We start from the raw sequence: 57,671 nt of genomic DNA, 5'->3' as shown, positions 1-57,671 counted from the left end.
TTTTCCACGGGAGGTTTTTCTAATCCAATCTCTTGTGATACGATGGTCTAAAAAAAGGCCAGTGTCTAAATAATCAGATAGATTGATACGAAATTCTAAATTTGATTCCTTTACCCACTCAAAATTTCCTTCTATGGCTAATTTGTCGTATTGGTCTGACCCTTTTTGTTTTTTACGTCGTTTTAAATACAGTTGTCCTTCTGTTATTTGGAATACTTCTCTAACAATGGATGCAATTCGATCGAAACGATCATCGTGACCTTCCTCCGCTTGAAAACGTAAGGAACTTTTGTCATACAATACCAATCCGCTGGGATACCGATCCAAAATGCATGGTATTTGTGGGATGTCTTCAGAATAGAGTCGATAACATTCAATAGATTCTCGTTTTGCCCATTTTTCGCGTTCCTTCTTTAATTTGCGAAGGCGATTTTCAAACATGGTAAGGGCACCAAATCCCCGTTCGGTCATGCATTTTCCTTTTGGGGCAGGTTGGGATTTTTGGATAGATCTCCCCGCCCTATTGAGACTGGGTGGGGTTATCCACCCGCCACCCAATACGCTCCGTTTACCACGGCACGGCAAAAAAGTCCTTCATAAATCAGAATTCAAAAGTTTTTTTTATTATCAGTTCATGTTTTTGATTGGTGAGGATTGAATACACAGAAAAGACTGTCGGCTATGTCGACAAAAGATACCACCTTCATTTACTGTGACGGTAGTTCCCGCGGAAATCCAGGACCTGCAGCAATCGGTGTTTCCTTTCAAAACAATGATGGAGTCGAATTTTTTTTTCTTTCTGAAAAAATTGGAAACGCAACAAACAATGTAGCAGAATGGCAAGCCTTATATCGAGGGATGGAAGAAGCCATCAACCAAAATCTTCAGAAAATTCGATTCCGATTGGATTCCGAACTTGTCGTTAAACAGATGAAAGGTGAATATAAAGTAAAAAATAAAGACTTACTTGTTTTTAAAACTAAATGTGATACTTTAAAATCATCTTTCCAAAACTTTGAAATTCAATACATCCCTCGAGAACAAAACTCACGAGCAGATCAATTAGCAAACCTCGCTCAAGATAAAAAGGATTGATCTTGAAGTTTTGTATTTATCTTCTTTTCAGTTTTTTTCTGATCACTGCCTTTTCGAATTGTAAAAAGTCAGCCACAAAACAGTTGGATGAGCTTTTAGAGACTGGATCACACTTTCGATCAGCAACTTTTTGTGAGAAAAACAAAACGCTACTCACAGAAAGAAAAGAAGATTGTGAAAAAGTGACAGATTTGGCCAAAGAAGAAATCGATTCCATTCTCAATCGAAAGTTGGATTTAGGAATTGCTCCTGTCATTGTCGAAAAAAACAAAGGAAGAGAAATTGAAGAATTCTTACAAGTCCACACACGCATGGGAATCCGTTATTGGGAAATCTGGAAAGCAAACGTGATTTTAGAATAGACAATCTTCGCCCATCACAGGATAAACAAATCATGGCTGGAGATCCTTCTCAAATACTAAAAAAAATCGGACTAAAAGTAACGAAAAATCGTGAACAAGTTCTATCCATTCTACAAGGATCCCCTAGACCCCTTAACCACCAAGAAATCATGGAAAAACTCCCCAAAGAAGAGTCTTGGGACAGAGTGACCATCTACAGAGCCTTATCTGATTTAGAAGAGAAAAACCTATTAAATTCGCTTCATTCCACAGATCGGGTCACCTACTTCGAATTAAAGTCTGATGGAAACCATATTGTTTCAGCAGCACATGGGCATTTGATTTGTAATGTTTGTGGTAAAATTGAATGTATTGATGACCCTTGGAATGGGATCCCTTCCGCCAAACAATTAAAAGGTTTTTCTACAGAATCGGTTGAAATTGTTTTTAGAGGCAAGTGTAGAAATTGCCAATAGATCCTCAATCGTTAATCCCTAAAAACAACTTAAACCACCTATTACAAATTGATTCGGCTCTGAAACGTGCTGGGTTTGAATGTTTCCTTGTCGGAGGTTCGGTGCGCGATTTGGTAATGGGTAAAATTCCGAAAGAATACGATTTAACAACAAATGCTGAACCAAAACAAGTCAAACGTCTCTTTCGGACCGTTATCGACACAGGAATCGAACATGGAACAGTAACAGTTGTTTTAGATAAAATCCATTACGAGATTACAACATATCGTATTGACAAAGATTATACGGATGGGAGACGACCTGACCATGTAGAATTTGGAACCACATTATCAGAAGATCTAAAACGCAGAGATTTTACAATGAATGCGTTGGCATTTGATTTAACAACAGGTCTCCTTGTTGATGAACACTCTGGACAAAAAGATATCCAAGAAAGGACAATTCGTACGATTGGAAACCCAATCAAACGATTTTCTGAAGATGGATTACGCCCTATTCGTGCTTTACGATTTGCTAGTACTTTGAATTTTTCAATCGAACCGGAGACAAAAAAAGCAATTCATGAAACAAAAAAAATTACAAAAAAAATATCCTTAGAACGTTTTCAAGATGAAATTCTAAAATCTTTTTTAGGTCAACACCCTTCTCGGATGATCCAACTACTCGCCGAAGAAGGTATCTTTCAAATTTTTCTACCTAATCTTCCAACTGAATTAATTCCTCAAAAGGATATATTAGAAAGACTGGACCGAACATCCAATGAAATCATCGGACTCCAATTGGCTTTGGCTTTTTTTTCTTTCATTGCGGAAACAACTTTAAAAGAGTTAGAATCAATATTACGAACATTAAAGTTTTCAGGCCAAAATACCAAAGACTGCTTATTGTTCTTTGACATTATTTCCAAATGGGAATCAGGTCTCAAAAAAAACAACGTAGATGAGTTTTCATTAAAAAAGGAATATTTAGCGCCCGTTAAGCGACATTTTCAATCAAGATATAAAATCGATAGGGAATTCATTCTCAAACTAACCCCCATTTTCGGAGAAACCACAATGCAACTGGTTCAAATTTGGGAAGAAGAACCCCCTTTGCTTCTGACAGATCTGAAACTGAACGGCAATCACCTCGCTGAATCCTTCCCTAACCTGCCAAAAACCAGTTACGGAACCGTCTTAAATCACCTTTTGGATCTTGTCCTACATGCGCCTAAAGAAAATGAATATTCTGGACTATTGCGTCACTCTGCACAATTTATAAGCAATCTGATTAATTAAAATCGGAATTCGATCTCATTTGCTTTCCTTTTTGTTCTTTTATTAATCAAAAATTTATTTTTTTTTCGAAAGAACCCATTCAAATACAGTGTTTCTCTTTTTTTCTCTGAATGCCCAGTAGAATTTCCGCCAACCTGGTACACAACTTGCACAACAAGTTCACATAGGAGAAATGGCAAATGAGAAATAAATACACTCTGTTGGCGACGATCGTTGCTACCTTATTTTCCCAAGCTTCCCTTTTTGCTCAGGATAAAAAGGAAAAGGATAAGTCTTGGTATGAGTTGGTAAATTTTTCCGGATATGTGGATGTATACTATAACTATACTACAAACAACCGGCAAGGTGCTACACAAGATACAGCGGGAACTTTCCACACTTACAACAAGCAGTTTGCTGTGAATGCAGTAAAACTATCTATGGAGAAGTTGGCGGATAAAGAAAGTCCATGGGGTTTCCGTTTGGATATGCAAAACGGACAAAACAACATGTACCAAGAACGTCCGTATCAAACAACGAACTCTCTCCATAACATGCAGTTGTTACAACAAGCTTATGTTTCAGCATACTTCCCAGTACTTAAAGGGTTGACAGTTGACGTAGGAAAGATGGCAACACACATTGGTTTGGAACTTCTTGACTCAAAGGATAACATCGCTTACACGATTGGTTATGTGTTCTTTAACACAATCCCATTTATCCATACTGGTGCAAGAGCAAACCTTCAAATTAACGATCGCTTATCCACAGGACTTTACCTTTACAACAGTGCACAAGGGACTGGTTATACAGGAAATGGTCAACAATTTGGATACGTCGGAGTTACTCCTTACGGGGATGCTGCAGGTGGATCAAGTCTAACTAGCACACAACAACATGCTTATGCAGATGGTCCAAACCCTACAAGAGCAATTGGAACACAAGTGAAGTATGATGTAGTACCTGATAAATTCCAAGTAGTTTGGAACACATTGCAAGCTAATGATAACATCAAAGGCAGACAAAACAATGCGCTTTACTATCTTGAACAATCTACTGGAACTTCATTTCCTAAACAATCTTCTTTCCATACTGACCACTGGATGATTCAAAACTTAATTTTGATCTTCAAACCTACTGATAAATTGACTACTATCTTTGACTATACTTATGGTGAAAGAACAGGTCAAACAAATACAGCAGCATTTGGATATGAAGCATCTGGAATCACAAAAGCAAAATTAGATGCGGCTCTGCCAGGTCTTGTTCCTGATTTAGATCCAAGTTTAGTTGCTGCTGGATTCACAAAAGACACAAGTTTTACTCGTGAAAACAAAGTAAAACGAGTATACCAAACATACCAATTACAAGCGAAGTATCAGTTTACTAACTTCTTTGCACTTGGTTTCCGTTTTGAGTATCTTGATGACAAACGTTATGGTGGTTCACTTGCAGTAAACCCTCCTCTATTTGCAGTAACCCCTGCAGACAGATATGACCTTAAGTTCCAAGATGCGATTGGTGCAAGAGCTACTAGTAACTACGGACAAATCAAAACCCTTACTTTCACACCTACTTTCGACTTAACGGAAAACCTCCAAGTTAAAGTAGATTTAAGAAGAGATTGGGGTCCTGGTCAACAATTCGTAGATACTTCTGGAAGACCGGCTTCCCACCAAAATGGTATTATCGTCGGTATGGTAGCAAAATTCTAAGGAGAAAACGATGAAAAAGAATATGAAATCCTTTAAATCTGGTTTAGTAGGGATCTCTTTTGCACTTCTTTTGGCAGCTGGCATTGTTGGCTGCACAGAGTCTGGTGCAAAAAAAGAAGATAACCCAACAGCTCTACTTTACCTAGTCAACTCTGGAAGTTTCAATGAAGTTCAACAAATTTGTCTTGTTGCTTATACCGCAGCAAACTCTTGTGTTGGAGGGAAAGAATACTTTAACTCAGGCAATGGTTGCTCTCTAGTTAAATTAGAAGGCAAAACTACTGATGATTTGAACGCATTAAAAGAATGTGTTCTCAAAAAAGTAAATGACCCAGTTCAACCATGTAACTTACCACAGTTTACTTATGGCCTTGCGCAACAAGCCCTTGCGGGTGCGTTTGCAGCTTGTAACGCTTCGTATACAACAGCTGCTGGTGCAACAGTAGATTTGACTGGATACTTGGTATACTAACAAAAGTTAAGTCAGGGGACAATCTCTCCTGACTATTTTCTTCTTTTTAAAAATCCGACCAAACCATTAAACGAAATGGAACGAAAAGTTAAGGTTTTTTATACTCTACTTTTTCAACAAATGACCTTCGAAAGATCACTGTAATTTCTTTATCAGGAAGAGAATCTCCTGAAAATTTACTGATTGGCCTTCTATAAACCCAATACTCTCGATCTCCACCATGTTTGACTTCATCTGGATCACCGATATACTCGCGAACAAAATTTCCGTTTTTACCAGGTAAAGTGTCCTTGATTTCTTTTCGAAGTTTCATACCAGCAAGTTGTTCTGCTGTTAGCTTGGCCAAAACTTCTTCACGTTTTTCTTCTTCGGATTGGATGTCTTTTGCCGATTTAGACATAAATTCCCGACATTTGGTTTCATCTTGAAATGTTTTCATACAATTTTCAAAAAGACTTTCTTGGTTTTTGACTTCTAACGTGCGAGCACATGAAGCAGTAACGAACAATACAATCAATACTAAGGATCTGTTCACAAACCCTCCCATTCTTACGCCTATAAAATTAAATGATTGATTTATTGAAAATCAATTATCGTTAGAAGTTAAGTGGAATTTTATTTCGTCCACTTCAGGAAGATACACTGTTTTATGTCAAAATTTCTCTCACGGTTATCCATTCAAACTAGACTCTTACTTTTGCCATTTCCACTCATTGTATCACTAATCATCATTCTGCTTATTTTAGTACGATCACTGAATGGCACGATTCAATTTTCAGAAAAAGAACAATTGGGAGTTAATACCTTAAAACCAATTTATCTTGCATACAGAGAAGGATTAGAACGACTAAAAATTGGACAAGAAAGCACTACTGATTTAATTCCACTGATAAAGGCAGCGAATCTAAAAATCGAAGAAACGGAGCTATTCCAAAAAGATACTAAAGAATTGGTCACTTGGATAAAATACACGAATGTCAATTTTTTTGACCAATCCACAAGCCTTCGTTTTCTCGGGGATACACAAGAACTAGCATTGAAGATTGGTGACCTTTCAAACCTCATCCTTGATCCGGAAGTAAACTCTTATTACCAAATGGAGATTATATTTTTCCGAATACCAGAAATATTAAAGAATATTGCAGTATTAAAAGAGAATATTCGTGATGAGTATACGAATACAACTAGTAAAAATAAACAATACTCAAGTGTCAGCTATACAAAGGCATTAATAGCGATTAATATTATCGAGACCACATGCAACGAAATTCAAAAATCCTATACAAAATCTATTGAAGACACATCTCCTTATGAAAAAGAACTAATGAATGCAAAAACTCTCGCAAAAACATCATGCGAAAGTTACATTCGAGAACTAAAGGAAACATTTATCGTCTCCACAACAAAACCTTCTTCTTCAGAAAAATTGTTTACAACGATTCACAAAGGAACATTGACCGCCGGGGACATCCAGGATCGTTCTATTGTAATCCTTGAGAAATTAGTGAATGACCGAATTCAATTATTGTCCTTCCAGAGAAACATAAACATCCTTTTAGTTTTGTTTTCCTTATTTATATCCACAATATTTGTTATTTTTATTTTTCGAAGTATAAACAAACCTCTTGTGTCTGTTCTTTCGAAAGTCAATGAACTTTCTAGCGGGGAAGCAGACTTAACCAAAACCCTTCCCAACTTTGGTCAAAATGAAGTTGGAAAAATTACAGAGTCAATCAACCGTTTTTTAGCAAATCTCAATCATATCATGAATCAATTGAAAATATCGGTCAGTGATGCAGAAAAAGCTGCCTATAAATTAAAACAAGATGCAATCTCTGTTTCTGATAATGCCTCTTCACTTGCATCCATTTCAGAAGAATCGGCTGCTTCTCTAGAAGAACTCACAACCTCATTCGAAATCATGTTTGAATTCATTACAAATGAAACTAAAAACATTGTAAAAATTACAGAGGAAATGAAAAACATCGAAGGTTCAATTTCCAATATCGAAAAAGCCCTTCTGCAATTAACCGACCAATCCATTACTTCCACAAATTTAGCAAACTTAGGTAATACATCGGTTCAAAACACTGACAATGCAATGTCGGAAATCCGATCCGTAACCAAAGAAATCACTGGAATTGTAGACCTCATTACGGAGATTTCAGAAAGAACCAACTTACTAGCATTAAATGCAAGTATTGAAGCTGCTCGTGCAGGCGATGCAGGAATGGGATTTGCCGTTGTGGCAGAAGAAATATCAAAATTAGCTGACAAAACTCAATCTTCTGTCAAAAACATTAAGCGCCTCATCGATAAAAGTAATTCAGTAGTTACCATTGGAGCAAACCATGTTCATGAAACGGTAAATGCGTTAAGTGAAATTGTTGAACAATCAAAAAGAATGCAAGACAGTGTAGATGGATTAAAAGAAGAAATGTCTACTCAAACAAATAGTTTAATCAACGTAACAACAGAATTAAACGACTTACAAGAAATGGCAGAGACAATTGAATTTTCAAGCAGGGAACAGAAAAAAGCTTCAGAAGATATGGTAAATACAATCAATACTCTTTCTGGTAGTGCACAAGAACTGGCAAATAATTCTGAAGACTTAAACCAAGTTAGCCAAAAAATTGGAGAAATCGCAGGAACCATTGCGATTGTCACAAATTCCTTCCGGACTCACTAACAAAAATTAAACGAATGTCTCAAAAGGATAAGACTCTCGGTTAAAGTTTTTAGAAATTCAGAAAAAGAACCAAAAAATAGAATTGATCGATTAGGCATGGGTTCCCTGTTTGGTTCCTATGTCCTTATCCCCTTCTCAAAACCATAGAAAACAAATCAGAGACAAATCGAATTTCTTAATTTTTTTTATATTACATATAACTTTAATTAGCTGTAAATTCCAATTACAAACCAACTCGCAAAAAGACTCAATTATAAACTTATTCCTTATCGACTTACTCTCAAATCAGTTGAGTGCCACAGAGTTACAAGGGGTTGTTAGAAAGAAAATTGGTACACTTCCTAATTTCATCCCTGGTTCAGAATCTGATTCAATGGAAAAAATTGCCTTGGGGAACAAATTATTTAGAGATAATAAACTTTCCTCTAACCATGTTCAGTCCTGTCTCACTTGTCATCCGTTAGACGGGAATGCAGCCGGAATGGATCGACAATCTACTTCAAGAGGAACATTCGGCCAAATTGGAAAAAGGAATACTCCGACCATTCTTAATGTTGGTTTTTTACCTTTCCTTTTTTGGGATGGAAGACGGGATACATTATACAACCAAGCTATTGATCCATTTATTAATCCATTGGAAATGTCTTTACCTTCCGATACAGAATTGCTGACACGAATCCAAAACGACCCAAGCTATACTTCTTTTTTTGCAAATGCTTTTCCGGAATCTCCAAGTCCGAGCATTCATTCCATTCGTCTTGCCTTGGTTGCTTTTGAAAGATCTCTTGTTTCAAAATCTCGATTCGATGATTTCGTTGAATCCAATGTACGGGCACTTGAAAACTATGAAATAGAGGGACTAAGAATATTTTTAGATGTTGGATGTAACAACTGTCATACCAAAAATCTACTGGGGGGATCCCAATTTTCAAAGTTAGATTCAAAGTATTCTTACAACCCGAATGATTTTGGTAGGTCAGAGTTTACCGGAAACCCTGCGGATGATTTTTACTTTAAAGTTCCTCCGTTACGTAATGTTGCACTGACTCCGCCCTATTTTCATGATGGAAGCGTTCCTTCATTGAAAGAGGCAGTAAGGCGAATGAATCAGTACAATCTGAACCGTACAATCAATGATTCAGAAATTGAATTGATCGTTTCATTCCTGAAGTCTCTATCAGACAAAACAAAGATAAACTAATTGAATTGACAAATAATATCGTGTTTGGAACTCTGGCATTACCTTCAGGGAGGAAACAGGTGAAATTCCTGTGCTGACCCGCAACTGTGATGCACCAAATATAGTATAAGCTGTATTAGGTGATAAGCCAGATCTTCCCCGCAATGTTTTCTCGTGGATTGGGAACTTTGCACACTTACGGTATTTGTATCAACATATACTGTAAAGGGGCCCCGAAGGTAAACTCGGGGCACCCGTATGGAAAAAACACTACTTACATATCTATTTATAGATTTTAAGATTTCTCGTCTTCTGACTTGGATAAACCTATTTCCTGTCCGTGTTCCCCTAAATTCAAACCAAGATTTAGGAGAATCTAAATGAAAATTTCACTTAAGCTAACAATCATAATGTTGTTTGTACTCTTTGCCACAGCATGTGCAGATAGTGGCAAAGTAGATAAATCGGAAGCAGACAATAATCTAGTATTAGGTCTATTGAAAACAGCAGAGGCATCTGCCAAAGAAGCAGGCCAAATTGAAATTAGAGGAACATACTTTCAAGCTAGCTGTTCTGCTGGAACATGTAACACTCCAGGTTCCAACACAGTTTCAATTCAATCCAATTTCGGAACCACTACGGGATATCTATACGTTGATTATGTAAATGGAGCAGGAACTTCAACCTATCGAGTCAACGCTGAAATCGTGGAATTTAACAACACAGAACGAGTGCTTTATTACAAACCAAAAAACAGTGCCAATATTTCGGCTTTAATATGGACTATCACTTCTGAAAATGAAATTTTAATTTGTGATGTATTTAACGGCAAACCGTCGTTAACTGAAACTAAAACAGACCTAGCCTCAAGAAAAGCATCTGGAACAGTTCATACAACAAATCCCAAAGCAGCAGGCTGCAATGGATCATTTGCCTTTAATTTCTTAACTAGAACTTTTTAAATTCAAAAATTTTGCCTTTATTCATTTGGATAAAGGCAAAGAGGAGACGATTCATGGGTCAGTTTCAAATTAAATCAATAATATCTTTGTTATTTATCACTTTGGCTTTTTCACAATGCTCTGAGAAAGAAAATAATAATGAGCTCATACTAACATTACTAGCACTACCACTAACAAACTCTTCATCAGTGGGTCCGTGCCCACCAACAACTCTTCCAACAACGATCCCCATTGCAAATACTGTAGTCGCAGCCAATTCCACAGTGAGTGGATTTAACGTTTCATCTAAAGCAACCAATGGTATTTGTGGTGGGGGGGAATTTTCCGGATCTTTGGATGTTTATGCATTAAATTTAACAGGTGCTGGGGCAACGATTATTCTATCTTGGGCAGGAAAGACGGTTAAAAATGTTACTGGAATTGATTTTATAGTGTATGAAAATCCCTTTAGAGTTTCAGAAACTAGCGATCGTTATGCGTTTGATCCAATGGTAGTTCAAGTTTCTTTCGATGGAACAAACTATTGTGGATTTGATTTGAGTGGTTTCAATCCTTCAGTGGCAGATAGTAATAAAATCTCTTCTTGGCCGGGATTTGGTGGTCTAAGACCTGTTATTTATAATATGGCAACAAAGCCATTTACCTTAGATGAATTATTTACCTCTTCAGGCAGTGGTTTTTTAGTCGGAGGTGGTGATGGATTCAATCTTGATGATTTAATCGTCGGTGGACCCGGTGCCAATTGTGATATGACAGCTCGTTCAAATATCCAAACCAATGGATTTAAATTTATTAAAATGATTTCTGCCTCAGCAGTTACAAATCCAAATACAGGATCTGGTTATGTATACCCACATTCTTATAACAACGGGTCGGATATTGATGGAGTGGTTGCTAAGTATATTGAATGAATCCAACTCTCACTACATTAGAATTTATGCTAATTTGTAAGTAAGAGTTGGATGTGTATCGAAGAACCAGTGATTGAGTCGTTATTTCTTTCTACGACTCGACTTTCTCTCGGATCCACCACCGGAGCTAGTAGTGGAAGATACTTGAGGTTTGGTTTTGTTAGATTTAACTTCATTTCCAAACATATCTACCTCGGCTCTTTGCTCCTCACCAATTTTTTTGTATTCTTTCGGCGAAGATTCATCTTGATTGCGATCCGATTCAGTCACTTCTATTTTTAATAGGAAAGAAACTACTTCATTTTTAAGATTCTCAACCAATTGATCAAACATCTTAAAACCTTGAAGTTTGTATTCAATCAAAGGATTTTTTTCACCGTAACCAACAGTCCAAATTCCTTCCTTCAAATGATCCATTGCATATAGATGTTCTTTCCACCTGTGATCCAAAATGTCTAAAAACACATTTCTTTCAATCGAACGCCAAACGTCTTCTCCAATAGAAGATACTTTGGACTCATATAATTCTTTTACTAACTTGGAAAGCACCTCAAAGACTTTGAGTTGCGGGTTTGATTCCTTTTTAAATTGTTTAGGATCAATTGACTCAGAGATACCTAAACTTTGAATCCACTCATTGAGGGAGTCAACTTCCCAAGCATCCACATTATTGCCTTCACAATAAAGAATCACTTGGTTTTCAACAACTTCGTCAAAGAAGTCAACAATGGTCCGAGACATGTTTCCTTTGTCCAAAAGTTCGTTACGAATTCCGTAGATATAAATCCTTTGACGATTCATCACATCATCATACTCTAACAAGTGCTTTCTGATATCAAAGTTATGGCCCTCTACTCGTTTTTGTGCACGAGCGATTGCATTGGAAACCATACTATGTTCTAACTCTTGTCCTTCTGGCATCTTGAGTGTATCCATAATGCGCGCAATACGATCTGAACCAAAAATACGCATCAAATCATCCTGTAAGGACAAATAAAATCTTGAAGAACCAGGATCCCCCTGTCTACCAGATCGCCCGCGAAGCTGATTATCAATCCGGCGTGATTCATGTCGTTCGGAGCCGATGATATGTAATCCTCCAGCACCAATCACAAAATCATGATCTACTTTCCATTTTTTTGCTTCAGTTAAAATCTTATTACATTCTTTTTTGATGTTTTCGTTTTTGATTTCTGAAGTTTTGGCTTCAGCCTCTTCAAACTTTTGTTTGATCAAATGTTCCCGAAAACTATAAATCACTTCTAATTCTGATTTTGCTTTAATTCCTAAAGAATCGCTAAGATCATCTAATTTTTCTAGATCTTCTTTGTATTTTGGTGCACCACCAAGAACAATATCCGTTCCTCGACCGGCCATGTTTGTTGCAATCGTGATGGCTCCAGGGCGACCTGCATTGGCTACAATTTCGGACTCTCTTTCATGTTGTTTTGCGTTTAATACGTTATGTGGAATTCCATGTGAAGTTAAAAGTTTAGAAAGAACTTCTGATTTTTCAATGGAGATAGTTCCCACAAGCACTGGTTGTTTTTTTGAAACCTTTTCTTGGATATCTTTGACTACTGCGTCAAATTTTTCACGTTCTGTTTTATAAACTCTGTCAGCCATATCCAAACGTTGGATTTTTAGATTGGAAGGTATGACAATTACATCTAAATTATAAATTTTTTTGAATTCTTCTGCTTCCGTATCTGCTGTTCCTGTCATCCCAGCTAACTTCTTATAAATACGGAAATAATTCTGGAAAGTAATGGAGGCTAATGTCTGGGATTCACGAGCGATCGCCACACCCTCTTTTGCTTCTAAGGATTGGTGTAATCCATCAGAGTATCTACGTCCCTTCATCAAACGGCCGGTAAACTCATCAACAATGATGACTTCTCCACCCTGGACAACATAATCTTTATCTTTATAGAATATTTTATGTGCTTTTAATGCTTGTTGGACATGATGGACCAATTCAATATTTTCTGCGTGATATAAATTCTCAACGCCTAACAATTCTTCCACATGGTGGACACCTGCCTCAGATAAAATGACATTCTTTGCTTTTTCATCAATTTCGTAGTCTTCACCCTCAATTAATTTAGGGATAATTTTATCTACTTTAATGTATTTGTCTGTTGATTCTTCTGCAGGGCCAGAAATGATGAGAGGAGTTCTTGCTTCATCAATCAAAATTGAATCCACCTCATCCACGATAGCAAAGTTATGTTGCCTTTGAACACGGTGTTCTTTGTAACTAACCATATTATCACGCAAATAATCAAAGCCAAACTCATTATTAGTTCCATAAGTAATATCTGAATTATAGGCAATTTTTCTTTCTTCATGGTCCATATCATGTTGGATAACTCCAACTGAAACTTTTAAAAATTCAAATACAGGACGCATCCAATTGGCATCCCTTTTCGCCAAATAATCGTTTACCGTAACAACATGAACCCCTTCATCAGAAAGTGCATTTAAATAGATTGGTAAGGTTGAAGTTAAGGTTTTACCTTCCCCGGTTTTCATCTCAGATATATTTCCCCAATGTAAGGAAATACCACCCATCATCTGTACATCAAAGTGACGCATACCTAATGTTCGATAGGCAACTTCGCGGACAGTTGCAAATGCTTCCGGCAAGATATCATCTAAAGTTTCACCAGAGGAAAGTCTTTCTTTAAACTTTTTGGTTTGTGAGGACAACATTTCATCGTCCATAGCTTTGATTGTCGGCTCAAAAGAATTGATTGCATCCACGATGGGATTTAACCTTTTCAAATCCCTTTCATACTTACTACCGAATAAAATTGTTAATATTTTTTGAAACATACCGAGTCCGTTATAATTTTATAATATTTCGAAATATAGTATTAGCAGTTTCTGCCATTACCTTTTGTTTAACTTCAATCTCAGAAAAATCACCATTGCCCTTTGCTATAAATTCCTTATGGACAGACTGCCATACACGAAGCATTTCTAAGGTTGGTTCTAAATGAGTTTGGAAAGCAAAAACCTTGTTTTTATAAGAGAACATTTGGTTTGCATAAAAATCACTCGCAAGTAAATGTTCCGCTCCTACAGGGATATCAAATATATCTTCATGAAGATGGAAAGCAAGGATTGATTCTTTTTGAATTCCTTTAAAAATAACATGTTCTGGTTTTAACAATTGTAAATCAGAGAACCCCGTCTCTGGTCCTTTTGTGCCTGGACGAACATTGGCACCTAACGCCTTTGCAATGATTTGTGAGCCTAAACAAATCCCAATTAATTTCTTGTTGGGTAAAGCGACCACGTTGTTGACTATATCATAATATGGTTTAAAAAATTCCTGTTCCGCTGGATCGGCAACTGATTGAGGGCCACCTAACATAACAATTAAATCAAAATTCAAATGAATTTCTGGCATCAAATGAATTCGTCTGTCATAAGCATTTTGAAAACTGATTCGATACCCTGCTTCGCGAAGTAGAGGTTCTAGAATTCCTGGACCTTCACAATCTATAAATCTTATGAATACTGCTCTCATAATGATTCCATTCCAAATTGATAACGAAAGAAATTAAACTTGGCATCCTTCCGAATGACATCTGGAGATGTTTGTTCCGAAATTGATCCCAAAAAATTATAATACAATCTCATCGGTTTTGTTGCGAACAACATTGTTTCCGGTGTTCCTGTAATCAGACTCCCTTCTTTAACACGAAAAGGTGGTTTCATAAACACGATGGGAACTCGTATATTTCTATTTTTGATTTCTACTTCCATTCTGGCTTTTGCCAACTGGTAAACTTCACCAAACGGACGCTCATCGGTTATATCAGGTACGATTTGGTAAGGGTCTACAACCATGTATAAAGCTTTCGATGGGAAGCGACTTTCGATTTCTGCGTGAAGAAGATTGAGTGCCGGTATCTCTTTCCAACAAGGAACACAATCGGGTGAGTATACGTTGATGGCAATTCCCTCTTTTTCCAATTGGGAGAAAGAAATTTCAGCGCCAGAGGAAGTTAGTCCGGCCCAAGACTCCTCTCCAAAATAAGAGGATTTCGCCGGGGCGCAGCTAATGAGACATAAACTAACAGTTAAGATGAGGGAGGCTTTCATAAATCCCATATGTTGGACGGTCCTTCCCCATGGTTTGGACTACGAGAAGGTCTGTAAAGCCAGTTTTCGAACTTTCCCTTGACATCTGACCCCCGCCCCTCAATCTGGTCTAACATTCCACTCACTTCCTCCAGGGAATCAAAGAAAATGAGCCAATCGCATAAAGAAGACTTCGATATCGTATCCTTAATAGAACTTTGCCGGGAAAAAAAATACGAAACTTGCGTGGCCGGTTTCAGCACGATCGACAAAATTGAAAAGATCACTCTTCCTAAAAAATTAAAAAACCGTAAACTGACTGTGCAAGCCTTATATGCACTGACAAACGATATGGTTCAGTGGAAATACCTTTCCTCTGAAGAAAAAGCACTCCTCCAAGCAGAAAAAGACAAACTGGCAGGTGTTACATCCACAGCGGGTACTTCTTTTGCTCCTCATGCGGAAGAAGACATCGAAGAAGATTTTATCCCAGAAGAAGAAGCTCGTAAACCAGAACTAGAAGATGGTTTCGAAGACGAATTTGGTGATGATTCTGAGGACGAAGAAGATGAAGAGGATGATGACGATTTCGACGACGACTCTGATGACGATGATGATTCAGACGAGGATGATGAGGACTAGAGGTTACTCCCATTCCTCTAATCCCTCACTTTCAAAACAACCTTCTCTATAACTTTCAAACTTCCGATCAATATTTCCTACACTCAAAAGTCTCCCCTGAAAAGGAGGCTTTGCGATTTCTTTCATCATTCAGTTTTGATTCCATCCCAGTTCTACTTGGCATAGGTGCCTTACACGCAGTTAGATCCTTCGTTACCACACGAAACCACCCTATCATTATCTTTTGGGAACCAGAAAAAGAAGTTTATGAACTAAATGAATTCCAATCGGAACTTTTAGATCTAAAAAACCAAGCCAATGCAAAAGGTTGTTTTTTATTTTGCCTCACCGGTACCACACCAAATTGGGCAGAACTAAAAACTGAAATTCAAAACATTCAAACGGAAGCAAATTCAACTCTTTCTAAATGGAAATTATATGTAACTCCAAGTTACGAACGTTTTTTCCCAGAGTTAGTATCTAAATGCAAAAACTATTTTCAGTCTCAGTTTGTTTCCGATGGGATCAATCAAAACACCATCGAACATTTCAGTAAGTTATGGACTCATAATTATTTAAAAAATAGAATTGGGCTGTTTTATAACGATACGAGCATTCGATGGTTTCAATCCTTCTCGGGCGAAAAAACATCTATTTTATTCGTGGGTGCTAGTCCGGGCTTAGAAACCAATCTTTCGACCATCAAAAAAAATCGTTCCACTTTTCTAATTTTTGCCAGTGATACCTCCATCGGTTACCTTTTGCCAAACGGAATTATTCCTGATTATATTGTCTCTTTTGATTCTGGCCGAGGAACAACCTATCATTTTTTGACAGAAATTCCATCAAACATTCCCATCATTACTTGGCTAGGTGGCGCACCATATATTTTTGAACTGAAAAATCCAAAAATTCTAGTCAATACGGGTCATCCACTCGATCAAATCCTGGAACATCTATTTCAAACTGGATTCGGAAAAAAATGGCCACATTATTCCAATGCTAGTTTGAATTTATTGGGAATGGTTATTTCGATTACAGAGCAGATAAATAAAAGAGAATTTTTTGTAAGTGGGGTAAGTTATATTTCGGAACGCGGAAAATCCCATTGTAAAGGAACTGGATACGAACGGTTTTATCTGCCATTCACCAACAGAAAAAAAAGTTTAGAACTAATCACCAAACGACTGTATTCTGGTGAACGAAAAGGCAAAAACCAAATTGCCTGGGAACAAATGAATCGAAAAGAATCTACTTTCAACATTCAAAATCTCAAAGAAGCCGATGAAACGAATCTCCCATCCAAAAGAAAATCTGAACATTTACTTGAATCATTTCAGGGTTTTCCCCCATCATTATCGGATCTGGCAAAGTGGGCTAACCAAGACCAATCCGGAATCATTCATCAAAAAACCCTTACCACTTGGTTGCGGTTTTCACTAAGTTAAGCACCAAATAGAACCGGTATTTCTTGTAGATTCCACTCTGCTCTTTCTTTGTTTGCGGGAATTTGATCAAAACCTTTTGTTTTTTTGGATTTCCCCTTAGGTCTTTTTTCCATATCCTCTAAAATTTTTTCCAACCTCTCTTGCATAAGCAAATGCAAATTCATTTGGTCTAACATATCCATAGTGATTTCCTCCACTGTTGTTTTCACTATACAATTTCCCTGGGACAAAAGAGAAATTGGATGGGAAAAAAATATCTATTGCGTCCAAAAGAAATTATAATATAAGAGTGTTACGGGAAAAAGCGTTTGTGAATTTTCAAGATATTATCTCTCAATTAGAGACCGCAAAAGAATCCAGAATTAATTTTTACTTTGTTACAGAAGAACAAAATCAGGAGATATACGCATTACTTGTCCATGTAATGGGGTATATGGACAAACTCTATCTAGTAGAAGTTATCTTTACTGTCCTAAAAGAGCTCCTTATGAATGCCAATAAGGCAAATGCAAAACGCGATTACTTTTCCCGTGAAAATTTGGACATCCAAAATGCTGGTGATTATGCGAAGGGAATGTCCCGATTCCAAGAAAACATCATCATGAAATGGAATGAACAATTAGATCGCTTAGAAGGCGGAAATTACTACATCAGTTTACTCATGAAAGTAGAAGGAAAGTCCATCCACTTTGCGGTAGAGAATAACGCACCAATCACCAAAGAAGAACTAGCAAGGATTAATCGAAGGATCGAGGTGGCAAAGAACTACAACGACCTTTCTGATGCGTTCACCGATGTTTCGGACAGCACTGAATCAGCCGGCTTAGGATTAGTACTGATTCAACTCTTATTAAAAAATTCAGGAATAGGTTCTGAAAAATTCAAAATCTTTACAAATGACAAAATAACACGCGCTACTCTATCTGTTCCCGAAGTCACAACTCCAGTAGAAATCCAAACAGATTTAAAAACAAAACTTCTAAACGAAATAGATGGATTGCCTCCGCTGCCGCATTCACTTACAAAAATCATTCAACTTTGTAACAATCCTGATTCTGATTTACATATGATTTCTCAAGAAATCGAAAGAAACCCGGCTCTCTCTGCTGATCTGTTAAAACTATCCAACTCTGCTTTTTTTGCAAATAGAAGCCAAGTCAGTTCTATCTTACAAGCAGTCAAGGTTGTAGGACTCAAGAACTTACGAAACCTTCTCTATGTTTCCGGAGTCCGTAAAATCATGGACGGTCAATATGGAAAGATGATGGATGTTTGGGACCACTCGAGCCGATGCAGTTATTACGCACGTTATTTGGCAACAGAAAACAATCATACAAATAAAATTGCAGACATCATTGCCGTTAGTGCCTTGTTACACGATATTGGAAAATTTCTTTTACTTTCTGTGGATCGAGGTTTTTTCAAAAAAATCGAAACTTACCAAAGAGGAGTTGATTCTGGAAATTCAACTCTTTTAGAAGAAATGGCCATTGGACTCAGCCATCCGCAACTCGGGGCCCTTCTTGCCGAAAAATGGGAATTCCCTCTCGACCTTCGTGTTGCTATCGAATACCATCACAAACCTTTTTTGGCTCCAGCAGAATTACGTGATCTTGTCGAAGTCATTTATATGGCCAATATGATGGCCGATTACCATGAGCAGAAAAAAGGTTTTTATGCCATTGACAAAATCCTACTCGCAAAATTTAATTTAGATAATATCGATGTGTTCTCTGCTGCCGTGAATAAAATCGAACTTCTATTTAAAAAATCAAATGAGTGAAGTGATTCGTTTTGATTCTGTTTCGTTTGTAAGAACCGACAAAAAGATTTTAGACCAAGTTCATTTTTCTTTAAACCAAGGTGATTCTCTTGCCATCATCGGAAGAAATGGAGCGGGAAAAACTACACTTATCAATTTGCTTTTTGGTTATTCTTGGCCCACAACAGGATCTATTTCTGCTTTTGGAGAAACTTATGGTGAAACTCCGATGGCACCTTTGCAAAATCGAATTGGAATGGTCCAACCAGGTCACCAAGAAACCTTACTACAAAGGCTCACAACTTTTGAAATGGTTTTGACTGGAGTGATTGGAACTCTAGGCCTTTATAAAGATCCAACAAAAGAACAAGAAAAAACCGCAGAATCTCTGTTAGATTCCATTGGTCTCAATCATAAAAAAAACCAAATTTACTCTACACTTTCTTCCGGAGAAAAAATGAAGGTTTTATTGTTACGAGCATTTGGTGTGGGAAAAGAAATTTTAGTTTTGGATGAACCCACAGCTACTTTAGACATAACAGCAAGAACTGATTTTGGAAAGTCTTTGGCCCAATTAAAAATCGGAAACCCCAATCTCACAAGAATTCTCATCACACATCGAATCGAAGAAATTCCCGAAGACTTTTCTAAAATACTTTTGTTAAAAGAAGGGAAGGTCATTAGTTTTGGGAAAAAATCCGAAGTCCTAACGGACAAAAACTTATCCAATTTGTATGACCTAGACTTACAAGTGAACGAAAAAAAAGGACAGTATTCCGTTACTGTCCTTTCCTAAAACAATCCATTTAGTAAAAATTACCTAAGATTTGTCGTTGCGTCCCGTTTGTTTTTTCTTTTAATTACAAACCAAACTGTATCCTGACTTTGGATACAGTTTTTAACCTTAGTTTGTCGATTAATTGGAATACATAGACCGTTCGATAAAGTTGGAAGCACTGCAACCTGCAGTTCCTACGTCCGAAATGGATTTATCTTGTGTTATACAGAAAATCTTCCACCAACGATTCGAGTGGTTAGGAGCAATGGAATAGTTTCTCACTTCTCCGACACTTCCCTTGAAGATACGCACATTGGCTCCTGAGACTCCCATAAGTGCCTCACCAGACCAATTATAGATGCTGTAATAACGATTTGGTTGGTTCCAGATGGATCCTTGTACCGTGATGGTTTCTGGACCATACCCAGTAGTGATATCATAATCTAAGCTACCATTCCCAGAACCAAGTGGTTTTTTGTTATTCCAAACAATTCGGTCATTGGCCGAATTTCCATACTGCATATGAGAATCCAAATCTCGTGGTTTGGCACCCCAAGAAAGCACCACTCGAATTTCATTATCAGCAAGAATTGGTGTGACAAGAATGTTTTGGTTTGCTGGTGTTTCTGAACCGGCAGAAACCACTGTTCGATAAGTGGTAGCATAATTTTCGGAAACAGAAGTACAATCCCCTCTTTTTCCAGAACCAGATACTTCTAAAGTGTAATTTCCAGGCGGAACCGATGGAATCACATAAGATCCGTCAGTTGATGTTTTAACACTTGGGATCGTCACTCCATTTGCATCGATTGCATAAGGACCAGACTTTACATTTACACCAGGTCGAATGCGTGTAGTTAGGTTACAAACGCCAGTATTATACAGAGCGGACAATGCTCGTCCAGAAATGGATCCACTAGTTTGGCTTCCTGGAACAAAGGTAATGATATCGAAGTTTGTGGTTACATCGGCTTGGATATCCACAATACCTTCTACCGTTTGGTATCCTGCAGAAACAAATCGAACCTTCCAACGACCTGCGTTGATGTTAAAAATCGTATACTGACTTGCATTAGAGAAAACTGTGGCTCCTGTTGCAATAGAAGCTGGTTGCACTCCTGCTGATGGACGTAAATTACCACCATTTGGATCCACAATCTCTAAGGAGTAAGTTCCAAGGAAAGAAAATCCACCAGGAGTTCGTACAGACCCTGTTAAATGGCCACGGCCATCATTTGTAATCACGGGAGTATTGACTACGACAGTTCCCCCACCAGTTCCCACTTCGACAGGGAAGTAGGTGGTGATTCCATTTTTTTCCACACGAAGTTGGTAAGAACCAGGGGAAAGGAATGGGAAACTATAACTTCCATTTGATTGGGAAGTAACAGACCCAACCAATTGGTCAGAGCCAGATGTTCTTGTAGAAGAAACAGAACAATTCGGAGAATCAAACCCACCAGAGCAGTCTCTATGGACATCCGCTGTAAAATTTCCACCTACAAGACGTCCAAGAGTCACTGTAGCGCCACTCACATTTTGAGTGGATACAGCGTCCGTCACAACTCCTGTGACAGTGGCCCTTGGGCTGTGCATCACAGTTCCATTTAAGTTAAACAACGCAGGAGAAGAGGCATATTGGTTAGTTGCTACGGAAGACGTATCCACTCGTAAACTACTGGATGATAAATAACTTGATTGGTAGGAAGGAGCCACACGATCTACAACAATGAGTTGGTAGGAGCTCTGACGGAAGTTATACTCTGTCCCAGAAATGACATCAATGGAAGCGGTACTGTCATTGGCTCTGGCAACACTTGGCGTTTGTGCTAAGGTTGTCGCAAGGCCGGAACCCAACTGGTATAAAGCATAACTCACACGGCCAACTTCATCGTTTGTAAACGGAGGAGGAAGGATTGCAGGCAAGGCCACCACGTAAGAACTTCCACCAAAACTAAATTGGCCACTGGACGTTGTTGTGATATGTGCCAGAGCAGAGCCATCAGAAGATGTATTCCCTAACAATACAAGATACAGTCCAGATTGAGATGAATGAACTGAGTTGGCAATAGGCGCCGCATCACGAACTGAGATGGAACCAGCAATTTGGGAACGAGCTGCAATGGATGTGAGCGAGATCGTTCCCGCATTATAATTGTTACCGTTCAAACTAATTTGTAATGGATTTGAAGAACAAGGAGAAATATTGGAACCACAATAATTTTCAAACCCGGGAGCAGAAATATAATACGCCCAAAGTCCGCTAGCAGCAAGGAAAGATACTTCTTTTGTTGTCGGGTTGACTTCATAGAGTTTGTTTCCATAGGTTTGGTATGCCCATGGGCCAGCACCTTGATAAGCCACCAAACAAGAAGGAGTTGGACTTAGAGCACAAGAACAAATCGATCCAGTTGGATTTACAGAGCAGTTAGTTCCTGCCACTGCACTCAAAGCTTCAACAATCCAAAGTTTGATTGCGTTTCCAAGAATTGGATCCTCTTTCAAATACAATAATCGAGAGGGGGCTTGGTTTGCGGAAGGCCTTACGTTGATAACAGTTCCTGCCACATGGTTTCCATTGGCATCTTTTACAAATCCAGTAACAAGAGAAGGTTTGGCAACAATGTAGATTGGATCGACCAGGTTTATGTTTTTGGTTCCTCCATTCGGAGAGGCAGTAAACAAAAAGGACTGCGATACCGTATAAAATACAGGATTCGATACTTCTAAATAATATACACCATTGGTAAGGTAACTTCCTTCGATGGTAAAACTTCCATTTCCTGTAATTTGAGTCGTTTGTAAAACAGCTCCTTGTTCGTTCTTCAATTTGATGGTAAAGACAGTGGTAGAATCAAAGGCAATCGCACCATTCAGAATATTTCCAGTTAGGTGAAGATCACTTTCTGTTGCTGCCATCCAAGGAAGACTAGTTTCTCCCAAATCCACAACCGCCACTGTGTTTGGATTGGTTCCCGGAAAGGTAAAATGAATAAATTCCGTTGTATTAGCAAACGGTTGTCCTGATACTTCTACAGAATCGCCTGAATACACAACTGTGTAATTTCCGTTAGGTAGAGGATTAATGTTAATCACATAAGATCCGTTTGTGTTGGTCACACCAGTTCCCACTGTGTTTCCATTGGCATCAATGATAGAAACAGTGATCCCTGCAATGGGTCCTGCCGGTACTGTGACACCACCGCCAGAAAACCCTGGGCTTGTCACCACTCCCACAAATTGAGCCGGACCTTGGCCATAGTACAGTCGTTCTGCGAGGAGATTTCCTACGTTGACTAAGGTATATGGATTTTGAGTCGGATCAAATACGTAAGAGAAATCTTGGTAAGTATAATTGAGTCCAAAACCAGTGTTGATTAGAACTCGGTAGTTATTGTTCGGAAGATCACTGAGATCAAATTGGAACTTCCCATTTGATTCTGCAAAAGCGGAAGCAACGAGGGTATTGTTATCTCCATTTGCAACTTCGATCCTAACAGAGATTAAAGTAAGATCAATACATCCAGGTGCCGAAGGTGCCCCCGGGTTTCCACAAACAACATTCGCAGGTACGCCTGAAACGACGGGAACGATGGTTCCGACGACACGTGCGGGCCCATGGTTGGGAACTTCTTGTTCGGAATTGTTGCCTGGAACTTCTTCTGGGTCTGTGACACCGGTCGAATCGCCTGGAGTTGGAAGAGGGACGCCGTTAGAGTCAGCAGGAGTGTCAAGCCCCCCACTGGAATCAGCCACTGCACCACCGGAACCCAATAGGAACCAAAATGGCATCGATTTCTTTTTTCGGGAGCAACCAACAAATACCAAAGAAATGAGAACGAGAACAGTGAAAATTCCTCGAACGCGCATAGACTTTACCCTCTAATCAAATTCGCTTTGTGGCAGAACCACAGTCTTTCAAATGCACTTCGGGAAATACCTAAATCTCACCAAAGTGTACCATTTGTAGTCTGTTTCCGTACAGAATGCAAATCTTTTTTAGGGGTATCGGCAAAAAATGAACAAAATTAACGAATCCTAGGGAAAAATAGCCCGAGAAAGGAATTTCGATTGCCCTCGGCCCCCTTTTTTTAGCCTACTCTTAGCGGAATATGTGGGAGAATTGGTTAACACCAGAACAATGGAAGCTCCTCATGATTCCCTTCACTTATGGGTTTGTGGGTTGGGTGACCAACTGGCTCGCACTCAAAATGACCTTCTATCCGATCCAATTTGTCGGATTCCCTCCCTATTTAGGATGGCAGGGCATCATTCCCAGAAAGGCTCATAAAATGGCAAGCAAGTCCGTTGATGTCATCACGGAACGTCTTCTCAACATCAAAGAAGTATTTTTAAAAGTAGATCCCAAAAAAGCAGAATTCGTATTTTTACCGGCACTTGAGTCTAGCATTCGTTATACGATGAAGGAATTTTCGGATAGTTTGGATCCAAAACTTTGGGATTTGATTCCGGAAGTGGTTCGGGAAGAAATTTACCACAAGGTAAGACGTGAAAGCGGAGTGACCATCCGAAAAGTGATTCGAAAACTCCAAAAGGATATTGATTCTTTATTTGATGTAAAGGCATTGGTTTTAAAAAAACTTTCCGGCAATAATGTTGGTCTTGTAGTAGAACTTTTTAAAGAGGTTGGCGCTCCAGAGTTTCGCTTTATCGAAAGGTCTGGATTTTACTTTGGATTTTTACTCGGCCTTGTACAAATGATATTTATGATTTATTTTCCTTTGGTTTGGACTCTTCCCATCCAAGGAGTAATTGTTGGTTATCTAACCAACTACCTTGCATTAGAAATGATCTTTCGACCTCTATTACCAAAAAAGTTTTTAGGTATTTTTACTTACCAAGGTTTGTTTTTAAAAAGACAATCCGAAGTTTCTAGACTCTATGCAAAACTGGTGAGTGAAAAAATTCTTACCCCAAAAAATATTTTATCTGAACTTATTTTTGGAAAGGCATCTGCAGATATCATCAACATCATTCGCAAGGAAGTAATTTCTCATGTCGATACAATCACTTTCCTTGCAAAACCGGCACTTTTCGCAGCAGGTAAAATTGAAGAGTTTGATGCTGCAAAAGAAAGAATTGCCATCGCAATGGCAGACAATGCAGTAGAAAAATCTTTTCATCTTGAGGCGTATCTAGGAGAAGCTTTGGAGATAGAGAAGATGATGGGAGATCGGATGTCAGCCCTTCCTCCCAAGGAATTTGAGTCTATACTTATGTCTGCATTCCAAGAAGATGAATTATTGTTAATCTTAGTCGGTGCCGCACTCGGTGCTATGGTCGGTTGGTTTCAAATGGTGTTTATCGTATGACAAAAACAATTCTCATTACGGGAGGAAGTGGAGTTCTTGGAAAAGAACTACTGAAAGGATTGATCGATGAGTATAAAATCATTGCCATTGGGAAAAACTATGCCAGTTTCCCAGACTCCATTCGTTTCCATAAAAATTTTAAGTTCTATGAAAGGGATCTTTCAAAAATAAGTAACCAAGAAGAATTATTAATTCCAGAATCTTTAGACTTAATCCTTCATTTAGCCGCTGTTGTATCTGGTGCCAAAGTCACAGAAGATATTTACCACCAAATCAACGTTAATTCAACAAAGTTACTTGTCGAATTTGCAAAATCAAAAAATGTCCCCCACTTTGGTTTTGTGAGTTCTGTTTCTGTTTACGGATCCAAAGAAATAAATTTAGCTATTAGCAGCGAACGAATGGGGGAAACCATTTATGCAAAAACAAAAGCCATGGCTGAAAACTATATACTCAATTCAGGAAAACCATATTCCATATTTCGATTGGCAAGTATCTATGGAAAAGGAACAAAAAGTTTTATCTCCAAACTACGTTCATTAACCAAACTAAGAATATATCCTTATATTTCTTCCAATCGCAAAAAGTCCCTCCTACACATTGAAGATGCAGCAAAAGCTCTCACCATATGGACAAAACAAACATTAAATGGAAAACCGCCAAAACCTGTTTATGTGTTTTCCCATCCCGAGTTTGTGACTGTAAACCAAGTTGTAAAAACATTTCAGGAATTAGGGATTGTGAATGGTTTTCTTTTTCCCATACCGGTCGGAGGGATCTGGTCTAAATTTGTTGAATTCTTTCTTCGATCGGTGTCCTTTCTAAGGAGAAAACCATTTCACGGTTCTCCCCTCCAACCACTTTTGGAATCGGTGGCCATTTATGATTCCGAATCCTTTGAAAATTTAGGATTTTTTCCAGAACGAGATTTACGAAAAGGACTCGCGGACTATCAATAATCAAGGTATGGGGGGCCGATATTCTAAATATGAAAAAGCGACTTTGCGTATTAGTTTTATTATGTCTTACTCTTTCTCATTTGGATGCAGCAACTTGGATTGAAGATTCTTTGAGTTTTGCATTTGAGTATCCAAGGGGCTGGGCAAAGTCCGTTTTGCGATATCCAGATACAGTCCGTATTCAGTTTTCTAAAACAAATCGAGAAGCAATCTTACAAATTGATGTTGCTCGAAGAACGAAGGATTACGATATCGATCGATTTATCGAAGAAACAGTAGATACATTTTTAACAAAATATCCTGACTTAAAGTTAGTTCGCGAAAAAGTTTTGGAAAACGAAATTGCTGGTTTTGATGAATCCGTCTTTGTTGTGTTACACTATACAGAACAAAAACAATTGGTTTCCAATCGATTTTTGTTTCATAGAAAGGGTGGATTGTATTATGTAATTCAGGCAAAAACACCTAGATCACTTTTTGCAAAATACTCTAAAGATCTAGATCTAGTGATGAAGAGTTTTCGTAGAGAATCTCGCAGCAAAAACAGATGGCGGAACGATAGTTTGGCGCATTTAGATCCAATCAAAGATGAACGCATCATTCAATACGTCTCCATTACCATAAGACCCATTGACTCTTATCCTCATGAACAAGGCGCTGTGAACAAACAAGATGAGGGTTGGTTGTTTTCTGTAGAAGGAAATAAAAAACCAAATCCTGCAGAATGGGACAATCGAACCAAACCCTCACAAAATGACAGCGGTTACACCCCAGCAGATGTCAAACCGGATACCCCTAGTTCGGATGAACCCGTTGTCATTCCGGACAGTTCGGGATTATAAAACACATCACCGTTTTTTCCGAGATCAATTTACTACCAATCGAAACTCCCTGGAATTTCCAGGGTAGCTCCCTCTCGAAACCTCAAACCAGCTCAACCAAGTAAAATTTCGCCTTGACGCAATCAGGACGGAAGATTAATCGTATATTTACGATATACTATGGCCTTAAACAAAAAAACAGAATTCCCAGAGAATATCCAAAGGATTGCCTCCTTCGCCAAACTTCTCTCTCATCCAGCAAGGCTTGCGATTTTGGAGGTATTGGCAAACCGACAAACTTGCGTTTGTGGAGAGATCGTCGAAATCCTGCCACTGGCACAGTCGACTGTTTCTCAACATCTAAAGGAATTAAAAGAAGGTGGACTCGTGAAAGGGGAAGTGGAGGGAACCTCCTCTTGTTACTGTGTCCATTGGGAAAATCTCTCGAAGGCCTATGAAGAACTTTCAGAGCATATCCAATCGATCCAAAAATATCAAAATAAACAAAAAGGAAGCTGTTGTGAGTAAAACAAAAAATATTTTAATCCTTTGTACAGGGAATAGCTGCAGAAGCCAAATCGCAGAAGGTTGGATGCAGTTTTATGCAAAGGACAAAGCCAATGTTTATAGCGCGGGGATAGAAACCCACGGTGTCAATCCCAAAGCCATTGCGACTATGCAAGATGTGGGAATTGATATATCAAATCATACTTCGAATCATATCAACGAGTACAAAGACATCCCGTTTGATTTTATCATTACTGTTTGTGACCATGCGAAAGAGAATTGTCCCTATTTTCCAAGTAATGCCAAACGATTTCATCATAACTTTTCCGATCCTTCAAAATTACTAGGAACAGAAGAAGAAGTGAAGGCTGCATTTGCGAAAACAAGAGAAGAGATTCGAAATTACTGCGAATCTTTTGTAAACAACGAATTATAGGAGAAAAAAATGAAAACACTCACCTGGAATGATTTGATAACGAATTTGGATATGTATCCTGAACTTCATTTAAATTTTCAATACGGGGAAAATCAAACAATATTCCCTAATTACCATATTACCGAGTTCAAATTAGCAAACATTACATCCGTCGATTGTGGCGGGAAATCTGATTCTTGGACAGAAATTATTTTGCAAGTATTAGAGCCAAAAATAGAAGAAGATACGGAATCTTTGACTCTATCAAAGATAAATTCCATAATCAAAAAAGTAACGAATGCAATGGAGATACCTTCAAATGCAATTTTACGCATTGAATTTGGAAATCAAAAATCGGCAATGCGACAATACTTTGTATCAGAAATGATCCCAATGGGAAATTCTCTTCTCATTCAATTACAAGATGGAAAAACAGAATGCAAAGCTTCAGCAAGTTGTGGACTTCCCAAAGATGTTTCCACCTTTCCTAAATTAGAAAATTCAAGATCTACATGTTGTTCCCCAAAACAAAAAGAAAATACAAATGAACCAGTTGGTTGTTGTTAAGTGAAAGCATTATCTTTTTTAGACAGATTTCTAACTCTTTGGATCTTTGGAGCAATGATCATAGGATTACTGATCGGAAAATTTTTTCCTTCGGTTGTTTCCGGATTTTCTACTCTTTCCTTGGGAACGACCAATATCCCATTGGCAATTGGGCTAATCCTTATGATGTATCCTCCACTTGCGAAAGTAAAATATAAAGATATGGGAAAAGTGTTTAAGGATGGAAAACTATTAACACTTTCTTTATTACTCAACTGGATGATAGGCCCTATCCTTATGTTTTTTCTGGCGATTATTTTTTTGGGAGATGAGCCGGGATATAGAACGGGCCTGATTCTAATTGGCCTTGCCCGTTGTATTGCGATGGTGATTGTTTGGAATGATTTAGCAGAGGGCGACAGAGAGTATGGAGCTGCCTTAGTTGCTTTGAATAGTATATTCCAGGTTTTCTTCTATAGTTTTTATGCTTATATATTCATAACTATTTTACCACCTTATTTTGGTTTATCTGGATCGGAAGTCTCAATCCATATTTCAGATATTGCGGAAACTGTGGGCATCTATTTAGGAATTCCCTTTCTTCTCGGATTTCTTTCTAGGTATGGTTTCGAAAAATTTGGAACGAAAGATTTCTATGAATCAAAGTTCCTTCCTAAAATTTCGCCCTTAACCCTTATAGCCCTATTATTTACAATTATGGTTATGTTTAGCTTAAAAGGTGAAATGATTTTTGAGTTAAGCGAAGATGTGATTCGAGTGGCAATCCCTCTACTTTTGTATTTTGGAATTATGTTTTTTCTAAGCCTTTGGATCGGATACAAATTAGGAGTAGATTATTCAAAAAATGCTGCTGTAAGTTTTACAGCAACAGGGAATAACTTTGAATTGGCGATCGCAGTGGCCATTGGTGTTTTTGGAATCCAGAGTGGAGCTGCCTTTGTAGGTGTGATTGGGCCTCTCATTGAAGTGCCTGCCCTCATTTTACTTGTTAAATTTGCCATTGGATTTCGAGAAAGATTTTATAAGAAAAATGGCAAACTTTCTTAACGAGTGTGATTACGAATCCATTTTTGGTATCGTTTAGTCAAACGGACCATACGAATTTGATCCATCATAAGTCGCATGATAGGTGATACTTTGATTGTAGGTTTTTTATTTTCTGACAATCGATTCAATTGGTAACGAACCATTGCCATATTGGCCAAACCTTTTAATGTTTTCGATTTCCAGTTTGGTTCTGGCAAAACTGGATTTTTTTGTTTCTCCTCTTCTTTCCAGTCATTTGGAAGATTGGGATTGAGGGCAAGAGCAGTAGCAATACCAACAAGAGGAACACCCGAGACCAAAACCGATTCTGCGATTTGTTTCCTACGAATTCCGCCTGTTACTAAAATAGGAACTGTTGCTGTTTTTGCAACCTCACTAGCAAATTCCAAAAAGTATGCCTCTCTGGAAATGGTTGACCCATCCCGGGTCTCTCCTTGCATAGCCGGAGCTTCATAATTTCCGCCAGACAATTCAATGAAATCAACACCTAACGTCTGTATTCTGGAAATTACTTCTTTGGCATCCTGAAATTGAAATCCGCCTTTTTGAAAATCTGCAGAATTTAATTTTACAGCAACAATGAAATCTGGATTAACCGTTTTACGAACCGCTTGGATCACCTCTAACAAAAATCGAGATCGATTTTCTAAACTACCGCCCCACTCGTCCTTTCTTTGGTTTGCAATAGGAGATAAAAATTGGCTGATCAAATATCCATGAGCCGCATGAATTTCCACACCATCAAAACCTGATTCCAGAGCCAACTGGGAGGTCTTTGCAAACCTTTGGATAGTTTCCTCTATTTCTGTTTTTGTCATTTCCCTGGGTTTTCCTAAAAGTTTGGAAAATTTTCCAATATCCACTGCAAAAGCGGAAGGAGCCCAGACTTCACCACCTAACTTTGCCAACACTTGCCTACCAGGATGGTTGATCTGCATGATGATCTTTCCGCCTGCCACTTTTGCTTTGGATGCCCACTTTCGAAATCCTTCCAAGGGAGTGCCTTCCTCTAAAACCACACCACCAGGTCCTGTCATGGCTCTGTGGTCCACCATTACGTTTCCCGTGATCATTGTCCCAACTCCACCATGTGCCCAGGTTTCATATAAATTCCAAAGAGCTTTGCCAGGTTCTAAATTGGGATCAGAAAGATTTTCTTCCATTGCTGCTTTTATCAGCCGGTTGGGCAAAGTGACACCATTAGGGAGAGTGAACGGGGAAAATAGGAGAGAATTGGAATTCATTTGTCTATGTTAGACAAAAATGCAAACCCAGAAACGGATCCACCTGCTATCGATTTCCTCCTTTTTTTCGCTCCCGTTTGTTTTCGTACATACGACTATCTGCAACTGCCACCAAGGTTTCAGGCTCATTTCCGTCATCTGCAGAAAAGGAAATGCCTATACTGGATTTGATTTGGAGTTTGGTTGTTTCGAATTGAATTTCTACTTCCACCATGTTTCTGGTCTGTTCCAACCGATATAAAATAGATTCTTTGGATTCCTTATGGATGAGGATCAAACCGAATTCATCTCCTCCAAGCCTTGCCAAAATATCTTGGTTTTGGATGAGACGTGAAAGTCGCCGAGCAAACTGTGCAATATAAAAATCTCCAGCAGCATGCCCGTAGGCATCATTTATTTTTTTAAGTCCATCCAAATCAAATAAAGCAACCGTTAAAGTTGATCCATCGTTTGAAATGCTAGAAAGGCCCTTTCTTAAATAATCGTAAAATGCAGAACGATTGTAAATACCGGTGAGTGCATCATGGCTTGCTAGGTATGCCATTGATTGGAGGCTTTTTTCTTTTTCCGCCCAACGATATGCATTGTGTAAAACGGCAGCCATTGCACCAGATAACATATTTAGCACATGTGCATCATTAGATGAATAAAATCCAACTTTGGAACTATAAACCTTCAACACTCCTAATACTTCTGTATCAAAGAATAAAGGCAAAACGATCATGGACCGAAGGCCAACAACACGACATGCCTCACGGTTGACACGATCATCCTCTTCGGAATCGACACAATACAACGTGGATCTTGACTGGAGGCTAAGGCCGGAAAAACTACCTTTCATGGGTAATCTTAGTCCAATTTGGTTTTCTGCTTTGCCACTGGCCGCACGGTAAACCAAATCTTCACCTTCCACAAGTTCGAAAACAGCACCCTCAGAACCAGTAATCTCTTTGGCGCGGAGAGTGATGCGATCTAACAAATAAGGAACATCTGGTTTAGCAGCTGTTAACTCGGTTTGTATTTTTAGTATTTTTTCTAATGTTGAATCAGAAGAGGAGCTTTCCATAAATACTCTATCGAAAGAGATTCTAAACTCCTCTATTTAAATCTAGCTTAATTTGCGAATTCCCTCGGCGATACAATAATTGGCAATTGCAAGTAGGATATGAAAGATATCAACGTTCAGTAAAGAACCTGTTGATCCCTTCGTACCAATCACAAGACCAGCCACAATAAATAAAACCGAACCAATGATTCCCATAATCGCTGCATTTGATTTTCTCGGGAAACGAACAAGCGAACTAATGAGGATGATGAACATGGCAATTCCACCCACGACTGTCGAGTAAATGCCCAAAGGATAAAGATAAGAAAAAGCTAAGTAAAGAAGAAATGCGACAACGATGAAAAGGAAAAAAGTTTTTTCCGACAAAGAACGAAAGGTGAAGTGAAAAAAGGCGAGTCCCAAAAGTGGTACACCCACACAACCCGACAAACCCACAAAAAAACGATAGATAGAATCCAGTGTATTGATGCCAAGAAAATGAATCGAACCAAGCCCTGCGGAAATTCCAATGATGGCAAATCCATACAAGGCGGAACGAGAAGGAATGGAAGACTTCCCGACAAATCGGTAAGCCATCGCCAAGGAAACTAAGGAAAGAATTAAGTCTGAGAGGAAAGTTGAGAAAACCATGGCAGGAATTAGAACGAATTGAGTATAAAAAACAAGATAAATTAAGCCCCCAAAGGAATTAATTTAAGGGACAATGACTCTTTGGGATTTGAGAACTATGTCTTGAATGATGTTATCCAACTCTTTCGCCGATTCCAGCAAGTGATCTAAACTCCGACGTTCCTCTTCGCTGGACAAAGAGCCCAGTTTAATCAAATCAACAAGGCCCATGATCCGGGCCAATGGGTTTCGCACAACATGAGACTGGGTCCAAGCAATGGCTTTTAATTTTTCATTTTGGGTTTGGATGGCAGTGATTTGAAAGACTCGTTCTGTCACATCGTGAAAATTATCCACAATGCCACCAATCGATTCGTCATCGATTAAGTTGGTGATGGTGGATTCTACCCACCTCCAAGATCCATCTTGGTGTTTGATTCTAAAATTATGACTCGGAAGAGAACTTCCAATGGGAATATGACGAACCTCTTCCAATCGTTTGATAATTTTTGTGACATCATCTGGATGCAGAAAATCGAATAAATTCATATGCATCGCATCTGATTCCGAATACCCCAAAACTTTTGTAATGGATGGGGAAACATATTTTGCTCTACCTTCTATATTAAGGATTGCAATCACATCGATTCCATTTTCAACGAGAGCTCTGTACCTTTTTTCACTGGCAACGAGTTCCATTCGTTTGGCCATCAAATCTGTAATGTCTTTTGAAAAACAGGCAAGACCAGTGATATGGTTTTCTGCATTGCGAATGGGATTAAAAAAAACTTCTCTATGTTCTTCTTTTCCTGTGATAGGACTTATAAACCTTTCGTATGTTTTGAATGACTCACCAGAAAGCCCTCTTTCATAATATCCCTTCCACTTTTCATAAAAAGCTTCGCCTTGGCTCATAATAAGAACAGAATCACCTTCTTTTGCAAGAGCCCCGAGAAGAAAGCCCATCACATCTAAAAATGCCTTATTGGCGGCAACCAAACAAAAATTAGAGTCAAGTGACCAAATCAAATCAGAAGTACCATTGATAAGAGCTTCCTGGTTTCTTTTGATACGAATGAGCTTTTCTTCGGCGATAACTTTATCCGATATATCTCTTGTGACACTTAATACAGAAACAATCTCGCCGGTTTGGTTTTCAAGAGGAACGGCTGTACTTTCCATCCATCGTTCCGTTCCTTTTAGTCCAATCATTCTAAATCTGGTACTCGATTGAATGCCTTGGAGTGCTTTATCATGTAAGGATTGATAAAATTTTAAATCCGCAGGGTTTACTAAATTTTGAACTTTTTGTCCAATCGCGTCTTCTGGAGAGTCGGCTTCGATCATTTGTAATCCGGCAGGGTTCATTTCGATTAGAATTCCGTCTGGGGAAACGACCTTCACACATTCTGGTTCGGATTGCAGGATGGTGCTGAGTCTTAATTCTTGTGCGAGTAAACTTTGATAAGCTTCTCTTTGTTCGGTGATGTCTTGAAAAATTCCCACAATTTGTTCGGGTTCGTTTTTTTCATTTCGAATCACTTCCGCAAGAGAGTGAACAAATTTGACTTTTCCAGTTGTAGTGACCAGTCGACATTCCAAATCATAACTGATTCCTTTTTCCAACACCTCTTTCATATGTTGGGTAGCTAGTTCCCTGTCCTCAGGATGAACAAATAAATAACCTTTTTCTAAATCGACCGGCATAGAAGAAGGATCCATTTCTAAAATATGAAACACACCTTCTGACCAATGTAAAGTTTGGTGAAGAAAATCTACCTCCCAGTGGCCAAGTTTGCCTAACTTTTCCATTTGTCTGAGGATGAGTGTGCGTTTTTTATCCTCATCCTTTTCTGAAGAAGGGGGAATTATGTCTTGATTTTCTTTTCCTTTCATAATTTACCTTCTCTTCGAAAAACAGAAGTATGATTTTGCAGGAAGTAGAAATTTAAGTCAGCCCTTTTTTTAATCAAAAATGAAAAACAAATTCATTATTTTGCGACAACTGATTCGTCTGTGAGAATTTTAATATCTGCTAGCATTGTTTTAATGGACTCACTTCGATTTCCGTTGTAGATTCCCCGAAAGTATAAATCCTTATCAATTAGAAAAACTTGTTCTGAATGAACAAAGTCTCTTGTCACGTCTTTGTTAGTTGTATTTGTATCTGCTTGAAATGTATTTCTTGCAATTTTAAAGATTTCCTCTCTATCTCCAGTTATCAAGTTCCAATAATTGGATTGAATTCCCTTTTCTTCTGCAAACTTTTTCAATTCAGTAGGAGTATCCAAGTCTGGAGTCACGGAGTATGAGACTATTTGAATGTTCTTAAATTTTGAAATTTCAGATTGTACAAACTTTAAATTTCGAATGATATTGGGACAAAGGCCATGACATTTAGCAAAAAAAAATGATACGATTGTCACTTTGTCTTTAAAATGTGATTCACTGATATTTTCATTGAGTTGATTTTTAAACGTGAAGGGATCCACTTTTCTTGCATCAGAAGGTTTTTGATTTTTGTTAGTCCAAAAAGATTCTAAATCACGGCCTCGAAAGTATGGCAGTGTATCTTTTTTGGGAGTATCAAAAAATGTTAACTTAGAATCTTTTTCACCATCTTCACGATAAAACCAACCACAGGAAATGAAACTGAAAATACATATAAAAACTAGAAAGAAAGTTAAACGATTAAAAATGTTCATGGGTTGATTATTGTTTTTTTATTTGTTTCGTCACCTTTAAGTTTAAAACAAAGTTTAGAACCAATCACTCCATATAATCTTTCAGGTGAATAAGTATAATTGGAATAAATTTTTCCATCTTTACGCCAAACTTTAGTTCCAACATTGATTCCATTTTCAAATTTAGCATATCGATAGACCTTTCCATCTTCATGCCATTCCCAATGATCACCGACTGCTAAATCGTCCTGATAGGAATATTGGAATCTAGCTTTTCCATTTTCATACCAACCTCGATGGATTCCTGTACGTTTTCCTTGTTTATAAAAATACTCAGCACTTCTTTGACCATCTGGGAAAATATCAATCGTTGGACCGTCTTCAAGGCCGTTCAAAAACGATGTGATCCGAATGGTTCCATTCGGATGGATTGATTTCATTTTTCCTGAAAACTTCTGACCTTTATAGAAATAGGTACTTTCTAAACCAAGACTGATTTCAGGATCGTTATCCATGACTACCTCCCCACAATGTAGTAGAGAGGTAAACATTATGATAAAAATAGTAATATGTTTTAGGTTCACGAACTCTAATTAATTGGATAAATTAGTTTGCAGATCCACCTGCTCCGATGAGTTTACCAGAAAGTAAGATTCCATTTACCTCTGTCCCATTATTAACGTGATAATGATAACCCGTGTTTGTCGTTTTGGTTGTATTGTAATTGGTTGCTCCTGCCCATGAGGTTGGCACAACATTACTAGCACCTGCATCAGTACATTTTGTGCTGCTATTAGCACCACCTAACGTAAATCCTGTGGTCAGACCTGTCGTTATCGCATTATGTTTTTTCCCAAAAATCAAATACCCGTCTTGGGCTATCCCAACTAAGTTACTATCGTTGTTAGAAATTTTTGGTGGTTCCACATGATAATGATAAGCACCTGTACTGGTAGGATGTCCTTGTGAGGAATCAAACGTATAATACTCAGTAGAAAGAGAGTCTCCTGGAGCTGCTTGGTCATTGTAAATGGCAATTCCATTAGTAGATACTCCGATCATACCAAAACTGGAGGTTGTTGCCGTTGTATTTTGATTATCAATTGGAACGGTTAAGGTATGATTTTGTGATTTAATTAAATTGGGATTTTTTGCATTTGCCTGACCGGAGTTTACATACATAGTAGATTCGTAACCTGCACTGGAAGAACCCCAATAGATACTTTTGTATGTTGGTAGCGAGTTAAACTTAAAAACATAATTAGATCCGCTGACAGACACTGTCACACATGTGAAACTTGTTTGAATCCAAGTAGGAACTCCTGCACCAAAAGTGGTTGTACAAGTTCCCGTATAACCAGAGGAACTACCGAGAAGACTAAGTAGTGCTAAGGAAGTTAGATCAGTGTCTTTTTTCTCACCGGCACAATTCATAGATACAATGAAAACAAACGCTAAAGATAATGTTTTTTTAAACATAGGGAAAAACATAGGAACAAAAATTCGCATGTAAAGTTTATTTTTTCTCTTTAGGAATTTCGATAAAGCATTTTGGCAACAATGCTGGATTTACACCTAGGAGTTATCCGTATGAATCAATTATAGAGAATGAACTTTCTTAAATAAAAACCCGAGGCAAAAATCAGAAAGATGATTCCGTAAGTAAAGAAAATCGAGGAAGGCCTTGTTTTTATTAAAAATTAAAACTAACATACGTAAGATGGATTTAAAACCACCAGGGATAAGTAGGATGCCGAAGGCACCCTGATTCGGCATTTGCCAATCAGGGGGGAGCAAAAGCGGACTCCGGATTAGCCCGCCCGGGTGGCCAGAAAAAACGAATGATTGTTGATTTGACCTAAATTTCCAAATCGCTTAACTATGATATGATGCTTATTCACTGGATTTAATGTAGAAAGATGAACTTCCTAATATTAAAATTTGCAAATATAATATTTCGGTGGAAAGAAATGGGTAGGTGTTATATAGGGAAGTCATTGGGTGGCGGGTGGACTCACCCCACCCAATTCAGGGTGGGGATACCTACATCCAACTTGTACCACCCCAAAAAAAAGCCCCCATTCCTGGAGGCTTTCCCTTTCGACAGACTCTCGCCTTGTCTTAGTCTTTTTTAGAAGCTGCTTCTTTGATTACGTAAGCTGCAATTTCGTTCTTTTGGATTTGTGTAGTTCCTTCGAAGATGGTGAGGATTTTGGAATCTCTCATTAACTTCTCAACAGGATACTCTTTTGTATATCCGTATCCACCAAAAATTTGAACTGCGTCAGTAGCACACTGAACCGCACATTCAGAAGCATATGCTTTTGCAATTGCAGAGTATTTTGGAAGGTTAGGATCGTTTGCATCAGAAAGACGAGCTGCTTTGTAAGTGATTTCTCTTGCAGTTTCTACTTTGATCGACATATCAGCTAACATGTGTTGCACTGCTTGGAAAGTTCCGATTTTAACACCGAACTGTTCTCTCTCACGAGCGTAACGAGCTGCGTGGTCAAGAGCGGCTTGTGCTACACCCACACCCATAACCGCTACGAACGGACGAGATGCATTTAAAGTTTGAAGAGCATAAACGAAACCTAGGTTTTCTTTTCCTACGAGTGCGTCTTCACCGACTTCACAATCTTCAAAAATCACTTGGTGAGTGGAAGACGCTCGGATTCCAAGTTTGTCTTCTTTTTTACCAACAGTAAGACCTTTTGCGTTACGTGGAACGTAGAAACAAGAAACTCCACGTGTTCCGCGATTTTTATCAGTATAAGCAAATACAGTAAAAGCTTGTGCATCAGATGCACCAGTGATCCATTGTTTTGCACCGTTGATGATCCATTTGTCGCCTTTTTTCTCAGCGCGAGTGGTCATACCAGGAACGTCAGAACCAGCACCTGGCTCAGACAAACAGAAAGAAACGCCGAACTTTCCGTCCGCAATTTCTGGAAGCCATTTTAATTTTTGTTCGTGAGTGGCACCTTTTAGAATTGGAAGGATTCCAAGACCAGTGTATGCAAATCCGAGAGCGATTCCAAGGCATCCACGAGAAAGTTCCTCGATGGCTAAACACTGCTCGATCGCTCCAAGTCCCCATCCACCGTATTCTTCAGGAATGACAAGTCCGTTTATTCCAAGTTCCGAACGCATTTTATTGATGAGTTCTGTTGGGTGTTGGTTTTTCTCATCCCAGTGCAATGCGACTTCATGTGGGATTTCTTTTTTTACGAAGTTACGAACTAAATCTCTGATTTCAAGTTGTTGCTCTGTGAATTGGCTATACATTCCGGGATGTTCCTTATGAGAATGGGGTATTTACTACCTTTTTTCGTACGACCCTTCCTGTGCCAAGGGTTTTTCTCTCTTTACAAGAAAGCAAATTCATTGTAAAATTTTCCATTTGTATGGCTAAATCGTGTTCTTTATTCCACAACCTTCGACAGCTGTCTGCTGTTTTCTTCATCACCGTTTCCCTCGTCCTAGTTTCCTGTGCGGGTCGTCCCAATTACGAACCAAAAGCAAACTTAAGTTATGCGAACTTTGAAGTTTACTTCCAAGAGAAGTTAGCCGAGAGTAAACGTAAAAACCATAGACCCGGAAACGAAGAACGTTATATCAGTTTTGGTAAAAAAACCCCACTCGCATTTTTATACATTCATGGGTTTGGTGCCTCCCGTGCGGAAGGCGAAGAGGTGATGGAAAAATTGGCTAAAAAATTTAAAGCTAATACTTACCTACTTCGTCTCCCAGGCCATGGAACGAACAAAGAAGACCAAAGAGACCAAAACTTTAACAACTATTTAGATGCATCTCGTGAAGCTTTGTACATGATGCAATCACAAGGGGATCGTGTGGTTGTGTTTGGAAGTTCTATGGGAGGACTGCTTGCCACTTGGCTTGCTTCCGAATATCCGGAAGAAGTGGATGGACTTGTTTTAGCGAATCCATTTTATGCACCTGTGGATGGGAGTTTGAATATACTCAACTATCCTGGTGGACTCACATTCATTCATTTACTCAAAGGAAAAGTCAGATCCTCTTCCCACAATAACAATCCCAAAGTGTTACCAGAGAGAAATAACTTTTGGTATCCGGAACAATATTTTTCGGCCCTTGTGGGTGTGAATGATTTAAAAAACTATGCTGCAGTTCCCGCTGTCTTTCGCAAGGTAACATCTCCCGCCTTACTTTTGTATTACTATAAAAATGAGAAAGAACAAGACCCAACTGCCAGTGTTCCAAAAATGTTAGAAGGTTATGCTAACTTTGGATTAGATAAAACTCCCAGTCCACTCAACCGAAAGGTAGTCGTGGAAAATGGAATGCATGTTCTCATGTCGAAGTGGGTGATCACAGACAAAGCTTTTATCGAAGCTCAAACGGAAAAATGGCTCACAGAACTTTCTAAGTCTAAGTAAAAACAGTCTATAGAAGAAAGGTAGATCAAAACTACCAAAGGAGATTTGATTCCATGAAAACATCCAAGGAACGCATTGCACTGGTCACAGGGGCCAACCGAGGGATTGGGAAACAAGTCTCCATTGATCTGGCTAAACAAGGAATCTACGTTCTCATCGGTGCAAGAAATCCAGGAGAGGCTGCTGATACCTTAGCAGCAGTTCAGGCCGTTGGCAAAGGGGAAATCCTTCCCCTCGATGTTTCCAAGGAACAAAGTATCAGCGAAGCACTCGATACAATCACAGGCAGTTTTGGTAAATTAGATATCCTTGTAAACAATGCAGGGATATTTGCCGATCCTGGCTCCTTCTTTGATACCACTAGTGAAGACCTACACCGAACTCTCCTCGTAAATTTATACGGTCCCCTTCGTTTGATCCAAACGTTTTTACCAATGATGATCCAAAATGATTTTGGTCGTATTGTGAATGTTAGTTCTGGTATGGGACAACTCTCTGATATGGGTGGCGGGTATCCAGCCTACCGCATTTCTAAAACTGCCATCAATGCCCTCACCAATGTCGCAAGTGCCGAGGGAGTTGGGAAAAATATTAAAATTAATTCGGTATGTCCTGGTTGGGTGAAAACGGATATGGGTGGTGCCAATGCCACAAGGCCAGTGGAACAAGGTGCAGAGACCATTGTTTGGGCTGCCACTCTACCAGACAATGGACCTACGGGGAAATTTTTTCGCGATAAAAAAGAGATTGGTTGGTAGGTCTACGTTGTCCAAGAAACAATGGTGTCAGCCGAAAGTGTGTAAACATCTACTGCTCCATTGATTCCTTTGAAATTTTCCGAACGCCGCCTAAGATGCGCGCGTTTTGATTTCAAAAAAGAATGTACAGAGTTGTCTTCTAAGATACGTTTCGTAAAACTAATTTCGTGGTCTTCTACCGATCCCTGTACTCTTGCCGCCAAATTTACTGAATTACCAAAGTAATCGACAGATCGATTGAGGTTCACAACAATCGCACTTCCCGAGTGGATTCCCATTTTAATTTTTAAATATCCAACTTGGCTTAATTGTTTAGATGCAAATTCACGATGTGCTTCTAAGGCAGCATTGAGTGAATCGATTGGTTTTAAGAAACTACCCATAACAGCATCACCAATGGTTTTCACAACGATTCCGTTATTACGCGCAATCGCTGCGAACAAAATTTTGAAGTGCTCCCTTACGATATCATAAGACTTAGCATCTCCCAAATCTGAATACATTTGTGTCGATCCTTTGATATCTGTGAAAAGAAAGGATACCGTTTCGACGGCTAGGCTTTCTTGGACAGAAAGTACTTGTTCACCAAAAAGTTCCCGAAAAGTTTCATTATTCAAACATTCGAGTCCTGAAACAAATTGGTCAGGCATTTTTAATCGTTTTTCACGAACTGCTGCCATCATACTTTCTTTGGCTTCTGAAAAAACGACTTCAGGTATTTCGATAAAGGAAGCGTGAGCAGTAAAAGTCACTTCAATGTTTTTGTCGAGGGTATTGCGAAAAGATACTTCACAAAGGGCACATTCCCCTTCTGATTTTAATTCGCTAAAATTATGTTTAAAGCCAGGAATCCCGTTACAATGTGTACAATGGTATTCCCATGACAAATTAAATATACCCAGATCAACAAGTTTCAAAAAAATAGTGAGTAAATCTTGGAATGGGACACCTGTTACTTCTGATAAGTTTTTCAAGTTAATCCTAAAAAAATCGCTTGGTTCTGAACTATCAAAAAAAGCGACAAGTGTCGTTGGCAAAGTTTCCAAACCAAGAAGATCTAAAATTTTTTCAGAATTTTTCATACTTTAATACTCTATTCCAACCAAGTCTTAGACAAGTTCCAAGCTAAAAAGTATGCGTACTTAAGAAATAATTTTATGAGTAGAAAGATAAAGGTTCAAATTCTATTTTAACTTAAATTCGAACCAAAGTTCCAACGAAAAAGTTCATTTGTTGTAGTGATTTTTAGTTGATCTGAGTTAACAACTTATCCAACTCCAAATAACACTCTGCCATTCCATCGGCTGCGCCAGATTCCACCATCATCTTACACACTTCAGGTGAAGCATATTTACAAACATGTGTCATGAGTGTCCTATTACCTTCCGTAGTAAAAGTACGTGATTCGAAAGTAGCGTTCGGATCTTCGGGGGCATTTGGATCAAATGCCGACAAGTCAAAAATGTAATTTTCGGTATTGGCTAATTTTTCAGGAACAATCACTTCCCGAAATGTTCCATATACACCGGATTTGTTTCCTTTTTGGTCTGCATAGAGATAGAGGTATTTGCCACCTACTTTTAGATCTTGTTCGCAAGTATCAAGGACCATACCTTCAGGACCAATCAGCCATCTTTTCATTAACTCAGGTTTGGTATGACAATCGAAAACCAATTCCCTTGGTGCAGCGAAGTAACGGGTAAACACAACTTCTGTTTCGCCTCGAAGTTTCATCTTCACTTCATTTTTATTTGTGTCCATTTTTTTTGTCTCCTTTGGTTTGTATGCTTTGTAATTCTATAAGTAGTCCATCTAATACCCGATAACGTGTTTCCCACATCTGACGGTATTTTTCGATCCAGTCGATGGCGGTTTTGAGTGGGGCTGTTTCCAATCGACGAGGTCTTTCTTGTGCACGAATCGTTGTGGAAACAAGTCCTGCTTCTTCCAATACTTTCAAGTGTTTAGAAACGGCGGGTTGGCTCATGTTGAAAGGTTTGGCCAACTCCATAACGGTTAAGTCACCTTTTGCAAGGCGCATTAGAATCGCCCTTCGAGTGGGGTCTGCAAGGGCTGAGAATGTGGCATCGAGAGTTTGCATAACTAATTGGTTATATAATCACTTAGATATATAACATGGGAATGTCAATCCAATTTTTGGAGAAATTTTGGTAGTTTGTTTTAACGGATAGATTTGGGATTTGTTTTCTTCCGTTTCCTTCCAAGAATTTCCATGAGAATGCAGATCCCAACCTGTCTAAAGAGAAACTTAAGGAAGAATGCCACTATAGTTTTAAAATGAAACTGACAGAATCACCAATGAATGTTCGTAAAATTAACAAAAATAATATAGATATCGCAGTAGTCGACTCAAACGAAACTCTGATCACAGACGGATCCTCTGCTCTGGATTTGTTTGCAACAATTCAATACGATTCTGGATGTGATCGTTTTATATTGAAACTATCTCATTTTGCGGAAGACTTCTTTGATTTAAAAACGGGACTTGCTGGAATCATATTACAAAAAATAATCAACTACCGGATGAAACTAGCAATCATCGGCGATTTTTCTATTTATTCCAGCAAAAGTCTAAATGATTTTATCTACGAAATGAACTCAGGGAAAGATGTTTTTTTTCTAAATTCAGAAGAAGAAGGAATTCTTCGTCTGAGTAAAGTTTAACAATCACACAATCACAAAGTTTTGTTGAGATAGTTTTTATCAAAACAAAAATGAAATGACTTGGATTCAAATCTAAAGAGTGGAAGATTCCTTTTCCAAAAATACAATTTTTGACAACAAATCAATATTATGTTTTTCGATCGTATTGGCAAGGCCAATCCCCATCAGTTCAAAAACTCTTTGGAACAATTCGATAGATTCTATTTTTTGATTTTTCAATCCATAAAAACCTAAAACACCTATGGTTTGGTTATGAACTTTAAGAGGAAATTCCATAAGGCAAGATACCCCTAAATCTAGTAAATGATCTCTCACACGATCCGTGGTAGCTGCGGAAATTTCGTTTATCAGATAAGCAGAACCAGATAAATTCTGGTGTGAGAATTTGGATTCTTCTTTCGAAAATCTTTGTCCCTCAAAAATCACATGTACATTCCCTTCGACAAGACTATATTCCCAGTTTTCGCCAACTTTGGAGGCAATTAGTCCTAAGGGTAAACCAAAAAGTTTAGTTCCTGTTTGTAAATAATTTCGGCAAGTTATAGTGAGGTCCGTCGACTTTGTAGAAAGAAGTCGGAACAATTCTGCGAGAGAATGTTTCACAAACGAAGCTGTGTTTAAAGTTTCTGCGATTAGATTTTCATTTTTGAATCGAATCAATTCTTGGCTAAGTTGGTCTGCAATCACATCGATGAGTTTTAAGTTTTTGAATTTATGTTTAAACTTATCTTCCACTATCATTCCAATCACTCCGATGACAGTCCCTATATCAGATCGAATCGGATATCCTAAATACATTGCGGAGGATTTGTCCGGAATGATTTCACTGAGAGAATGAAAGTAAGTTTCCTCACCAACCAAACTCATTTCAAAAATCATATTGGAATCAACTACATGGTGACAAGGAAGCGAATATTTAGAAACCGTTTTAGGAATTTGAAATGGAACACGATTATGAAGTGCCAACAAATGAAAGTTTTGCGATTCTGGAAGATATTCCAAAATCCAAGTCGCAATGATCTCAGGAATTCTTGCGATGGTCTCCACAGTTTTTTCCCAAACCTCTTCGGTAGGTTCCACAGAATGAAATGAATGTAAATCGTCGGCTAAATCCCGAGTCAGAGAAATTCCGGAAAAATAAAGGTTGGGAGCCAATTCAGAAAGCATAACAAACGACCTCTCCCGTCCATCCCACCAAGGCTCCCGGTACCGACGAGAATCAAAATCCGTTATATGGGATTTTTATTCAATATAACGATTAATATCTTTTCCAATTCGTGCAATCTCTTACAAAGAAAATTTTGTCATTTGAGAGGCTCAATTAAATGCCCATCCATCAAGCTACTTCTTTCCCTCGTGCTGCTTCTAAAATAGAAAACCACTCCACTCGATTGAGAGGAAAGGAAAAACATTCGGCCGCCGACTGGATGCGTCCTGGATCATTGGTTCCCAAAATGGGAACAAGTCCTGCCGGATGGTTTAGAAACCAAGAGTAAAGAACTTGGTCGATACTACACCCGTATCCGTTAGCAATTTCTTTTAGTTTGGAAACCGTGGCCACTTCTCTTTCCGACTTGGGTGAGAAGATCCGACCTCCTCCCGTAGGTGACCAAATCATAGGATGGTTTTTATGTTCTATCGCTTGGTCAAAAGTTCCATCAAACAAAGGTTCTGTGTGGAAGGGATGAAACTCCACTTGGTTTGTAAAAACTGGTTTCTTGTAAACCGACTGCAACATCGAAACTTGAGAAATTGTAAAATTAGAAACTCCAAAGTGGTTTACCTTACCTTCTCTTGTCAGAACTTCAAAGATTTCCGCCAACTCATAAGGATCCATCAGTGGATCTGGCCTATGGATGAGAACCACATCCAAATGATCCACCTGTAATTTACGTAACGAACGTTCCACGGAATAACGAATATGTTCTTTGGATGTATTGTAATGTTTTGTGGAGAACTTGGTTCCCGGAATTTGGATCCCACACTTCGTTATGATTTTGATTTTTGATTTTAAAGAAGGTAACTTGGCCAATGCCCGTCCGAATAGTTCTTCATTTTCAAAGTTTCCATATATGTCTGCATGGTCAAAGGTATCAATTCCCAAACCAAGACAGGTTTCTATTTTTTGAACGATTCTTTCAGGAGAAACTCCTTCTTTATCTTCGTGTAATCTCCAAATCCCATAAACAAGTCTTGAAATTGAAAATTTATGTTTAGGAAATTCAATTTGTGGAACTTTCATTTTCTTTCTCCCGTGGTGAGTGGAGTGACAGGAATCCCTTTTGGCTTTCGATTTTGCGCTTCTGCAAAGTTGATGGTTTGTAACATAGGAAGAACTGATTTTGCGAATAGTTTGGATTCTTCAATCAAAGGATAACCAGAGAAAATAAAAGCACGAATCCCCATTTTGATGTATCTTTGGATTTTTTCATAAACTTGTTCTGGAGTTCCGACAATGGCTGAACCACATCCAGAACGAGCAAGACCAATCCCCGACCAAACCATTGGTTCAATAAAAAGATCAGGATCTGCAGACTTTCTCAGCTCATCTTGGCGAAGGACTCCCGCAGAATTAGAATCCAATGCCCTGTGTTTGATATCATTTGCTCTTTCTATATCAATCTTTGATAACAATTGTTTTGCGGCGTCTCTTGCTTCATTTTCTGTATCCCTTACAATCAAATGGATACGAAGACCAAAATCGATTGTCCTTCCAAAGGAAGCCGAACGAAGACTTAAGTCCTTCATGGTGTCGGCAAGTCTTTCTTCTGTTTCTGGCCACATTAAAAATACATCACAAAATTCAGCACACAATGTCCTAGCGTCTGGAGAAATCCCACCAAAGTAAAGGAGAGGCCCTCCATTTTGTTGGTAAGATTTCACTGGATCTGAAGGTAAATCAAACTGATAGTGTTTTCCTTGGAACTTGATCTGGTCCCTAGTCCAACCTTGTTGTAATATCTGAATCACTTCTTTGGAGATTTCATATCTTGTTTTGGAATCTTTTTGAGTTCCTGGAAGGTCAGAGGATATGATATTGATATTCAGCCTTCCCTTTAACATATGATCCAAAGTCGAAAGAGTGCGGGCAAGCATAGGGGGATGGATTTCTCCACATCGAATCGCTGTTAGGAGAGATATCTGTTTTGTGAATTGAGATGCGGCTGCGGCAAAAGTTAAAGTATCTTGGCCTGTTTGGTAAGAAGAAGGAAGGAGAATGTTTTGGTATCCGAGTTCGTCCGCCACACGAATGATATCCGAACAATGTTCGAAACTAGAACGTAAGGAACCATCTGGCACTCCTAAGTATTCATAGTCTCCATTACAAAGGTCACAAAACCAGGACACTTCTACGGCGGGATTTTCGGATCGAATGGCGGGTGCTTTAGGGATCGGATTCATTGTTTTTCTACTGGAAGATAGGTCTCAGACAAAAACAAGAGAGAATTCCCTGAAATCTATCGCTTGCCAGAATTTTAGAAAATATCTAATATGGTGAATCAATTATCTGTTATGATAACAAGTATCGACTTTCTTTTTTTTGGACTCACCTTCCTCCTCGTTTTGTGCGTCGGAATGTACGCCGGTCGGAGAGAATCCTCCTCTTCTGATTACTTCCTCGGGGGCCGTAGCCTTCCTTGGTGGGGGATTGCTGGATCCTTATTTGGAACTAATATTTCAGCAAACCATTTGGTAGGAATGCTCGGAATTGGATTTTCTGTAGGTTTTGCGCAAAGCCACTACGAATTTGGATCAATACCCGCAATTGTTCTCTTAGCATTCGTTTTTTTACCGCTATTTCGACGTAAAAAATTCTATACTCTCTCTCAATTCCTCCAAAGCAAATTTGGAAACGGTGCAGGGAAAATCTATTCAGGAATTTCACTTATCTTAATCACCATCCAACTGACAGGGGCTTTGTACATTGGTGCCCGAAGTTTTCTTCCCTTTATCAAAGATACAGGAACCCAAATTACCTATACAGAAGTTGTCATTTGGATTGCATTTACATCAACCATCTACACATGGTTTGGTGGTTTGAAATCAGTAGTTTACACCGATGTCATCCAAACCTTTCTTATTTTAACGTCTGGATTACTCCTTGCCTACCTTTCCATCACTAGACCGGAAGTGGGTGGGATATTTGAACTTTTTGCTAAAGAAGGAAATCGCGTTGATGGCCTTAGTAAAATGGATTTATATCTCCCACCAAACCATCCCACACTTCCTTGGACCGGGGCCCTCAGCGGACTTTTTTTGTTACATATTTTTTATTGGAATACCAATCAATATGTCGTGCAGCGCACGCTAGGTGGAAAATCTCTAAGGGAAGCAAGACTCGGAATTTTAGTTGGAGGACTACTGAAGCTAACCGTTCCTTTTTTTTCCATCCTTACCGGGGTTGCCGCCTATCAAATTTGGACTTCTCTTGGTGAAACTGCAAACATCGCACCAGATGAAGCGTTTTCCAAGTTGCTTGTACTTGTAGTTCCATTTGGATATGGGCTGATCGGAGTGATCCTCGCAGGCCTTCTTGGAGCCATTTTTTCAAGCATAGACTCGATGTTACATTCAGCGGCCACACTCTTTACGATTGATTTTTATAAACCATTCCGAGAAAAACTAGGCGAAAAATTGATTGATGAAGAAGAGATGAAAGTTGGCCGAATCTTTCTTTTGGTTTTTTCGGCATTGGTCACAGTCCTTGCCATTCTCTTTGTGGATCCCAATTCTAAGAAAAATTTCTTTATCGAACTTTCCAACCAAAGTTCCCATTTCACCCCTGCTCTACTTGTTGTTTTTTTATTTGGAATCTTAAATATAAAAATCAGTAGTCGAATGATATGTATTACAATCCTTCTCACACCAATTTTTTCATTTCTAATTCCTGTGTTTTATTCTGAAATCGCACCAGAATCCATAAAACACTTATTTGGTGGAGAACTCAATTTTTTACATAGAGTTTTTTTTAGTTTTCATTTTGCTCTTGTTTTACTTGTTTCTACAGCTTTGGTTCAAAACAGGCAAAGGAAAAATTTGGAAGCTTTGCCAGAAAATGTAAGTTCCCTTCCAAAACAAAAACTATGGATGTCCCTGATCTTCCTAAGGCCAAATACTAAGAATTGGATTTTGTTTTTGATTTTATTTTTTACGCTCATTGCCTTCAGAATCAAAATACCGGAATATAAAATATATTTATCCATCTCCGGATTTTTTCTTTTTGTAATTTATTCTTTTTTTATAACTATCAAAAAAAGATCATCAAACCAATCCGCAGCAAATCTTTTTCGAAAACGAGATGAATGGCTCTATGGAATCCTCCTCGGATTTACTTTTTTGTTTTACCTTTGGTTTTAAATTCACTTTAAAATGCGGATAACATGATACAATTCAACCATGGCTCGAAAATTCAAGTTTAGCATTGCTATAGCGGTTGCCACTGCCCATGCCAAAACCCATACCAACTAACAATGTTTATATTCGAAAAAGCAAATCATAACTACCGAAAACCGATCCTAACCTTAGGATTTATTTTTTTATCGATGCTAACTTTGTTTTTTAATAATACAGAGTCATATGCGTTCACACCAAAAAAGGAATTTGGTTTCAGTATCGTTTCTTCCATCTTTTTTAATTCTTCTTTTACCGAATGGCTTACGAATGCAGTTTATTTATATATGTTCGCTGATAATATAGAAGCTGTAGTCGGGCATTTTAATTTTTTCATTTTAATTTTATTGTTTGGAATCTTAGCCAATCTAAAAAACAGTTCTTTGTCCTTCTTGTAGCAAACCAATCCCTGCCAAAAAATATGGAAGGTTTCATTGTTAGGCTTGTGATACAAATTTCTTTTTCGATCGTCATGGAAAGAAATTTCTATAACTTGACTAGGTCCTAAATCATTCTCTAAAATTCTTTTTAAAATTCATTTACTAGTTTAATTTCTCATCGACATTTCATTTCTCTTTTTTATAATCCTCCGTTACCTTAGTCTGGAGAACTTCAAATGAAAAGAATCTTGTTCCTTTTTCTTGTTTTAACCATCTGCATTCCGCCTGTTTTTGGAGAAGAAAAACCGAATGCTATCGATCTCCCCAAAGAAGGTTACTATATCATTACTTACAAAAACTACTCAGTCAATTTAGAGATCAACGTGAATGGATATGATGTTCGGGATGGGTCATCCAATGAAGATTCCTCAGGACAGGCAGATATCAATTACTGGATTACACCAGGAAAAAACAAAATTAAAATTCGACTCGCAGACAGAAAAGAAAAACAAAAGGATAATGAAGGTTTGTCAAAAGAAGCAGAAGTTAAACTTGTGTTAGGTCAAAAAGGGCAATTCCCAGATGAAGGAATTCCTCTAAAACACTTTCAATGGCCGAGCCAAACACAAACCAATTTAGGAGAATGGACCGAATTAGAATTTGAACCACCTTTTTCTCCGCCAAGTAAGTTATGGAAACAAGCAGAGCCTATCTCACTCACAAAAGAAAAAGAAAGCTCGGCAATTGAGTTTGCTGCAGAGTTTACCAAAACTTTAAACACGAAGGATCCTAAAAAAATACTATCGATGATCCAATTTCGTGCACAAGACACTTCAGAAGTTCGTTATTATCCGTATGTTGAAACGGATGAACTCAAATCTATAAATGATATGACAAAAGCAATTGGGTCGAGTTGGAAATTGGATACGAAGAACATTAAATTTGCCTTATTGTGTAACAACCAAATCCTAAGTATCACAGATCAAAAAGGAGAACCCATCATTAATTCCAAAAAAGGAGCTTCCATCCCTCTTTATTTAAGTTGGATAAATGGCAAATGGGTCATCGTTCGGTAAAGAAATTAATATAGAATTTCTTTACACTGTAAATTACTTGATTTCCCTTTATATATATATTCCATTGCATGAAGGGAATCCGGAAATCCGTTCCATCTGTTCGCATGGTTAAAAATCATCTCTCTCTCGTCATCCCTTGTTACCGTGAATCGGAGCGACTTCCAAAATTCTTAGAGTCTCTTTTAAAAACGTTTAAAGGTACTAAGTCTGTTGATTTTTTGGTAGTAGATGATGGAAGTCCAATTGCAGAATTCGAAATTTTAAAAGAGAAAATCAATCATCTACTTTCCAATCCTCAAATCCAATTATTAAGGTATAAAAACAATTTAGGAAAAGGAGGAGCCATCCAGTTTGGACTAAATGTCGCGAAAGGAAACTATTTCGGTTTTGTTGATGCCGATGGTGCTACTCCAGCCGAGGAAGTTTTTCGTTCTTGGAATCACATAAACAATCATCCTGAGATTGACTTACTTGCTGGCTCAAGAATTATCATGATGGGAAGAAACGTAAAAAAATCTTTTTACCGTCACCTTACCAATAGAATTTTTTCATTCTACTTTACACTTGTGTTTCGAATCCAAATGTATGATCCGCAGTGTGGCTGCAAAATATTCAAAAAAACTGCATATCAACAAACCATTCACAAAATTTCCGACTTACGTTGGTTATGGGATACACAATTATTAGTTTTATTAATAAGAAATGGCTTCAATATCGTTGAATTCCCTCTCGACTGGCAAGATATCCCAGGATCAAAATTTAGTTTTTTAAGGGATTCCATTCGAGTCGTCTACTCGGTGTGGAAATACAGAAATATTCATTAACCAAATACAAATTCAAATTTTATATTTTTTTCTTCATTCGTTCAGAAATGGCAAATATTTTTTTGGGAGAACTAATCCCTTTTAATTTATGTTCCCCAAGTTCTTCCCATCGAACAGGAATTTGTTCTGCCAAACTTTCCGAAGCCAATACTGCTTTTCCTAATTCCCCACACATACCTGCGATTCGGCTTGTTAAGTTGACTGCTTCCCCAATCACAGTGAAGTCGAGTCTCTCTGTTGAGCCAATGTTTCCATAAAAAATTTCACCTGAATGCAAACCAACACCATGATGGATGGGGAGTTTTTCTTCTAATGCTCTTGTTTGGTTATGTGAAAACAATCTTTCACCTAACTTTCTGACGGCGAGAAGGACTTTTTTACCAACAAATGTTTTATTGGATTCGGAATAAGGGAATACTGCTAAAATTCCATCACCCAATAGTTTGAGGACTTCTCCACCATGGGCTTCGATGAGTGGGATAGCTAGGCCAAAATAGTCATTTAACAACTGTATAATTTCAGAAGGAGACAATTTTTCACTCAAACCAGAATAATTACGAATGTCAGAAAACCAAATCACCGACTTGATTTTGTCAAGTTCCCCCAAATAAATTTTTCCTGAATACACAGTAGAACCAGTTCGTTTGCCCAAATAGATACTGAGTAGAGATTCAGTTAGTTCATTCTGAATAAAATTCATCCATTGTAAGGAAATGATTTTTAAAACCTGATGTAAAAAATTACATTCTTCAACTGACCAACCATTTGGTTTGTCCGTCACCAAACTTAAAAAAGCATAACTAGCCCCTTTTTGTAAAATGGGAACAGCTAAATAACCAGTTGCACCTAACGGAGCCAAATCATCGAGGATAGGATAAGGACGTGTTTCTCCTTTATGATCTACAAAACTAAAATAATACGGCTTCCTCGTAGACATTACATATTGAACAGGACTAACCACAAATTGAGAAGTCTGCAATGATCCCAATCGAAAGCGCACTTCACGAAGAAATCCATTTTCAGATTCTATGGTAGATCTTGAATGTAACAAAGGAGTTGTAGAATCATCAAAATATTCTAATTTTCCTTTAGGAACCCAAGTGTAGGACAAGGATTCCACCTGTGGATGAAGTGTCCGCGTTCCCATATTGACTCTTACAATCTGAAAACCTTGTCTTTGTAAATAACCGATCCCTTTATCAAAAAGATCTGCGGAAGATTTTACTTCCGACATTTCATTCGTATACCATTCTATAAAATCAGCGATCATTTTCTTATTTGACTTCCAAAGTTAACTTAAGTGAGTCACCTTCTGTTTAATTTTTACACTGAGCACATGAATCAAAACTTACCAAAAATTATATCTACAAAATTTTATTGCTCTCTTATTATATTATGCATTAAGGAGATTGAATATACGATCATCCGTACCATTTGCAAGGAAATATTTGATTCAGGAGAAAAGAGGAAAAAGAGAAGGGATTATAACGATAAACCTACCCTGCCAAAAGACAGGGTATGAAAGACTCCAAACTTATTTAAGTTTAGAATCCAATCGTTTTTGTACAGCTTCCATAAATTGGAAAGTATCCAATTCTTTTTTGGTAGCTGCTGTAGAAAGAGAAAGTAAGTCTTTTGTCATCTCACCACCTTCGATGGTTTCGATGATTGCTTCTTCCAATTTGAGTGCAAAGTTTACGAGTTCTGGTGTTCCATCCAGTTCCCCACGTTTCGCAAGAGCACCTGTCCAAGCAAAAATAGAAGCCACTGAGTTTGTAGAAGTGGTTTCTCTTTTTTGGTATTTACGGTAGTGGCGAGTCACAGTTCCATGCGCTGCTTCGTATTCATATTTTCCGTCTGGAGACACAAGAACAGAAGTCATAAGACCAAGGGAACCAAACCCAGAAGCAACCATATCACTCATAACGTCGCCGTCGTAGTTCATCATGGCCCAAAGTTGTCCACCTTCGTTTTTCATGATTTGCGCAACTGCATCATCAATGAGGTAGTAACTATAAGTAATACCTGCAGCTTTCATAGCTGCTTCTTGTTCTTTTGCCATATTATCAAAGATATCACGGAATCGAGCATGGTATTTTTTAGAGATGGTATCTTTCGTTGCAAACCAGATGCTGATTTTTTCAGACAATGCGTAAGTAAAACATGCCTTTGCAAACGATTTGATGGACTCATCTAAGTTATGCATTGCAAGAGCAACACCTGCACCTTTAAAGTCGTTTACAAGTAGTCTTTGTTTTTCTTTTCCAGAAGCATCTGTGTAAACGAGTTCCACTTTTCCTGGGCCATCAACAAGGATTTCCACATCACGGTAAATATCACCGTAAGCATGTCTTCCAATTGCGATTGGTTTTTTCCAAGAGTTTACCGCTGCTGGGATATTTTTGATAATAATTGGTTTACGGAAAACAGTTCCATCAAGGATGGCTCGAATGGTTCCGTTAGGTGATTTCCACTCTTGTTTTAAGTTATATTCTTTGACTCGGTCAGCGTTTGGAGTGATGGTTGCACATTTAACACCTACACCATGTTTTTTGATCGCGTTAGCAGAATCTACAGTGACTTGGTCATCTGTTTTGTCACGGTATTCTACACCTAAGTCATAATATTCTAGAGTGATGTCTAAATAAGGGTGAATGAAACGATCTTTAATTTCTTTCCAGATAATTCTTGTCATTTCATCGCCGTCTAACTCAACAAGCGGTGTTTTTACTTTAATTTTTCCCATTGATTTCTCCTAAACTCATTCAATTTTTGATTCGCATAAATACGTTTATGTGGAATTCACCATATGTAAATTCCAAAGGTAGTGACAAAACTCAGTAGAATTATTGATCGCTCCTGAAATGGTATGAATTCCCGTAAGGGATGTATATCTTTTTCTATAAGCATCTCGTTCAGAAATTCCGGAAAGTTTTGCTTCCAATTGGACAAGAACCTCTTTCCAAGATTCACATTGTCCTTTCACCACTGGATTGGTCGCTTTGATTTTTAGATCCGTTGCATTGGAAATCTGAATTTCCCAAAAATGAGGCGGAAATGCCGGGGGGGTATACCGATCCCTGATAGCTTCAAGATCCTTTTCAATGTCCTGATCCTTAAATGTTGTAAAAAAGAAAAATCCGCTGATTCGTAATGAGAGAGGAAGGAAAAAACTAAAATTGCGATCGTAAGAAATCATCTGCTGGAGAGTCCATTCAGCAGATTTTCCTCTGGTTCTTTTTTCTGCAAAGGCTTTGGCATCTAAAGGTGCCAATTCATCAAAACAATATTGGGCAAACCGGAGTTTCTCTTTCCAGAATATTTCTAATATCTCCGTGACCATGCCCGTTTCGTTCATCTTGGATAGGGGAAAGTATTTTTCAAGTGAGAATCCTTTTTTAAGAACCAAAGTCAAACTTCTTCCACCCCGATAGACATGAAAGAAACCGAAGTTCTCTGGCGTGAGCTTGTGACCAAAAAAGAAGAATTCTTACATATCTTACGAATTCTGAATCATTATTATGAAATGCGAGGTGAAACCAAATCCAAACAGTATGCCTTTCGTCGGCATTTGGTCGAATCCTCTCCTGAATCTGTACAAATCTTTTTCTCAAAACTGGGGCCTTTTGAATACCAAGTGGCGTGCAGAATTTTGCCAGAAGAGCAGGTTGAGACCTGGATTCATATCGATGGAATTGCAGAAGAAAGAGAAAGGTTAAAACAAATTGGCAATACTGAACATCCCGTCTTTTCGCTCGTTTGTTTGGGTGATTTGTTTGCTTTGACTCTTCCTAGCACCATTCGCATTTAAAGGAAATCCCCAAGAAAAACCTTGATTCTTTTACAAACTCCCGTTAGGATTTGCCGGTGTTTCGGCAATTCTTTCGACTGGCTTTGTTTGTCTATTTTGTGAGCTTGATACCAAGAGAAAATCTACTAGCACAAGATTTTAAAACCCAACACTTTCCCGATGAAGGTTACTTGCAAGCATGGAACTTTACCTTCCGGAATGAAAAATACAATCTCTTTGCTACTTTTCTTGTCAGCAATTTTGGACCTGGATCACATAACAATGGTATATCGCTTCTTTTAAAACCAAAAGACCAACCCGTTTTTTATTCCACTCGCGAATTTGATTCTGATGAATACGAATTTAGGAAAGGCCAGTTCTACCAAAGAAGTGGGGAAAACTGGATGGAATACAAAAAAGGAATTTATTCCTTCTATATGAACTACGGGGACTGGGAAATCAAATTGGATTACAAACCAAGACGTGGTTCTGTTCCGATCTCCAAAGGAAGGTTCCCATTGAAAGAGGAAGGTAAATTTGTGCAAGCCGATATTCCTTTTTCCTATTCACAAGTAACAGGTACAATTCGTTACAAAGAAACCACAGAAGAAATCAAAGGAGTTGGAGGTTTAGAACATATCCTCTCAAACGAACCGGTTTACCAATACTCTAAAAAGTGGGAGCTCGTCCGATCCATAACAAAAGATGGACATAGGATTTTTACCGGAGGGTTCATAGGGAATGCCGATTTTCCTGGTGCTTTTTTTCGCCGAGTGGCAGTATTAGATAATTCAGGTCATATAGTTTTAGAAGGGACGGTGGAACGGGCTGAGGTTTTGGATTGGGAAAAAGAACCTACCTCTGGTTATACGATTCCAAAAACTGAAGTTTTATATTTTAACGAAGGCAAATGTTCACTATTAGTCAAACGAACTCGCTCCATTGCAACCATGAGTGCCTTAGAGAATATTTCGTCATTTTTAAGATTTTTTATCCAGTTATTTTTTGCAAAACCATACCAAATCCATTGGTATGCAGATTTAAAATTAGATTGTCCCATTTGGTCTGGAGAAGCAAAAGGATACCATTCCAATTATTTGATCAATGAATAAATTTTAAATTTTCTTTAGATTGGTGATTGTATCTACACAAACGTTAATTGAGATTCGACTAACATTCTAAAGGATAAATTTTTGACCTTCATGGGCAATATGTATTTGCATACCACCAGGTTTTGCTAACCTGGCTTCATCTAAAATGATCCTTGCTACTTCATGATCTGTATGATCCGGTTCATGGTGTGTTAGGACAACAGAACGAATTTCCATCATTTCAGCAAACTCTACGGCTTTGCTTACTGCAGTGTGGCCCCAACCCAATTTTTTTTCTGCCTCTGCTGTACTATACTGAGCATCAATGATAATGAGATCGGCACCAGCAATCTGTGGTTTCATTTTGAGTAAATGCTCGCGATCTTCTTCGCGATATTCCACATCAGTACAAAATAAGAAAATTTTATTTCCTTCACGAATTCTGTATCCTGTACAAGATCCTGGGTGACGAAGTCCAAAAGGAATGATTTTCAGGCCACCTAACATATATGACTCGAACTCTTTCCAAAGGTGAAAATGTTTTTTAGATGCCATCTGCTGTAAGGTCACCGGAAAATTTTCAGGATGTTGTTGTCGAATGAGTCTTTCTTCTAAATTTTCTATGCATGAGTAAAAGTGAATATTACAAGTAGGTGAATAACCAGGTTTAAAAAAAGGCCAACCTTGGATATGGTCCCAATGTGTATGAGATACCAAGATATGAATGTCCATATCTTCCCCACTAAAAGCCTGTGGTGCCATTTGGTTGCCAAGAACTCGAAGCCCCGTCCCCATATCCAAAATGACTTTCTCACCACCATCCCCTTCTATGAAAACGCAAGTCGTGTTCCCTCCCAAATCTTGGGAAAGAGGGATCGGCAAATGATTCAAAAATTCCTCTTCCGAAAAAGAAGCAGGATCCTTTTGCCACTCTTCTTTGGCCATCTGAAGAATCTTTAGAGTTTTCTCCCGTTGTTCCGGTTTAGAAATCGGTGTGGGAAGCGAACCGCGAACACCAAAAAGAGTTATTTTCATCTAGTTCCTTTTAAAAATCCTGACAATACATCATCGGAAGGAATGCATTTGTTAGTTAGCCCAGAAATCCAAGAAAAACTTTGGAAGTTTACTACCAAAACTTCCTATCAATCAGACTACCTCCTGCAACCTAAAGAGCGGGGAAAAAAAATCGACCTAAAAAAATCTTTCCCGGAAGAGATCCAAAACTTTGTTTTGGAACTTGGATCGGGATGGGGTGAAGTTGCCATTGAATTGGCAAAGAATGACCGCCAAACAGGCTATCTGTTGATGGAAAAGAAGGTAAACCGAATCATCCACACCGAAAAACAACGGCAAACGCTGGGTCTTACGAATATCCGCTATATGACCGTCAACTTCCAGTGGTTTTTCGATGAATTGTTAGAGAAAGAAATTTTTGACGAGATCATCATCAACTTTCCCGATCCTTGGCCAAAGAAAAAACACCGTAAAAACAGACTTATGCAAGAGCACATGCTCGAACAAATTTATGATCTGTTAAAACCAGGTGGGAGATTGTTGTTTGCCACCGATTATGGCCCTTATGCGAGAAGAACCATATCTTTATTTAGAAAGTTTCCTAAATTTGTTTGGGACAAAAAAGAATACGAGTTTGAAAGACCAGGTTTCCCTGTTTCCTTTTTCGAGACAGAAAAAAGAAACGAAGGAAAACGAATCTACTATATAAATCGAACCAAAATTAAATGAAAATTCAAATGAAGAAAATTTCTCCTCTAATTATCTCCATCACAATCTAAGTAAGAACCAAATCCTCTTACTTAGAATCTAATTCGATTTTCATCAATTGTGTAGTATCAATACCTGTTTGAATTGCTATTAGTCCACAGTTACCGTACTGATACGAAGACCGTCTCGATCCCCTTTCCACGGAACTGGAGTTTTGTCTCTTCCTTTGATAAGGAGTAGTTCTTTCGACCTACCTTCTACCACAAGTCCATCTAGTGGATAATAAAAATCTCCCTGAATGGCATAAGAATCTTTCCACTTAGAACCACCTTTCCAGAGATAGGCGGTATCCTCCGTATTGACCAGCAAAGATTCTGGATTTTTCACAACAGAACGAATGGATTCCGTACTTCCGAGGGAATAAAGTTTTGCTTTTTCCGTTCCCTGATACATTTGGTTTCCTAATTGGATCAAACA

57 protein-coding genes and 1 riboswitch (2 of these 58 cut by a window edge) are annotated in these 57,671 nt (G+C 38.4%); of the genes, 31 read left to right on the top strand and 26 right to left on the bottom strand.

All coding sequences use genetic code 11. The features are described from left to right. On the bottom strand, positions 1–471 hold the 5' portion of the coding sequence (locus tag CLV96_RS14040; protein WP_004785764.1) for a class I SAM-dependent methyltransferase. 519 nt of this gene lie to the left of the window's left edge; only the first 471 of its 990 coding nucleotides appear in the window; its start codon is at positions 469–471; the stop codon falls past the left edge of the window. A gap of 210 nt (positions 472–681) precedes the next feature. Here CLV96_RS14040 and CLV96_RS14035 point away from each other — a divergent pair, with 210 nt between their 5' ends. The 6 genes from CLV96_RS14035 to CLV96_RS14010 all read left to right on the top strand — a co-directional run bounded on the left by CLV96_RS14035 (position 682) and on the right by CLV96_RS14010 (position 5,355). Then, complete coding sequence (locus tag CLV96_RS14035; protein ID WP_004784785.1) at positions 682–1,095, top strand: ribonuclease HI family protein; 414 nt, start codon at positions 682–684, stop codon at positions 1,093–1,095. A gap of 2 nt (positions 1,096–1,097) precedes the next feature. After that, on the top strand, positions 1,098–1,457 hold the full coding sequence (locus CLV96_RS14030; RefSeq protein WP_004785833.1) for a hypothetical protein: 360 nt from the start codon (positions 1,098–1,100) through the stop codon (positions 1,455–1,457). Between the two features lie 32 nt (positions 1,458–1,489). Continuing rightward, entirely contained in the window at positions 1,490–1,912 is a 423-nt protein-coding gene (locus tag CLV96_RS14025) for a Fur family transcriptional regulator (protein WP_004786486.1), read from the top strand. Then, positions 1,903–3,189, top strand: coding sequence for a CCA tRNA nucleotidyltransferase (locus CLV96_RS14020; RefSeq protein ID WP_004785506.1), 1,287 nt, complete (start codon positions 1,903–1,905; stop codon positions 3,187–3,189). Before CLV96_RS14025 ends, CLV96_RS14020 begins: the two co-directional genes overlap by 10 nt. 179 nt (positions 3,190–3,368) lie before the next feature. After that, entirely contained in the window at positions 3,369–4,883 is a 1,515-nt protein-coding gene (locus CLV96_RS14015) for an outer membrane beta-barrel protein (RefSeq protein ID WP_004787479.1), read from the top strand. 10 nt (positions 4,884–4,893) lie between these two features. Next, on the top strand, positions 4,894–5,355 hold the full coding sequence (locus tag CLV96_RS14010) for a hypothetical protein (RefSeq protein ID WP_004786414.1): 462 nt from the start codon (positions 4,894–4,896) through the stop codon (positions 5,353–5,355). A gap of 88 nt (positions 5,356–5,443) precedes the next feature. Here the strand turns inward: CLV96_RS14010 and CLV96_RS14005 are convergent, their stop codons facing one another. Continuing rightward, complete coding sequence (locus CLV96_RS14005) at positions 5,444–5,890, bottom strand: hypothetical protein (RefSeq protein ID WP_243836490.1); 447 nt, start codon at positions 5,888–5,890, stop codon at positions 5,444–5,446. A gap of 114 nt (positions 5,891–6,004) precedes the next feature. Here CLV96_RS14005 and CLV96_RS14000 point away from each other — a divergent pair, with 114 nt between their 5' ends. The 4 genes from CLV96_RS14000 (at position 6,005) to CLV96_RS13985 (ending at position 11,100) form a co-directional block, all read left to right on the top strand. Beyond that, a complete protein-coding gene (locus tag CLV96_RS14000) occupies positions 6,005–8,047 on the top strand; it encodes a methyl-accepting chemotaxis protein (RefSeq protein WP_004785154.1) in 2,043 nt (680 codons plus the stop codon). 118 nt (positions 8,048–8,165) lie between these two features. Further along, positions 8,166–9,248 (top strand): cytochrome-c peroxidase, encoded by a 1,083-nt coding sequence (locus CLV96_RS13995; RefSeq protein ID WP_004787058.1) that lies wholly within the window; start codon positions 8,166–8,168, stop codon positions 9,246–9,248. 8 nt (positions 9,249–9,256) lie between these two features. Beyond that, positions 9,257–9,403, top strand: a riboswitch (cobalamin riboswitch). A gap of 204 nt (positions 9,404–9,607) precedes the next feature. Further along, positions 9,608–10,189 carry a hypothetical protein gene (locus tag CLV96_RS13990; RefSeq protein WP_004786052.1) on the top strand — a complete coding sequence of 194 codons (582 nt, stop codon included), beginning with the start codon at positions 9,608–9,610 and terminating at the stop codon, positions 10,187–10,189. A gap of 53 nt (positions 10,190–10,242) precedes the next feature. Beyond that, positions 10,243–11,100 (top strand): LIC_13355 family lipoprotein, encoded by an 858-nt coding sequence (locus tag CLV96_RS13985; protein WP_004785175.1) that lies wholly within the window; start codon positions 10,243–10,245, stop codon positions 11,098–11,100. A gap of 81 nt (positions 11,101–11,181) precedes the next feature. Here CLV96_RS13985 and secA read toward each other — a convergent pair whose 3' ends face one another. The 3 genes from secA to CLV96_RS13970 are packed head-to-tail and all read right to left on the bottom strand — an operon-like array spanning position 11,182 to position 15,216. Next, positions 11,182–13,938 carry a preprotein translocase subunit SecA gene (gene secA / locus CLV96_RS13980; protein WP_004784538.1) on the bottom strand — a complete coding sequence of 919 codons (2,757 nt, stop codon included), beginning with the start codon at positions 13,936–13,938 and terminating at the stop codon, positions 11,182–11,184. 10 nt (positions 13,939–13,948) lie between these two features. Then, entirely contained in the window at positions 13,949–14,638 is a 690-nt protein-coding gene (locus CLV96_RS13975; RefSeq protein ID WP_004786727.1) for a type 1 glutamine amidotransferase, read from the bottom strand. Beyond that, positions 14,635–15,216, bottom strand: a complete 582-nt coding sequence (locus tag CLV96_RS13970) for a TlpA family protein disulfide reductase (RefSeq protein WP_243836489.1) — start codon at positions 15,214–15,216, stop codon at positions 14,635–14,637. Before CLV96_RS13970 ends, CLV96_RS13975 begins: the two co-directional genes overlap by 4 nt. A 147-nt stretch (positions 15,217–15,363) precedes the next feature. Between CLV96_RS13970 and CLV96_RS13965 the strand changes: the two genes are divergently transcribed. Further along, the gene (locus CLV96_RS13965; RefSeq protein ID WP_004785629.1) at positions 15,364–15,837 is read left to right on the top strand and encodes a hypothetical protein; all 474 of its coding nucleotides are present in this window, start codon (positions 15,364–15,366) and stop codon (positions 15,835–15,837) included. Between the two features lie 110 nt (positions 15,838–15,947). Beyond that, positions 15,948–17,264 (top strand): 6-hydroxymethylpterin diphosphokinase MptE-like protein, encoded by a 1,317-nt coding sequence (locus tag CLV96_RS13960; RefSeq protein ID WP_004786888.1) that lies wholly within the window; start codon positions 15,948–15,950, stop codon positions 17,262–17,264. Here the strand turns inward: CLV96_RS13960 and CLV96_RS13955 are convergent. Further along, a complete protein-coding gene (locus CLV96_RS13955; protein ID WP_231292518.1) occupies positions 17,261–17,473 on the bottom strand; it encodes a hypothetical protein in 213 nt (70 codons plus the stop codon). The genes CLV96_RS13960 and CLV96_RS13955 overlap by 4 nt on opposite strands. A gap of 101 nt (positions 17,474–17,574) precedes the next feature. Here CLV96_RS13955 and CLV96_RS13950 point away from each other — a divergent pair, with 101 nt between their 5' ends. Beyond that, positions 17,575–19,047 carry an HDOD domain-containing protein gene (locus tag CLV96_RS13950; protein WP_040917314.1) on the top strand — a complete coding sequence of 491 codons (1,473 nt, stop codon included), beginning with the start codon at positions 17,575–17,577 and terminating at the stop codon, positions 19,045–19,047. Then, a complete protein-coding gene (locus CLV96_RS13945; protein ID WP_004787659.1) occupies positions 19,040–19,822 on the top strand; it encodes an ABC transporter ATP-binding protein in 783 nt (260 codons plus the stop codon). Before CLV96_RS13950 ends, CLV96_RS13945 begins: the two co-directional genes overlap by 8 nt. Before the next feature lie 120 nt (positions 19,823–19,942). Here CLV96_RS13945 and CLV96_RS13940 read toward each other — a convergent pair whose 3' ends face one another. Continuing rightward, positions 19,943–23,674 carry a hypothetical protein gene (locus CLV96_RS13940; RefSeq protein ID WP_004786644.1) on the bottom strand — a complete coding sequence of 1,244 codons (3,732 nt, stop codon included), beginning with the start codon at positions 23,672–23,674 and terminating at the stop codon, positions 19,943–19,945. A gap of 284 nt (positions 23,675–23,958) precedes the next feature. Here CLV96_RS13940 and CLV96_RS13935 point away from each other — a divergent pair, with 284 nt between their 5' ends. The 7 genes from CLV96_RS13935 (at position 23,959) to arsB (ending at position 29,453) form a co-directional block, all read left to right on the top strand. Further along, positions 23,959–25,137, top strand: coding sequence for a DUF445 domain-containing protein (locus tag CLV96_RS13935; RefSeq protein WP_134151985.1), 1,179 nt, complete (start codon positions 23,959–23,961; stop codon positions 25,135–25,137). Next, positions 25,134–26,096 carry an NAD-dependent epimerase/dehydratase family protein gene (locus CLV96_RS13930; protein ID WP_004785143.1) on the top strand — a complete coding sequence of 321 codons (963 nt, stop codon included), beginning with the start codon at positions 25,134–25,136 and terminating at the stop codon, positions 26,094–26,096. Before CLV96_RS13935 ends, CLV96_RS13930 begins: the two co-directional genes overlap by 4 nt. 29 nt (positions 26,097–26,125) lie before the next feature. Further along, positions 26,126–26,938, top strand: coding sequence for a hypothetical protein (locus CLV96_RS13925; RefSeq protein WP_004784899.1), 813 nt, complete (start codon positions 26,126–26,128; stop codon positions 26,936–26,938). 159 nt (positions 26,939–27,097) lie between these two features. After that, the gene (locus CLV96_RS13920) at positions 27,098–27,445 is read left to right on the top strand and encodes an ArsR/SmtB family transcription factor (protein ID WP_004785745.1); all 348 of its coding nucleotides are present in this window, start codon (positions 27,098–27,100) and stop codon (positions 27,443–27,445) included. Beyond that, positions 27,438–27,860 (top strand): arsenate reductase ArsC, encoded by a 423-nt coding sequence (locus tag CLV96_RS13915; protein ID WP_004784928.1) that lies wholly within the window; start codon positions 27,438–27,440, stop codon positions 27,858–27,860. The genes CLV96_RS13920 and CLV96_RS13915 overlap by 8 nt, the downstream gene beginning before the upstream one ends. 9 nt (positions 27,861–27,869) lie before the next feature. After that, complete coding sequence (locus CLV96_RS13910; protein WP_004787655.1) at positions 27,870–28,406, top strand: DUF6428 family protein; 537 nt, start codon at positions 27,870–27,872, stop codon at positions 28,404–28,406. Beyond that, positions 28,407–29,453, top strand: a complete 1,047-nt coding sequence (gene arsB / locus CLV96_RS13905) for an ACR3 family arsenite efflux transporter (RefSeq protein ID WP_004785395.1) — start codon at positions 28,407–28,409, stop codon at positions 29,451–29,453. On the opposite strand, the gene CLV96_RS13900 is transcribed toward arsB, so the two are convergent. The 8 genes from CLV96_RS13900 to CLV96_RS13865 all read right to left on the bottom strand — a co-directional run bounded on the left by CLV96_RS13900 (position 29,450) and on the right by CLV96_RS13865 (position 38,344). Beyond that, positions 29,450–30,697, bottom strand: a complete 1,248-nt coding sequence (locus CLV96_RS13900) for an NADH:flavin oxidoreductase/NADH oxidase family protein (protein WP_004786847.1) — start codon at positions 30,695–30,697, stop codon at positions 29,450–29,452. The genes arsB and CLV96_RS13900 overlap by 4 nt on opposite strands. A 46-nt stretch (positions 30,698–30,743) precedes the next feature. Continuing rightward, positions 30,744–31,763: a sensor domain-containing diguanylate cyclase gene (locus tag CLV96_RS13895; RefSeq protein WP_004784212.1), complete on the bottom strand. Its 1,020-nt coding sequence runs from the start codon at positions 31,761–31,763 to the stop codon at positions 30,744–30,746. 42 nt (positions 31,764–31,805) lie between these two features. Continuing rightward, positions 31,806–32,393, bottom strand: coding sequence for a DUF6962 family protein (locus CLV96_RS13890; RefSeq protein WP_004787239.1), 588 nt, complete (start codon positions 32,391–32,393; stop codon positions 31,806–31,808). Between the two features lie 63 nt (positions 32,394–32,456). Then, on the bottom strand, positions 32,457–34,268 hold the full coding sequence (locus tag CLV96_RS13885) for a PAS domain S-box protein (RefSeq protein ID WP_004786481.1): 1,812 nt from the start codon (positions 34,266–34,268) through the stop codon (positions 32,457–32,459). A 95-nt stretch (positions 34,269–34,363) separates the two neighbouring features. Then, positions 34,364–35,077, bottom strand: coding sequence for an SCO family protein (locus tag CLV96_RS13880; RefSeq protein ID WP_004784186.1), 714 nt, complete (start codon positions 35,075–35,077; stop codon positions 34,364–34,366). Further along, entirely contained in the window at positions 35,074–35,571 is a 498-nt protein-coding gene (locus tag CLV96_RS13875) for a toxin-antitoxin system YwqK family antitoxin (protein WP_004785211.1), read from the bottom strand. Before CLV96_RS13875 ends, CLV96_RS13880 begins: the two co-directional genes overlap by 4 nt. A gap of 91 nt (positions 35,572–35,662) precedes the next feature. After that, on the bottom strand, positions 35,663–36,565 hold the full coding sequence (locus tag CLV96_RS13870) for a YHYH protein (protein ID WP_004787675.1): 903 nt from the start codon (positions 36,563–36,565) through the stop codon (positions 35,663–35,665). Between the two features lie 612 nt (positions 36,566–37,177). Continuing rightward, positions 37,178–38,344, bottom strand: coding sequence for an acyl-CoA dehydrogenase family protein (locus tag CLV96_RS13865; protein WP_004785316.1), 1,167 nt, complete (start codon positions 38,342–38,344; stop codon positions 37,178–37,180). 59 nt (positions 38,345–38,403) lie between these two features. On the opposite strand from CLV96_RS13865, the gene CLV96_RS13860 reads away from it, so the two are divergent. Together CLV96_RS13860 and CLV96_RS13855 are read left to right on the top strand one after the other, a co-directional pair. Then, a complete protein-coding gene (locus CLV96_RS13860; protein ID WP_004784592.1) occupies positions 38,404–39,477 on the top strand; it encodes an alpha/beta hydrolase in 1,074 nt (357 codons plus the stop codon). Positions 39,478–39,530: 53 nt separating this feature from the next. Next, positions 39,531–40,235 (top strand): SDR family NAD(P)-dependent oxidoreductase, encoded by a 705-nt coding sequence (locus CLV96_RS13855; protein ID WP_004786861.1) that lies wholly within the window; start codon positions 39,531–39,533, stop codon positions 40,233–40,235. 2 nt (positions 40,236–40,237) lie between these two features. Here the strand turns inward: CLV96_RS13855 and CLV96_RS13850 are convergent, their stop codons facing one another. The 3 genes from CLV96_RS13850 to CLV96_RS13840 all read right to left on the bottom strand — a co-directional run bounded on the left by CLV96_RS13850 (position 40,238) and on the right by CLV96_RS13840 (position 42,336). Continuing rightward, a complete protein-coding gene (locus CLV96_RS13850) occupies positions 40,238–41,317 on the bottom strand; it encodes an adenylate/guanylate cyclase domain-containing protein (protein ID WP_004785704.1) in 1,080 nt (359 codons plus the stop codon). A gap of 163 nt (positions 41,318–41,480) precedes the next feature. Next, positions 41,481–41,996 carry an SRPBCC family protein gene (locus CLV96_RS13845; protein WP_004786413.1) on the bottom strand — a complete coding sequence of 172 codons (516 nt, stop codon included), beginning with the start codon at positions 41,994–41,996 and terminating at the stop codon, positions 41,481–41,483. Next, positions 41,983–42,336 (bottom strand): ArsR/SmtB family transcription factor, encoded by a 354-nt coding sequence (locus tag CLV96_RS13840; protein WP_040917132.1) that lies wholly within the window; start codon positions 42,334–42,336, stop codon positions 41,983–41,985. The genes CLV96_RS13845 and CLV96_RS13840 overlap by 14 nt, the downstream gene beginning before the upstream one ends. Positions 42,337–42,554: 218 nt before the next feature. On the opposite strand from CLV96_RS13840, the gene CLV96_RS13835 reads away from it, so the two are divergent. Next, positions 42,555–42,920 carry a DUF4180 domain-containing protein gene (locus CLV96_RS13835; protein WP_040917315.1) on the top strand — a complete coding sequence of 122 codons (366 nt, stop codon included), beginning with the start codon at positions 42,555–42,557 and terminating at the stop codon, positions 42,918–42,920. Positions 42,921–42,992: 72 nt separating this feature from the next. Here CLV96_RS13835 and CLV96_RS13830 read toward each other — a convergent pair whose 3' ends face one another. The 3 genes from CLV96_RS13830 to CLV96_RS13820 all read right to left on the bottom strand — a co-directional run bounded on the left by CLV96_RS13830 (position 42,993) and on the right by CLV96_RS13820 (position 46,322). Beyond that, positions 42,993–44,087, bottom strand: coding sequence for a GAF domain-containing protein (locus CLV96_RS13830; RefSeq protein ID WP_004785334.1), 1,095 nt, complete (start codon positions 44,085–44,087; stop codon positions 42,993–42,995). Positions 44,088–44,256: 169 nt separating this feature from the next. Beyond that, complete coding sequence (locus tag CLV96_RS13825; RefSeq protein WP_004784939.1) at positions 44,257–45,162, bottom strand: aldo/keto reductase; 906 nt, start codon at positions 45,160–45,162, stop codon at positions 44,257–44,259. Then, positions 45,159–46,322 (bottom strand): LLM class flavin-dependent oxidoreductase, encoded by a 1,164-nt coding sequence (locus tag CLV96_RS13820; RefSeq protein ID WP_004785701.1) that lies wholly within the window; start codon positions 46,320–46,322, stop codon positions 45,159–45,161. The genes CLV96_RS13825 and CLV96_RS13820 overlap by 4 nt, the downstream gene beginning before the upstream one ends. Positions 46,323–46,433: 111 nt before the next feature. On the opposite strand from CLV96_RS13820, the gene CLV96_RS13815 reads away from it, so the two are divergent. The 4 genes from CLV96_RS13815 to CLV96_RS13800 all read left to right on the top strand — a co-directional run bounded on the left by CLV96_RS13815 (position 46,434) and on the right by CLV96_RS13800 (position 50,591). After that, positions 46,434–48,278 (top strand): SLC5 family protein, encoded by a 1,845-nt coding sequence (locus CLV96_RS13815; protein WP_243836487.1) that lies wholly within the window; start codon positions 46,434–46,436, stop codon positions 48,276–48,278. Positions 48,279–48,391: 113 nt separating this feature from the next. After that, on the top strand, positions 48,392–48,709 hold the full coding sequence (locus tag CLV96_RS13810) for a rhomboid family intramembrane serine protease (protein ID WP_243836486.1): 318 nt from the start codon (positions 48,392–48,394) through the stop codon (positions 48,707–48,709). Positions 48,710–48,927: 218 nt separating this feature from the next. Continuing rightward, positions 48,928–49,767, top strand: a complete 840-nt coding sequence (locus CLV96_RS13805; protein WP_004786327.1) for a hypothetical protein — start codon at positions 48,928–48,930, stop codon at positions 49,765–49,767. Between the two features lie 104 nt (positions 49,768–49,871). Then, positions 49,872–50,591 carry a glycosyltransferase gene (locus tag CLV96_RS13800; RefSeq protein WP_004784476.1) on the top strand — a complete coding sequence of 240 codons (720 nt, stop codon included), beginning with the start codon at positions 49,872–49,874 and terminating at the stop codon, positions 50,589–50,591. A 19-nt stretch (positions 50,592–50,610) separates the two neighbouring features. Here the strand turns inward: CLV96_RS13800 and CLV96_RS13795 are convergent, their stop codons facing one another. From CLV96_RS13795 to CLV96_RS13785, 3 genes are all read right to left on the bottom strand, one after another. Further along, positions 50,611–51,861: an adenylate/guanylate cyclase domain-containing protein gene (locus CLV96_RS13795; protein ID WP_004784337.1), complete on the bottom strand. Its 1,251-nt coding sequence runs from the start codon at positions 51,859–51,861 to the stop codon at positions 50,611–50,613. Positions 51,862–52,125: 264 nt separating this feature from the next. After that, on the bottom strand, positions 52,126–53,337 hold the full coding sequence (locus CLV96_RS13790) for an NADP-dependent isocitrate dehydrogenase (RefSeq protein WP_004787430.1): 1,212 nt from the start codon (positions 53,335–53,337) through the stop codon (positions 52,126–52,128). Positions 53,338–53,382: 45 nt separating this feature from the next. After that, a complete protein-coding gene (locus tag CLV96_RS13785) occupies positions 53,383–53,949 on the bottom strand; it encodes a hypothetical protein (RefSeq protein WP_208325398.1) in 567 nt (188 codons plus the stop codon). Positions 53,950–54,027: 78 nt separating this feature from the next. On the opposite strand from CLV96_RS13785, the gene CLV96_RS13780 reads away from it, so the two are divergent. Together CLV96_RS13780 and CLV96_RS13775 are read left to right on the top strand one after the other, a co-directional pair. Continuing rightward, the gene (locus CLV96_RS13780; RefSeq protein WP_004785995.1) at positions 54,028–54,402 is read left to right on the top strand and encodes an LIC_13246 family protein; all 375 of its coding nucleotides are present in this window, start codon (positions 54,028–54,030) and stop codon (positions 54,400–54,402) included. Positions 54,403–54,458: 56 nt separating this feature from the next. After that, positions 54,459–55,493, top strand: coding sequence for a hypothetical protein (locus CLV96_RS13775; protein ID WP_004785552.1), 1,035 nt, complete (start codon positions 54,459–54,461; stop codon positions 55,491–55,493). A gap of 66 nt (positions 55,494–55,559) precedes the next feature. Here the strand turns inward: CLV96_RS13775 and CLV96_RS13770 are convergent, their stop codons facing one another. Further along, complete coding sequence (locus tag CLV96_RS13770) at positions 55,560–56,507, bottom strand: MBL fold metallo-hydrolase (protein WP_004786337.1); 948 nt, start codon at positions 56,505–56,507, stop codon at positions 55,560–55,562. Positions 56,508–56,555: 48 nt separating this feature from the next. Here CLV96_RS13770 and trmB point away from each other — a divergent pair, with 48 nt between their 5' ends. Next, positions 56,556–57,215 (top strand): tRNA (guanine(46)-N(7))-methyltransferase TrmB, encoded by a 660-nt coding sequence (gene trmB / locus CLV96_RS13765; protein ID WP_004784796.1) that lies wholly within the window; start codon positions 56,556–56,558, stop codon positions 57,213–57,215. 129 nt (positions 57,216–57,344) lie between these two features. Here trmB and CLV96_RS13760 read toward each other — a convergent pair whose 3' ends face one another. After that, a protein-coding gene (locus CLV96_RS13760) for a tetratricopeptide repeat protein (RefSeq protein ID WP_004784413.1) crosses the window boundary here: on the bottom strand, positions 57,345–57,671 show its final stretch. 3,267 nt of this gene lie beyond the right edge of the window; the window shows 327 of its 3,594 coding nt (coding positions 3,268–3,594); the start codon falls outside the window, past its right edge; the stop codon is at positions 57,345–57,347.

Source organism: Leptospira meyeri (genome assembly GCF_004368965.1).
GTDB lineage: Bacteria > Spirochaetota > Leptospiria > Leptospirales > Leptospiraceae > Leptospira_A > Leptospira_A meyeri.
Note: the sequence above shows the minus strand (reverse complement) of the source record. Positions and strands in the feature narration are given on the sequence as shown.

Bases quoted from the DNA above. Each gene is read 5' to 3' on its own strand.
- CLV96_RS13810 (WP_243836486.1), top strand. From the start codon at position 48,392: ATGTTTATATTCGAAAAAGCAAATCATAACTACCGAAAACCGATCCTA.
- CLV96_RS13935 (WP_134151985.1), top strand. From the start codon at position 23,959: ATGATTCCCTTCACTTATGGGTTTGTGGGTTGGGTGACCAACTGGCTC.
- CLV96_RS13780 (WP_004785995.1), top strand. From the start codon at position 54,028: ATGAAAGAAACCGAAGTTCTCTGGCGTGAGCTTGTGACCAAAAAAGAA.
- CLV96_RS14015 (WP_004787479.1), top strand. From the start codon at position 3,369: ATGAGAAATAAATACACTCTGTTGGCGACGATCGTTGCTACCTTATTT.
- CLV96_RS13925 (WP_004784899.1), top strand. From the start codon at position 26,126: ATGAAAAAGCGACTTTGCGTATTAGTTTTATTATGTCTTACTCTTTCT.
- CLV96_RS13840 (WP_040917132.1), bottom strand. From the start codon at position 42,336: ATGCAAACTCTCGATGCCACATTCTCAGCCCTTGCAGACCCCACTCGA.
- CLV96_RS13835 (WP_040917315.1), top strand. From the start codon at position 42,555: ATGAATGTTCGTAAAATTAACAAAAATAATATAGATATCGCAGTAGTC.
- CLV96_RS13975 (WP_004786727.1), bottom strand. From the start codon at position 14,638: ATGAGAGCAGTATTCATAAGATTTATAGATTGTGAAGGTCCAGGAATT.
- CLV96_RS13870 (WP_004787675.1), bottom strand. From the start codon at position 36,565: ATGCGAATTTTTGTTCCTATGTTTTTCCCTATGTTTAAAAAAACATTA.
- CLV96_RS13965 (WP_004785629.1), top strand. From the start codon at position 15,364: ATGAGCCAATCGCATAAAGAAGACTTCGATATCGTATCCTTAATAGAA.
- CLV96_RS13930 (WP_004785143.1), top strand. From the start codon at position 25,134: ATGACAAAAACAATTCTCATTACGGGAGGAAGTGGAGTTCTTGGAAAA.
- CLV96_RS13800 (WP_004784476.1), top strand. From the start codon at position 49,872: ATGGTTAAAAATCATCTCTCTCTCGTCATCCCTTGTTACCGTGAATCG.
- CLV96_RS13830 (WP_004785334.1), bottom strand. From the start codon at position 44,087: ATGCTTTCTGAATTGGCTCCCAACCTTTATTTTTCCGGAATTTCTCTG.
- CLV96_RS13995 (WP_004787058.1), top strand. From the start codon at position 8,166: ATGTCCTTATCCCCTTCTCAAAACCATAGAAAACAAATCAGAGACAAA.
- CLV96_RS13920 (WP_004785745.1), top strand. From the start codon at position 27,098: ATGGCCTTAAACAAAAAAACAGAATTCCCAGAGAATATCCAAAGGATT.
- CLV96_RS13795 (WP_004784337.1), bottom strand. From the start codon at position 51,861: ATGATCGCTGATTTTATAGAATGGTATACGAATGAAATGTCGGAAGTA.
- CLV96_RS13970 (WP_243836489.1), bottom strand. From the start codon at position 15,216: ATGAAAGCCTCCCTCATCTTAACTGTTAGTTTATGTCTCATTAGCTGC.
- CLV96_RS13900 (WP_004786847.1), bottom strand. From the start codon at position 30,697: ATGAATTCCAATTCTCTCCTATTTTCCCCGTTCACTCTCCCTAATGGT.
- CLV96_RS13820 (WP_004785701.1), bottom strand. From the start codon at position 46,322: ATGAATCCGATCCCTAAAGCACCCGCCATTCGATCCGAAAATCCCGCC.
- CLV96_RS13865 (WP_004785316.1), bottom strand. From the start codon at position 38,344: ATGTATAGCCAATTCACAGAGCAACAACTTGAAATCAGAGATTTAGTT.
- CLV96_RS13845 (WP_004786413.1), bottom strand. From the start codon at position 41,996: ATGGACACAAATAAAAATGAAGTGAAGATGAAACTTCGAGGCGAAACA.
- CLV96_RS13990 (WP_004786052.1), top strand. From the start codon at position 9,608: ATGAAAATTTCACTTAAGCTAACAATCATAATGTTGTTTGTACTCTTT.
- CLV96_RS13985 (WP_004785175.1), top strand. From the start codon at position 10,243: ATGGGTCAGTTTCAAATTAAATCAATAATATCTTTGTTATTTATCACT.
- CLV96_RS13895 (WP_004784212.1), bottom strand. From the start codon at position 31,763: ATGGAAAGCTCCTCTTCTGATTCAACATTAGAAAAAATACTAAAAATA.
- CLV96_RS13790 (WP_004787430.1), bottom strand. From the start codon at position 53,337: ATGGGAAAAATTAAAGTAAAAACACCGCTTGTTGAGTTAGACGGCGAT.
- secA (WP_004784538.1), bottom strand. From the start codon at position 13,938: ATGTTTCAAAAAATATTAACAATTTTATTCGGTAGTAAGTATGAAAGG.
- CLV96_RS13945 (WP_004787659.1), top strand. From the start codon at position 19,040: ATGAGTGAAGTGATTCGTTTTGATTCTGTTTCGTTTGTAAGAACCGAC.
- CLV96_RS13885 (WP_004786481.1), bottom strand. From the start codon at position 34,268: ATGAAAGGAAAAGAAAATCAAGACATAATTCCCCCTTCTTCAGAAAAG.
- CLV96_RS14035 (WP_004784785.1), top strand. From the start codon at position 682: ATGTCGACAAAAGATACCACCTTCATTTACTGTGACGGTAGTTCCCGC.
- CLV96_RS13805 (WP_004786327.1), top strand. From the start codon at position 48,928: ATGAAAAGAATCTTGTTCCTTTTTCTTGTTTTAACCATCTGCATTCCG.
- CLV96_RS13855 (WP_004786861.1), top strand. From the start codon at position 39,531: ATGAAAACATCCAAGGAACGCATTGCACTGGTCACAGGGGCCAACCGA.
- CLV96_RS13910 (WP_004787655.1), top strand. From the start codon at position 27,870: ATGAAAACACTCACCTGGAATGATTTGATAACGAATTTGGATATGTAT.
- CLV96_RS13825 (WP_004784939.1), bottom strand. From the start codon at position 45,162: ATGAAAGTTCCACAAATTGAATTTCCTAAACATAAATTTTCAATTTCA.
- CLV96_RS13785 (WP_208325398.1), bottom strand. From the start codon at position 53,949: ATGAACGAAACGGGCATGGTCACGGAGATATTAGAAATATTCTGGAAA.
- CLV96_RS13890 (WP_004787239.1), bottom strand. From the start codon at position 32,393: ATGGTTTTCTCAACTTTCCTCTCAGACTTAATTCTTTCCTTAGTTTCC.
- CLV96_RS14010 (WP_004786414.1), top strand. From the start codon at position 4,894: ATGAAAAAGAATATGAAATCCTTTAAATCTGGTTTAGTAGGGATCTCT.
- CLV96_RS13815 (WP_243836487.1), top strand. From the start codon at position 46,434: ATGATAACAAGTATCGACTTTCTTTTTTTTGGACTCACCTTCCTCCTC.
- CLV96_RS14025 (WP_004786486.1), top strand. From the start codon at position 1,490: ATGGCTGGAGATCCTTCTCAAATACTAAAAAAAATCGGACTAAAAGTA.
- CLV96_RS13880 (WP_004784186.1), bottom strand. From the start codon at position 35,077: ATGAACATTTTTAATCGTTTAACTTTCTTTCTAGTTTTTATATGTATT.
- CLV96_RS13940 (WP_004786644.1), bottom strand. From the start codon at position 23,674: ATGCGCGTTCGAGGAATTTTCACTGTTCTCGTTCTCATTTCTTTGGTA.
- CLV96_RS14000 (WP_004785154.1), top strand. From the start codon at position 6,005: ATGTCAAAATTTCTCTCACGGTTATCCATTCAAACTAGACTCTTACTT.
- CLV96_RS13850 (WP_004785704.1), bottom strand. From the start codon at position 41,317: ATGAAAAATTCTGAAAAAATTTTAGATCTTCTTGGTTTGGAAACTTTG.
- CLV96_RS13770 (WP_004786337.1), bottom strand. From the start codon at position 56,507: ATGAAAATAACTCTTTTTGGTGTTCGCGGTTCGCTTCCCACACCGATT.
- CLV96_RS13875 (WP_004785211.1), bottom strand. From the start codon at position 35,571: ATGGATAACGATCCTGAAATCAGTCTTGGTTTAGAAAGTACCTATTTC.